The 57,671-nt window shown below is 72.1% G+C and carries 36 protein-coding genes and 1 pseudogene (2 of these 37 cut by a window edge); 20 read left to right on the forward strand and 17 right to left on the reverse strand.

Annotation, left to right across the window (positions count from 1 at the left end; translation table 11 throughout):
- The 3 genes from ABZ855_RS19995 to ABZ855_RS20005 all read right to left on the reverse strand — a co-directional run.
- Positions 1–4,392: the 5' portion of a beta-ketoacyl synthase N-terminal-like domain-containing protein gene (locus tag ABZ855_RS19995; RefSeq protein ID WP_360808529.1), read on the reverse strand. Its footprint begins 1,302 nt before the window's first position; only the first 4,392 of its 5,694 coding nucleotides appear in the window; it begins with the start codon at positions 4,390–4,392; its stop codon lies off the left edge, out of view.
- A gap of 5 nt (positions 4,393–4,397) precedes the next feature.
- Positions 4,398–12,128: an SDR family NAD(P)-dependent oxidoreductase gene (locus ABZ855_RS20000; RefSeq protein WP_360808531.1), complete on the reverse strand. Its 7,731-nt coding sequence runs from the start codon at positions 12,126–12,128 to the stop codon at positions 4,398–4,400.
- Between the two features lie 530 nt (positions 12,129–12,658).
- Positions 12,659–14,152: an MFS transporter gene (locus ABZ855_RS20005; RefSeq protein WP_360808533.1), complete on the reverse strand. Its 1,494-nt coding sequence runs from the start codon at positions 14,150–14,152 to the stop codon at positions 12,659–12,661.
- A gap of 153 nt (positions 14,153–14,305) precedes the next feature.
- On the opposite strand from ABZ855_RS20005, the pseudogene ABZ855_RS20010 reads away from it, so the two are divergent.
- A pseudogene (locus tag ABZ855_RS20010) lies at positions 14,306–14,758 on the forward strand (MarR family transcriptional regulator); the annotation flags it as partial.
- Positions 14,759–14,919: 161 nt separating this feature from the next.
- Positions 14,920–16,221 (forward strand): beta-ketoacyl-[acyl-carrier-protein] synthase family protein, encoded by a 1,302-nt coding sequence (locus tag ABZ855_RS20015; protein WP_360808535.1) that lies wholly within the window; start codon positions 14,920–14,922, stop codon positions 16,219–16,221.
- A gap of 30 nt (positions 16,222–16,251) precedes the next feature.
- On the opposite strand, the gene ABZ855_RS20020 is transcribed toward ABZ855_RS20015, so the two are convergent.
- Positions 16,252–17,385: a Ku protein gene (locus ABZ855_RS20020; protein ID WP_360808537.1), complete on the reverse strand. Its 1,134-nt coding sequence runs from the start codon at positions 17,383–17,385 to the stop codon at positions 16,252–16,254.
- Positions 17,386–17,441: 56 nt separating this feature from the next.
- Here ABZ855_RS20020 and ligD point away from each other — a divergent pair, with 56 nt between their 5' ends.
- Together ligD and ABZ855_RS20030 are read left to right on the forward strand one after the other, a co-directional pair.
- The gene (ligD, locus tag ABZ855_RS20025) at positions 17,442–18,311 is read left to right on the forward strand and encodes a non-homologous end-joining DNA ligase (protein WP_360808539.1); all 870 of its coding nucleotides are present in this window, start codon (positions 17,442–17,444) and stop codon (positions 18,309–18,311) included.
- 48 nt (positions 18,312–18,359) lie between these two features.
- Complete coding sequence (locus tag ABZ855_RS20030; RefSeq protein WP_360808541.1) at positions 18,360–19,076, forward strand: hypothetical protein; 717 nt, start codon at positions 18,360–18,362, stop codon at positions 19,074–19,076.
- Between the two features lie 70 nt (positions 19,077–19,146).
- On the opposite strand, the gene ABZ855_RS20035 is transcribed toward ABZ855_RS20030, so the two are convergent.
- Entirely contained in the window at positions 19,147–19,950 is an 804-nt protein-coding gene (locus tag ABZ855_RS20035; protein ID WP_360808543.1) for a nuclease-related domain-containing protein, read from the reverse strand.
- 125 nt (positions 19,951–20,075) lie between these two features.
- Here ABZ855_RS20035 and ABZ855_RS20040 point away from each other — a divergent pair, with 125 nt between their 5' ends.
- From ABZ855_RS20040 to ABZ855_RS20065, 6 genes are all read left to right on the forward strand, one after another.
- Positions 20,076–20,582 carry a dual specificity protein phosphatase family protein gene (locus ABZ855_RS20040; protein ID WP_360808545.1) on the forward strand — a complete coding sequence of 169 codons (507 nt, stop codon included), beginning with the start codon at positions 20,076–20,078 and terminating at the stop codon, positions 20,580–20,582.
- Between the two features lie 128 nt (positions 20,583–20,710).
- Positions 20,711–21,469, forward strand: coding sequence for a hypothetical protein (locus ABZ855_RS20045; RefSeq protein ID WP_360808547.1), 759 nt, complete (start codon positions 20,711–20,713; stop codon positions 21,467–21,469).
- Entirely contained in the window at positions 21,466–22,770 is a 1,305-nt protein-coding gene (locus ABZ855_RS20050) for a HAMP domain-containing sensor histidine kinase (protein ID WP_360808549.1), read from the forward strand. Before ABZ855_RS20045 ends, ABZ855_RS20050 begins: the two co-directional genes overlap by 4 nt.
- 66 nt (positions 22,771–22,836) lie before the next feature.
- Complete coding sequence (locus ABZ855_RS20055; protein ID WP_360808551.1) at positions 22,837–23,388, forward strand: SH3 domain-containing protein; 552 nt, start codon at positions 22,837–22,839, stop codon at positions 23,386–23,388.
- Positions 23,389–23,429: 41 nt separating this feature from the next.
- Positions 23,430–24,848 (forward strand): FtsW/RodA/SpoVE family cell cycle protein, encoded by a 1,419-nt coding sequence (locus tag ABZ855_RS20060; RefSeq protein ID WP_360808553.1) that lies wholly within the window; start codon positions 23,430–23,432, stop codon positions 24,846–24,848.
- A 62-nt stretch (positions 24,849–24,910) separates the two neighbouring features.
- A complete protein-coding gene (locus ABZ855_RS20065; RefSeq protein ID WP_360808555.1) occupies positions 24,911–26,377 on the forward strand; it encodes a penicillin-binding protein 2 in 1,467 nt (488 codons plus the stop codon).
- Here ABZ855_RS20065 and ABZ855_RS20070 read toward each other — a convergent pair.
- Positions 26,358–27,311 (reverse strand): hypothetical protein, encoded by a 954-nt coding sequence (locus ABZ855_RS20070; protein ID WP_360808557.1) that lies wholly within the window; start codon positions 27,309–27,311, stop codon positions 26,358–26,360. The two genes, ABZ855_RS20065 and ABZ855_RS20070, sit on opposite strands and share 20 nt — an antisense overlap.
- 73 nt (positions 27,312–27,384) lie before the next feature.
- On the opposite strand from ABZ855_RS20070, the gene ABZ855_RS20075 reads away from it, so the two are divergent.
- From ABZ855_RS20075 to ABZ855_RS20090, 4 genes are all read left to right on the forward strand, one after another.
- Entirely contained in the window at positions 27,385–28,314 is a 930-nt protein-coding gene (locus tag ABZ855_RS20075) for a diiron oxygenase (protein WP_360808559.1), read from the forward strand.
- Positions 28,315–28,504: 190 nt separating this feature from the next.
- The gene (locus ABZ855_RS20080; RefSeq protein ID WP_360808561.1) at positions 28,505–29,170 is read left to right on the forward strand and encodes a TetR/AcrR family transcriptional regulator; all 666 of its coding nucleotides are present in this window, start codon (positions 28,505–28,507) and stop codon (positions 29,168–29,170) included.
- Positions 29,171–29,174: 4 nt separating this feature from the next.
- Positions 29,175–29,495 carry a hypothetical protein gene (locus ABZ855_RS20085; RefSeq protein WP_360808563.1) on the forward strand — a complete coding sequence of 107 codons (321 nt, stop codon included), beginning with the start codon at positions 29,175–29,177 and terminating at the stop codon, positions 29,493–29,495.
- Between the two features lie 103 nt (positions 29,496–29,598).
- On the forward strand, positions 29,599–30,855 hold the full coding sequence (locus ABZ855_RS20090; protein ID WP_360808565.1) for an NlpC/P60 family protein: 1,257 nt from the start codon (positions 29,599–29,601) through the stop codon (positions 30,853–30,855).
- Here ABZ855_RS20090 and ABZ855_RS20095 read toward each other — a convergent pair.
- The 5 genes from ABZ855_RS20095 to ABZ855_RS20115 are packed head-to-tail and all read right to left on the reverse strand — an operon-like array spanning position 30,828 to position 36,630.
- The gene (locus tag ABZ855_RS20095; protein ID WP_360808567.1) at positions 30,828–32,081 is read right to left on the reverse strand and encodes a styrene monooxygenase/indole monooxygenase family protein; all 1,254 of its coding nucleotides are present in this window, start codon (positions 32,079–32,081) and stop codon (positions 30,828–30,830) included. The genes ABZ855_RS20090 and ABZ855_RS20095 overlap by 28 nt on opposite strands.
- Positions 32,082–32,128: 47 nt before the next feature.
- Positions 32,129–32,794: an ATP/GTP-binding protein gene (locus ABZ855_RS20100; protein WP_360808569.1), complete on the reverse strand. Its 666-nt coding sequence runs from the start codon at positions 32,792–32,794 to the stop codon at positions 32,129–32,131.
- Entirely contained in the window at positions 32,775–33,182 is a 408-nt protein-coding gene (locus ABZ855_RS20105; protein WP_319210937.1) for a DUF742 domain-containing protein, read from the reverse strand. Before ABZ855_RS20105 ends, ABZ855_RS20100 begins: the two co-directional genes overlap by 20 nt.
- Positions 33,179–33,733: a roadblock/LC7 domain-containing protein gene (locus ABZ855_RS20110; RefSeq protein WP_319210935.1), complete on the reverse strand. Its 555-nt coding sequence runs from the start codon at positions 33,731–33,733 to the stop codon at positions 33,179–33,181. Before ABZ855_RS20110 ends, ABZ855_RS20105 begins: the two co-directional genes overlap by 4 nt.
- Entirely contained in the window at positions 33,730–36,630 is a 2,901-nt protein-coding gene (locus ABZ855_RS20115) for a sensor histidine kinase (protein ID WP_360808572.1), read from the reverse strand. Before ABZ855_RS20115 ends, ABZ855_RS20110 begins: the two co-directional genes overlap by 4 nt.
- 452 nt (positions 36,631–37,082) lie before the next feature.
- Here ABZ855_RS20115 and ABZ855_RS20120 point away from each other — a divergent pair, with 452 nt between their 5' ends.
- Entirely contained in the window at positions 37,083–37,874 is a 792-nt protein-coding gene (locus ABZ855_RS20120) for a hypothetical protein (protein WP_360808574.1), read from the forward strand.
- A gap of 925 nt (positions 37,875–38,799) precedes the next feature.
- Here ABZ855_RS20120 and ABZ855_RS20125 read toward each other — a convergent pair.
- Entirely contained in the window at positions 38,800–39,303 is a 504-nt protein-coding gene (locus ABZ855_RS20125; RefSeq protein ID WP_360808576.1) for a MarR family transcriptional regulator, read from the reverse strand.
- A 204-nt stretch (positions 39,304–39,507) separates the two neighbouring features.
- Positions 39,508–41,922, reverse strand: coding sequence for an endopeptidase La (gene lon, locus ABZ855_RS20130; protein ID WP_360808578.1), 2,415 nt, complete (start codon positions 41,920–41,922; stop codon positions 39,508–39,510).
- Positions 41,923–42,099: 177 nt separating this feature from the next.
- Here lon and ABZ855_RS20135 point away from each other — a divergent pair, with 177 nt between their 5' ends.
- The gene (locus ABZ855_RS20135) at positions 42,100–42,744 is read left to right on the forward strand and encodes a GNAT family N-acetyltransferase (protein ID WP_360808580.1); all 645 of its coding nucleotides are present in this window, start codon (positions 42,100–42,102) and stop codon (positions 42,742–42,744) included.
- 287 nt (positions 42,745–43,031) lie between these two features.
- Here ABZ855_RS20135 and ABZ855_RS20140 read toward each other — a convergent pair whose 3' ends face one another.
- A complete protein-coding gene (locus ABZ855_RS20140) occupies positions 43,032–43,856 on the reverse strand; it encodes a rhomboid-like protein (protein ID WP_360808582.1) in 825 nt (274 codons plus the stop codon).
- Positions 43,857–44,024: 168 nt separating this feature from the next.
- On the opposite strand from ABZ855_RS20140, the gene ABZ855_RS20145 reads away from it, so the two are divergent.
- From ABZ855_RS20145 to ABZ855_RS20160, 4 genes are all read left to right on the forward strand, one after another.
- Positions 44,025–44,732 (forward strand): spermidine synthase, encoded by a 708-nt coding sequence (locus ABZ855_RS20145; protein ID WP_360808584.1) that lies wholly within the window; start codon positions 44,025–44,027, stop codon positions 44,730–44,732.
- Positions 44,733–44,876: 144 nt separating this feature from the next.
- A complete protein-coding gene (locus ABZ855_RS20150) occupies positions 44,877–45,614 on the forward strand; it encodes a response regulator transcription factor (RefSeq protein WP_055528598.1) in 738 nt (245 codons plus the stop codon).
- Positions 45,611–46,723 carry a HAMP domain-containing sensor histidine kinase gene (locus ABZ855_RS20155; RefSeq protein ID WP_360808586.1) on the forward strand — a complete coding sequence of 371 codons (1,113 nt, stop codon included), beginning with the start codon at positions 45,611–45,613 and terminating at the stop codon, positions 46,721–46,723. Before ABZ855_RS20150 ends, ABZ855_RS20155 begins: the two co-directional genes overlap by 4 nt.
- A gap of 315 nt (positions 46,724–47,038) precedes the next feature.
- Complete coding sequence (locus ABZ855_RS20160) at positions 47,039–50,845, forward strand: multifunctional oxoglutarate decarboxylase/oxoglutarate dehydrogenase thiamine pyrophosphate-binding subunit/dihydrolipoyllysine-residue succinyltransferase subunit (protein ID WP_360808588.1); 3,807 nt, start codon at positions 47,039–47,041, stop codon at positions 50,843–50,845.
- Between the two features lie 61 nt (positions 50,846–50,906).
- Here ABZ855_RS20160 and ABZ855_RS20165 read toward each other — a convergent pair whose 3' ends face one another.
- The 3 genes in view from ABZ855_RS20165 to ABZ855_RS20175 are tightly spaced (each overlapping or abutting the next) and all read right to left on the reverse strand, a layout consistent with a single transcriptional unit that may run on beyond the window.
- Positions 50,907–55,127, reverse strand: coding sequence for an SAV_2336 N-terminal domain-related protein (locus ABZ855_RS20165; protein WP_360808590.1), 4,221 nt, complete (start codon positions 55,125–55,127; stop codon positions 50,907–50,909).
- Positions 55,127–56,206: an AAA family ATPase gene (locus ABZ855_RS20170; RefSeq protein ID WP_360808592.1), complete on the reverse strand. Its 1,080-nt coding sequence runs from the start codon at positions 56,204–56,206 to the stop codon at positions 55,127–55,129. Before ABZ855_RS20170 ends, ABZ855_RS20165 begins: the two co-directional genes overlap by 1 nt.
- Positions 56,203–57,671, reverse strand: the 3' portion of a protein-coding gene (locus ABZ855_RS20175) for a trypsin-like peptidase domain-containing protein (protein ID WP_360808594.1). The gene runs 538 nt beyond the window's last position; 1,469 of the gene's 2,007 nt are visible here — the last part of the coding sequence; the start codon falls outside the window, past its right edge; the stop codon is at positions 56,203–56,205. The genes ABZ855_RS20170 and ABZ855_RS20175 overlap by 4 nt, the downstream gene beginning before the upstream one ends.

Raw genomic sequence — 57,671 nt, forward strand, 5'->3', positions numbered from 1 at the left:
GGCACGGGCCCGGGGGCCGAAGGAGACGGCACGGTGGGTGGGGGCGCCGGGGACGGGGGTGACTGTGACGTCCACATCGAGGGGCGGGGTGGCGGTGAGCCACTGCTCGAAGCGGGCGTTGTGGATGGCGAGGGTGACGGGTGTTGGGTGGGGGTGAGGGGGGTTGGGGTGGCTGGGGGTGGGGTTGGGGTCGCGGGGGTGGCCGGGTGCTGGGGCCGGGCCGGGGTGGAGGCGGTCGCCGGGGGCGGGAGTGGGGCTGGGTCGGAGGCGCGGGTCGGGGGCAGCGCTGGGGCTGAGGGCAGGCTGGGACGCTGCCTGCTCGGCCGCTTCCAGCATGTGCTGCACGATCGTTGTCGCCGGGACGACCGGCCACCGGTCGGAGACGTCCGGCCAGCCTGGACGCTGCGGGAAGAAGCAGTGGTCGAGGAGGTACGGCATGGTGTCCGGGGATACGTGGACCGTGGTGCGCCAGGGGGGTGGGGCGGCGGCCTGGGTTGTGGCGGGCGGGGCGGCCGGGCCGGTGCGTCTTGCGGGGGCGCCCGGATCCTGTGCGTCGGCGCCTGCGTAGGCCCCGGCGGAACCCGGCCGGCGGCGACCCGCGCCGATCACTTCGGCTGCGGTGTCCGCCGTCTCCCGCAGCAGGGCACCCAGTTCGGCGGCGACGGGGAAACGGGCGGCCAGTAGGTCCAGTGAAGAGGTCGGCTCTGTGGTGCCGGAGTCCTCCATGACACCCAACACCCCTGGTGCACGCCGCCGTTGGACGGTGCCGGACGACGGAACGGTGCCCGGCGGCAGCGCGGCGACAACCTGCGGTGAGGTGGCCGCACGCCCGGCGAGGCGCCGCTCCGGACTCAGCTCCGCGCGCAGTCGGGTGAGCGTCTGTTCGTCGAGGGATACTAGAGCGCCGCCCAGGTCGAGACGGACCGGCGGCAGGCCGGACGGCCGACCCCTCCGCACGGGGGCCGTCGCACGGCCCGGTTCCGTGGAGCGGTCGGAGGGACCGGCGGCGCGGGAACCGGCGAGGTGGGGTGCTGAGTCGTCGTCGGCGGGGGGACCGGCGGCGCGGAGACCAGAAGCCCTGGGCGCGGAGCCAACGGCGCCCCGAGAACCGGCGTCGTGCGACTCCGAATCCCCGACGCCATCGGAACCGGCGGCCCCGGGAGCGGAAGCACCGCCGGTAAGGGGGCCGGAGTCCCGGGACGCGGAGCCGACGGCGCCATGGGGACCGCCGAGGGGGGAGCCCGGGGGCCGGGACTCGGAGTCGTCGGCGGCATGAGCACCAGGGGCGCAGAGAGCAGCCGCCTCGGAAGCGGCAACGCCCGCGGTAAGGGGACCGGCGGCCCGGGACGCGGAAACACCAGCGCCAGCGGAACCAGCGACGCGGAGATCAGCGGCCCCGGAAGCCGCAGCACCTGCGGTAAGGGCACCGGCGGCCCGGGACGCGGAAACACCAGCGCCAGCGGAACCAGCGACGCGGAGATCAGCGGCCCCGGAAGCCGCAGCACCTGCGGTAAGAGCACCGGCGGCCCGGGACGCGGAAGCACCGGCGTCACGGGGACCAGCGGCGCAGAGAGCAGCGGCCCCGGAAGCCGCAGCACCTGCGGTAAGGGCACCGGCGGCCCGGGATGTGGGGATGCCTGAGGTGGCGCGATGGGTGGCCTTGCTGGCTGTCGGCGACGGCAGTGCCGGCGCCGTCTCTCTTCCCGTTGTCCACAACGCCGTTGCCACGCGGCGGAGTTGGGACAGACCATCCCGGTGCGGGGAGTTCGCCGCGACGACCAGGTGGTCCCGGCCCGACAGCGTGTCGTCGATGAGGGAGCCCAGTTGGCCGGTGCCGGCCTGGATGAAGGTGCGGTGGCCCGCCGCGTACATCGCCTCGACCAGTTGCCGGAACCGCACCGGCTCCAGCAGATGCCGTACGAACAGCTCACGCACCTCCGGCTCGCCCGCCGGGAAGGGCGCCGCCGTGGTCCCCGACCAGACCGGAACCGTCGGCGGCCGGAGCCGGAAACGGCGCGCGGCCTGCTCGATCGGCGCCAGGTAGGGCGCCAGCATCGGGGTGTGGAAGCCGGACTGGAAGGGCAGCACCTGGCTGAGCACACCCCGGGCACGGAACGCCCGGACGAACCCCTCGACCGCCGCGGCCGGGCCGCACACCATCGACTGGCCCGGCGAGTTGTCGTGCGAGAGCACGATGCCCGCGTCCGCCCAGCCCTCCTCGGCCAGCGTCGCCACGACCCGTTCGGCGGGTGCGCCGAGCGCCCCGAACGCCAGCCCCGGCACGGTCACCGTGTCGGGGTCGAACGTGGCCATGAAGGCGCCGACCTCGTCCTGGTCGTACAGCCCGGCGGCCGTCATCGCCGTCCATTCGCCGACGCTGTGTCCGGCGACCGCGTCCGGGACGACGCCCATGCGGCGCAGCGCCCGGTCGAGGAGCAACCCGACCCCGACGACCCCGAACCCGTGCCGGCCCACGTCCCCGACCTCGGCCCGTTCACCGGCCGGGAGCACGTCGTCCAGACCGAAGTGGGCGGCGATGTCGTCGACACGGGGTTCGAAGTCGCCTTCGAGGCCGGGGAAGACGAAGGCCAGCCCGCCCAACTCACCTGCCGCATCCGCCCGTAGCGGCTCCGGGCGGAACCAGACGTCGCTACGGCCGTGCCACGCCCGCCCCTTGGTGACCGCCCGGCGCGCCAGGGTGAGCCGCTTCGCGGTCGGGTCGACGATGCCGAGCCGGGTACGCCCGGCCTGCGGATGCGTACGGGTCGCGTCGAGACCGGCGGCGAGTACGGCCGTGTCGTCGGCGTCGAGGAGGGCGGCGAGGCTCTCGGGGGTGTCGGCGGCGAGCAGCAGGACGCGCTCCGGTTCGACGACGCTGACGACGGGTGCTGGAAAAGACCTCGCGGAGGCCGGCCTCGTTGGACGCGCTCCCGGCGCCTCCTCCAGCACCACATGCGCGTTGATCCCGCCGAACCCGAACGCGTTGACCGCCGCCCGCCGTACGGGCTGCCCGTCCGTCGTCTCCCAGGGCACCGCCCGGTCCAGCGGGCGGAACCGCGTGGCCGCGAGGGCCGGGTGCGGGTCCTCGCAGTGGAGGGTGGGCAGCAGCATGCCGTGATGGACGGCGAGGGCGGCCTTGACCAGGCCCGCGACCCCGGCGGCGGGCATGGTGTGCCCGATCATCGACTTCACGGAGCCGATCACCGCCGGACCGGCGCCCCCCGCCTCGTCGCTCTCCCTGGGCCCGAACACCTCGGTCAGCGTGGCCAGTTCGGCGGCGTCACCGGCGGGGGTCGCCGTGCCGTGGGCCTCGAGGAGGCCGACCGAGCCTGGCTGGGTGGGGTCGAGTCCGGCGGCCCGCCAGGCCTGGCGTACGGCGTGGGTCTGGCCGCCGGGGTCGGGGCTGACGAGTCCGGCGACGCGGCCGTCACTGGCCACACCGGTGCCCCGGATGACGGCGTAGATCCTGTCGCCGTCGCGCTCGGCGTCCGCGAGGCGCTTGAGGACGACCACGCCGGTGCCCTCACCGATCAGGACACCGTCGGCGTCCCGGTGGAAGGGCCGGATGCGCTGGCTGGGCGAGAGGGCGCGCAGCTGCGAGAAGACGCTCCACAGGGTGATGTCGTGGCAGTGATGGACTCCCCCGGCGAGCATCAAGTCGCAGCGCCCGGACGCCAGTTCGTTCACCGCCTGGTCCACGGCCACCAGCGAGGAGGCACAGGCGGCGTCCACGGTGTACGCCGGTCCGCGCAAGTCGAGGCGGTTGGCGACCCTGGACGCGGCCAGGTTGGGGACGAGTCCAATCGCCGACTCGGGGCTGTCGGGACCGAGCCGCTCGGTGAACGCCGTACGGACCCGGTCGAGTTGGCCGGAATCCAGGTCCGGCAGCAACTCCCCCAGTGTCCGGACGAGTTGACCGGCGGTACGGACCCGCTGGTCGAGCCGGACGAGTCCGGGGGTGAGGTAGCCGCCCCGGCCGAGGACGACGCCGATGCGGTGCCGGTCGGGGAGGCGGTCGTCGCCGCCCGCGTCGGCGACGGCGGCGGCTGCCACGTTGAGGGCGATGAGCTGGTCGGGTTCGGTGCCGGACACGGAGTTCGGCATGATCCCGAACCGGGTCACCTCGACCTCCGCCAGCCCGTCCACGAACCCTCCGCGCCGGCAGTACACCTGGTCGGCGACGGCACGCTCACCGGCGGAGTCCGGCCGGTAGTAGGCGTCCGCGTCCCAACGCCCGTCCGGTACCTCGGTGATGGCGTCCGTGCCGGCGAGCAGGTTCCGCCAGTAGGCGTCGAGGTCGGCGGCGCCGGGCATCAGCACCGACATGCCGACGATGGCCACCGGCAGGGCTGTTGGCCGACGATCTGCTTGATGGTCCGTCATGTCTGTCATGTCCGTCACCAGCCCGACGACGTGTAGACGACGGCGCCCGCCGACTCCTCGCCCCAGGCCAGTTCCCGGAGCAGCGCGGCCGTGCCCTCCTCGGGGTCGATGAGCCTGATCCCGCGCCGGGCGTACTCGCGCCCGAGTTCGGGGGTCACCATGCCGGTGTGGCCGCCGGTCGGCGCCCACGGTCCCCAGTGCACGGTCAGGGCCCGCTGTCCCGTCCGGGCCGCCCAGGCGGCGCCGAGGCTTTGGAGGGCGTCGTTGGCGGCGGCGTAGTCGACCTGGCCCCGGTTGCCGAGCACGGCCGAGATGCTGCCGAACAGGACGGCGAAAGCAGGGCTGTTGGGGAGCTGCTCCAACGCCGCGAGCAGTGTTTCGGCGCCGGTGGTCTTCGTCCCGTACACACGCTGGAACGACTCGGTGGTCTTCTCGGCGATGAGCCGGTCCTCGATCACCCCGGCCGCGTAGACGACCCCGTCGAGGCGGCCGTGTTCGGCGTGGATCTCCTTCACGGCCTGGAGGGCCGCGTCCTGCTCCCTGAAGTCGACGGAGTGGTAGCGGGCCGGGCTGCCGAGGGCCGTGAGTTCCTCGAGGGTGGCTGTGATCTCCCGCTGGGCGAGGAGGAGTTCGGCCTCGCGGCTTATCGCGGCGGGGGTGAGTCCGCCCCGGGCGGCGAGGGCCGCGCGGAGTTCGGTCCGGGTGTGGGCGGACGCCGTGTCCGGGGCCTCCGGTCCGTCGGGTGCGGGTGTCCGGCCGAGCAGTTCGATCCGGCAACGGGAGGCGGACGCCAGTGCCGCGGCGAACTTCGCGGTGATGCCTCGCGCCCCGCCGACGAGCAGCACCACACTGTCCCGGTCCAGCCCGAGGGCGGCGGCCTCCGCGGCACCGTCCCCGGCGGGTCCGGCACCGGTGGTACCGAGGGCGCCCAGCGGAGTCTCGACCAGCTCAAGTCCGTGACGTCCGGCGGGCGTTCGCAGGACCACCGGGGTGCGGTCGGAGGCGAGCAGCTCGCCGAGCAGCGCGTCGGCGACAGCAGCGGCACCCGTCTCGGAGGAACCCGCCTCGGAGGCGGCGAGGTCGATGATCCGCGCGTCCGTCTCCGGGTACTCCCGGACGACGGTCCGGAAGAGCCCGTGCAGGCCCGCCGATCTCAACTCGGCGCCGTCCGGGCCGCCTTCCGTGACCGCGCGTACCGCGAACAGCCATCGCGGGCCGAGTCCGAGGGCAGCCTTGAGGACGGGGAACGCGTCGGGCAGCACCGGCGGCCGGGACACGGCCAGCGGATCGAGATACAGCACCCCGTCGATCGGCCCCTCCGCCCCGGTAAGCAGCTGCTCGGGCCCGAATACCACCGCGTCGGCGCCATGCCCGGCGAGCCTCGCCACGACCTCGCGGGCCACCTCACCGGCGTCGTCGTCGCCGAGGAGCGCGAACCGCTTGCCGGCCAGGACGGCGGCGGGGTCGCCGGTCGCGTTCTGGTCCTGTTGCTCCAGCAGGACGGGCCGCGACTGGAAGCGCTTCGGTGCCTCGCCGGTGACTTCCGACGGCACGTCGGCAGCGTCCGGCCGTAGGGGCCGCGGTGGGGTCGTCGGCTGTTGATCGGTTCCGGTCGGCCCGGCAAGCCGCGCCGCGAGCCACGCCGTCACCGAGGCCGCCGTACGGGCCTTGGCCAGATCCTCCAGCTCAGCGTCATCGAGGACAGTGGCGTCGCCGCCGACCCCGACCCCGAACCGCTGCGCCAACTCACCGGCGATTTCCACCCGCTTGATCGAGTCGATACTGAGATCCGCTTCCAGATCAAGATCCGGCTCGATCATGTCCACGGGGTATCCGGTCCGCTCACCGATGATCTCCAGCACCACCGCCAGGACATCCGCCTCCGTGAGCCCCACGGCAGCCGGGGCGGGAGCCGTTTCAGGCGCAGCCGCAGGCACGGCCGTCGCCAACCGCGCCGCGAGCCATGCCGTCACCGAGGCGGCAGTACGCGCCCTGGCCAGCTCCTCCAACTCGGCATCGTCGAGGACGGTGAGGTCACCACCACCCCCGACACCGAGCCGCTGCGCCAACTCGCCAGCGATCTCAGCCCGCTTGATCGAGTCGACACTCAGATCCGCTTCCAGATCAAGATCCGGCTCGATCATGTCGACCGGATAACCGGTCCGCTCACTGATGATCTCCAGCACCACTCCCAACACATCCGCCTCCGAGAACCCCACGGCAGCCGGGGCGGGGGCGGGGACAGGCTCGGCCTGCTGAACCTGAGGGTGCGGCTGCGCGACCCCCAGGGGCTCCCCCGTCGCCGCCGGTCCGGGTATCCACTGCCCCGGCGTCGCGCCGAAGTACGTGAGGAGTACGTCCCGTTGGGCGGCGACCATCTCGCGGCTGGTGCGCAGGAACTCGGAGATCAGCGCGTCCCTGCCGTCCGTGCCCGGGGTGGCGTCCTGGTGATTCGCGGTCACTGGCGTCGTCTCCGCTACGCGTCGGGCCGGTGCCAGGGCACCGGGGAGGAGGTCGCCGGCGGCGGTGCGGACCAGGTGGCCGTCGACCGTCCAGCCGGGGCGCTTGGGTGCCTTGGTGCGGGTCGCGTCGACGGCGTCCCGCCCGTGGAAGAGCCATCCGGTGCGCACCGGCAGCCCCGCGACGGCCAGTTGGGCGAGTGCGTCCAGCCAGCCGCGCAGTCCACTGTCGGGCCGCGGTTCGCAGGCGACCGTGCGGTGCGGGCGGTCGCCGAGGATCTGGCCGACCAGCCGGGTCAGTACGGACCCGGGGCCTGCCTCGACGAAGATCCGGGCGCCCGCCTCGTACATGGCCTCGATCTGGGCGACGAAGCCGACGGGGGCGCCGATCTGGGCGGCGAGTTCGGCGCGCACCGCATCCGCGTCGACGGCGTACGGGGCTGCCGTACGGTTCGACCAGACCGCGAACTCGGGTGCGTGCACGGGATGTTGGGCCAGGGACTCCGCGAACCGTTCACCCGCCCCGGCGACAAGCGGGCTGTGGAAGGCGCAGGCGACGGGGATGCGCTTCGCGCCCAGCCCGGCCGCGCGCAGCAGCCGTACGGCCTCGTCGACCGCCTCTGTCGGTCCCGAAATCACCGTCTGTGTGGGCGAGTTGTGGTTGGCGACGACTACCGAGGCGGGCGCGCCTGCTGTGCGCAGGGCCGCCGTGACGTCCTCGGCGCCCGCCGACACCGCCGCCATGGTGCCCGGGTCGTCGCCGCCCGCGTCACCGGCGGCCGAGAGGATCGCGGTCGCGCGCTGTGCGCTCAGCGCGATGAGGGTCTCCGGGTCGAGGGCGCCGGCCGCGCTGAGGGCGACGAGTTCGCCGTAGCTGTGCCCGACGGCCATGTCCGGGCGTACGCCGGCCGTGGTGAGCAGGGCGTGTGCGGCGAGCCCGGCGATGCCCAGGGCGGGCTGGGCGACCCGGGTGTCGGTGAGGGCGGTGTGTTGGCGGTCGCGGGTGGCGTTGTCGAAGGGGGTGGGCGGGTAGAGGACGTCGGCGTGGTCGCGGCCGAGCTCCAGGTAGTACTGGAGTTCGGGGAACGCGACGAACACATCGGCGAGCATCCCGGTCCGCTGACTGCCCTGCCCGGGGAAGAGGAAGGCGACCTGGCCCGACAGCTCCTGTCCGGGCTCACGCCCGGGCTCTTGGTGGCGCTGCCCCTGCTGGTTCCACTGGCTCTGCGGGCTCTGCTGACCCTGCGGGCTCTGGGGGTTCGGCTGGTCCTGCTGGCCCTGCTGGCCCTGCGGGCTCTGCGGGTTCGGCTGGTCCTGCTGGCCCTGCGGGCTCTGCTGACCCTGCGGGCTCTGTGGGCTTTGCGGGTTCGGCTGGTCCTGCTGACCCTGCGGGCTCTGCTGACCCTGCTGACCCTGCGGGCTCTGCGGGCTCTGCGGGTTCGGCTGACCCTGCGGGCTCTGCTGACCCTGCGGGCTCTGCGGGCTCTGCTGACCCTGCGGGCTCTGCGGGCTCGGCTGGCCCTGCCGGCCCTGCCGGCCCTGCTGCCCCTGCCGCCCCTGCTGCCCCTGTGCGAGATGGACCCCCGCGCGCGGATCGTGCTCCCCCGCCAGCGCGCGTCGCAGCTGCCCTACGAGCCCCGCCGGGTCCGTCGCCACGACCGCGACCTGCACGGGCTCGTGCCGGGCGTCGGAGCGGCGCGAGGCGGCGAGCGCCAGATCGCGCAGCCTCCAGGACGACTCCTCGTCCTGCGCCGCCTTCAGCACGTCCTCGATGGCCCGCCGCGCCCCCGCCGGATCGGCGGCCCGGAAGGTGAACAGCTCGGCGGGCCAGGTGTCGAGCGTGTGCGCGGGCGCGGCGGAGTCGGCATAGGCACCCAGCACCACATGGAAGTTGGTCCCGCCGAAGCCGAACGCGCTGACGCCCGCGACGCGTTCGTGCGCAGGTGTCGCCCAGGGCCGCGCCTGCCCGTGGAACACGAACGGGCTACTGCCCTCCTCCCAGGCGGAGTTGGGCTCGCTGACGTGCAGGGTGGGCGGCTTGACCCCGGTGTGCAGGGCCAGCACGGTCTTGATGAGCCCGGCAAGGCCGGCGGCGCACTTGGTGTGCCCGATCTGCGACTTGACCGAACCGAGTGCGACCGCACCCGGTTTGGCCCCGGCCCCGCTGAACACCTCGCTCAGGATGGTCAGTTCGGTGCGGTCGCCGACCACGGTTCCCGTGCCGTGCGCCTCGACCAGCCCGACCTCGGCGGGTGACACCCCGGCGTTGCGGTACGCCCGCCGCAGCGCCGTCCGTTGCCCCTCCGGCCGGGGAGCCGTCAGCCCGAGCGAGCGTCCGTCGCTGGAACTGCCGACGCCCTTGATGACACCGTAGATCCGGTCGCCGTCGCGCTCGGCGTCCGCCAGCCGCTTCAGGACGACGCACGCGACCCCCTCCCCCAGCGCGATCCCGTCGGCCGAGCTGTCGAAGGCGCGGGAGCGCCCGGTCGGGGACAGGGCGTGCACGGAGGAGAAGAGGACGTAGTCGTTGATGCCGTTGTGCAGATCGGCGCCGCCGCACAGCACGACGTCGCTGGTCCCGCCCACCAGTTCCTTGCAGGCCACGTCGACGGCGGCCAGGGACGAGGCGCACGCGGCGTCGACGGTGTAGTTGGCGCCGCCGAGGTCGAGCCGGTTGGCGATCCGGCCGGAGATGACGTTGGAGAGCATCCCGGGGAAGGAGTCCTCGGTCAGCCTGGGCAGCTGGTCCGCGAGCCCGTCGGGCACCTTGCCGTAGTAGGAGGGCAGTACGGCTCTGAGCGTGCCCGCGTTGGACAGATCGCTGCCCGCCTCCGCGCCGAAGACGACCGAGGTGCGCGAGCGGTCGAACTCCCGCCCCCGGTCCCCGTATCCGGCGTGCGCCAGGGCTCGCCGGGCGGCTTCGAGGGCCAGCAGCTGGACGGGCTCGATGCTGCCGAGCGAGGTGGGCGGAATGCCGTACGACAGCGGGTCGAAGGGGATGCGGGGCAGGAAGCCGCCCCACTTGGACGGCGTGACGCCACCGTCCCCGTCCGCCTCCGAGTAGTGCACGGCGGGGTCCCAGCGGTCGGCCGGTACCTCCCCCACCGCGTCGTGACCGCCGACGACGTTCGCCCAGAAGGAGGCGAGGTCGGGGGCGTCCGGGAACATGCAGGCCATGCCCACGACGGCGACATCGAGGGGCGCGGGCGCCGGGGCCTCCTCGGGCGGCAGCACACCGAGCTGCTCCCGCAGCCGTTCCGCCCGCCCGGTGAGGAAGTCGGCGGCGCCGTCGGCGACGGAGTGGTGCAGGGCGTCGATGGTCGTGGTCGCCGAGCGCAGTACAGCCACTTCCCCGGCCATGAACATGCCCTCGGCGAGCTGCCGTTGCTCGTCCACGGCCGTCAACTCGCCCTGGGAGTCCCGCTCGATGCCCTTGCTGGCGATCCGCAGCCGCCCGATGTTGAGCCGCTCCAGCTCCTCCCAGATCCGCCGCTCGGGCACCCCGCCCGCCCTCAACTCCGCCTCGAACGCACGGTAGTTGTCGCTGAACGGGCTGGGTACGCACCGGGTGGCATGACCGGGTGCCGTCTCCAGCAGCGCGGTGCTGGTCGCGTCGACGACCTGGCGCTGGAAGAGCGGCTGGACCGCCCCGCAGGCCACGGCCTCCTCGGTGAACAGATAGGCGGTGCCCATCAGCACCCCGACGGACCCACCGCGCGCGATCAGCGGAGCGGCGAGGGCGGCGACCATCGCGGCCGACCGCTCGTCATGGACCCCGCCCGCGAAGAACACCTCGATCCGCTCGGCTTCACTGTCCGGGGCTCCAGCTCCGGCCAAGTAGTCGTCAATGACGGCGAGTTGGGCCTCCCAGAGGGGAAAGCTGCCGCGCGGTCCGACATGCCCGCCGCACTCGGACCCCTCGAACACGAACCGGCGGGACCCGGCCTCCAGGAACTGCCTCAGCAGACCCGGCGACGGCACGTGCAGGAAGGTGCTGATTCCGGCCCGCTCCAGCGCCTCGGCCTGGGCGGGCCTGCCGCCCGCGATGACGGCGTGCGTGGGCCGCAGCTCCCGTACGGCTTCGAGCTGGGCGTTGCGCAGTTCCTCGGGCGCGAACCCGAGGACGCCGACACCCCAGGGCCGGTCGTCCCCGACGGCTTCCCGGGTCTCGGCCAGCATGGTCCGGGTCTGCTCGCCGGTGGCGAGGGCCAGCGCGACGAACGGCAGCGCGCCGCTCCCGGCGACGGCCGCCGCGAACCGTGCCTGGTCGCTGACGCGGGTCATCGGGCCCTGCGCGACGGGGAGTTGGGTGCCGAGGGCCCGGCTCATCGGGGAGCCGGCGCGCAACGCACGTACGGTCCCGTCACCCCGTACGACATCCCGTACGACATCCCGTACCGCGTCGGTGAGGGCGTGGACCGTGCGGGCGGTGTCGCCCCAGCGGTCGGCGAAGCGGGCGGCGAGGAAGCCGTCCTGGCCGACCGGGAGGAGCTGGGTGCGCGGGTCCTGGGCGCCGAGCAGCGCCGCGACCGCCGCCGGATCCCCGGCCGGGAGGGGCGGGGCGTCGGGGCCACGCCGGTGCAGTACGCGGTGGCCGGCCACGACGACGGTCTCCGAGCCGTCCATCGAGCGCAGCGCGGCAGCGGTCGCCTCCGGCAGCGACGACTCGGCGAGCAGGGCGAGTTGGCTGTCGAGGACGACGCCCGCGGCTCCCCCGGCGACAGCGGCGGCGGCCGTACGGGGGCCGATGCCGCCACGGGCCCAGACGGGCAGTTCGATGCCGGGGTCGGCGAGGAGCCGTTGCAGCAGGACGAAGGTGCTGAGCTCGCCGATCCGGCCTCCGCCGTCACTGCCCCGGGCGATCAGCCCGTGCGCACCGGCGCGGACTGCGGCGAGGGCCTCCGCCAGGTCGGTGACCTCGACGAGGACGCGGTGGCGGGCGGCGAGGTCGGGGACCGACCAGAGGGTGTCGGGGGCACTGGGGGCGTCGGCGGCCAGGATCAGCGTGTCCGGGCCGTCGTCGCCGGCCAGGTCAGCGGGGGTGAGTCGGCAGCGAGGGTCGATTCGTACGCCGTAGCGGAAGCCGGGGGTGGTGGCGGAGGCGGGAGCGCGGGCGGCGAGGCGGCGCATCCTCGCCAGGGCGTCTCTCGCTCTGCGGTCACCGAGGCCCAGGTCGAGTACTCCCAGGGCGCCCGCCCGGCTTACGGCGGTGGCGAGCCGGGCGTCGGGCTCACAAAAAGGGGTGACTCCGATGATCATGTCTACGGCGCGCACGGCAGACGTCATGATTCTCCGAAATATTCGGTGAAACTGCACGGTGGGGGTTTTGTGTGGCGCGGAAGCACTTCACCTCAGGGGGAAACCACCGGGAAGCTAGCGCCGACATTACTCGCGAGTCAACATGGCGTGGAACATTCCGTAAGCGGCCGATTCCATTCGGCCAGCACCGACCAGCCACCCAATTCGCGAAAAACCGTCCAATTCCATTCAGTCGCGACGTCACCGCAGCCCCCGGCGACCGCCTCCGGGCGTCAGGGAGTTGCCGGATACCGGGTTGAATTCACTTCCGCCTCACGCCTCGGAAACACCGTCGGCGGACGAAGTAAACCTTGTAAATTCCTCATGTCGACGCCCCGGCGGCCGAATCGGGCCATGCGTGGGACGCCCTTCGGCACGGCCAAAGGCGCCCGATGGGCGAGACTGACAGACCCCCTACTTTCACGCGCCCTTCCGCGACAGGACAAGAGGCAGGACACAACAGAACGAGCCGACCTCCCCGGCGGAAACCCGGGGAGGTCGGCTCGTCGCGAAGACGGTCAGGCCTTCACCTCGGACACGTCGGGGGCGTCCCCCGAGGCGACCTCCGCCTCCACGGCCGACGCGGCCCCCGCCGGGCGCACCGGAATGAGGAAGGCGACCACCGCCGCGGCGAGACCGACACCGCAGCCGATCATCATGGCGGACCGGAATCCGGCCTCGGAGGGCAGCGCGAAGCCGCCGAAGTCGGTGGTCATCTGGGCCAGGACGACGCCGATGACGGCGGCCGAGACCGAGCTGCCGATCGAACGCATCAGGGTGTTGAAGCTGTTGGCGGAGGCGGTCTCGGACTGCGGAACCGCGCCCATGATCAGCGCGGGCATGGCGCCGTAGGCGAAGCCGACACCCGTGTTGCAGACGATGGTCACCGCGAGCAGGCCCCAGGTGGAGCCGGAGCCGACGAGCGGCAGGGAGATGCCGTACCCGACGGCGATGACCAGGCTGCCGACGGAGAGCGTGATCCTGGGGCCGGACTTGGCGGAGAGCATCGCGCCGAGCGGCGACATGACCATCATCATCAGGCCGGCCGGAGCCATCCACAGCCCCATGGCGAGCATGGACTCGCCGAGCCCGTAACCGGTCTCCTTGGGCAGCTGCATCAGCTGGGGGATGACCAGGGACTGCGCGTACATCGCGAACCCGACGAGGATCGAGGCCGCGTTGGTCATCAGCACCTGGGGACGGGCGGTCACCCGCAGGTCGACCAGCGGCTCGGCGCTGCGCAGCTCCCACCGGCCCCAGGCCAGCAGCACGACCACGGCGACGGCGAACAGCCCGAGGGTGGTACCGCTGCCCCAGCCCCAGTCGGCACCCTTCGACACGGCGAGCAGGAGGCAGATCAGCGCGGTGCCGAGTCCGATCGCGCCGAGCAGGTCGAAGCGCCCGGCGGCGGTGTTCTCACGCCCGGCGGGCACGAAGAGGGAGATCAGCGCGGCGACGGCGAGGGACAGCGCGGCCACGACCCAGAACAGCACCCGCCAGCTGGCGTTCTCGGCGATCGCCGCGGAGAACGGCAGCCCGAGGGCGCCGCCGACCCCCATGGACGCACTCATGATCGCGATCGACGAACCCAGCTTCTCCGCCGGTACGACGTCCCGCAGCAGGCTGATGCCCAGGGGTACGACGCCCATGCCCATGCCCTGGAGTCCGCGCCCGGCGATCATCGGGAGCACGGAGGAGGAGAGCGCGCAGACGACCGAGCCCAGGATGAGCGGCACGAGCGAGGCGAGCAGCATGCGCTTCTTGCCGTACATGTCGCCGAGCCGGCCGGCGACCGGGGTCACGACCGCCGCGGCCAGCAGGGTGGCGGTGACCACCCAGGAGGCGTTCGAGGCGGAGGTGTCGAGGATGCTCGGCAGCTCCCCGATCAGCGGGACCACGAGGGTCTGCGTGATCGCGGCCACGATGCCGGCGAAGGCGAGGATGCCGACGACCCTGCTGGAGCCGGGGCCTGAGCCTGAGCCGGGGCCGGAGTCGGGCTTGGAACTGTCCACTGGGTTGCTCCCTCGGAGGATGAAGACGACGCGATGTGCACGATACACAAGAAGTGCATCATGCACATCCCCACGGAAAGCATTAACTTGGCAGGGGGCCCGCCGAGGGGAGGCCCTTCAGGAGCCGGAGGAAGCAGCTGCATGGACGAGCCCATGGACAAACCCGTTGATCGGATCGAGTTCGAGATGATGCTCCTCGGGCGGTACATGCACCTGCTCTCACCCACCTCGCGGGGCATGGTGGGACGGCTCGACCGCAGCGCGTACATCGTCCTCAGCCGCATCGAGGCGGAAGGGCCGATGTCCATCGGCCAGCTCAGCGCCGCGTTCGGCCTGGACGTGTCCACGCTCAACCGGCAGACCGCCGCGATGGTCCGCGCGGGGATCGTCGAACGCATCCCCGACCCCGAGGGGGGCATAGCGCGCAAGTTCGCGATGACGGAGGAGGGCCGGCGCCGGCTGGCAGCCGACCGCGCGGAGAACCGGGTGGGCCTGGGCAAGATCATGACCGAGTGGACGGCCGAGGAGGTCGCCGACTTCGCCGCCCATCTGAGCCGGCTCAACCGTGACGTGGAGCGACTGGACGGACGGCCGTGGCCGCGCGACCGATCGACGACGCCGACGCCGACGCCGACGACGCCGCCGACAAGCGGTGAACGCTCGCGCACACTTGAAGCGTGAACCAACTCGGCATGAATTGCCCCTGGCATGGGCAGAGTTGAGGTGCGCCGACCGTCCCGCGCCGCATCCCGGGAGGCAGCCCAGTCATGCACCCCGAGCCGGACAGCCGCACCCGCCGCCCTTCCGGGCACCCGATTCCCCGCCGGGTCGTCGTCACCGGCCTGGGAGCGGTCACCCCGCTCGGCATCGGGGTCCCCGACCTCTGGCGGGGCCTCCTCGAAGGCCGGTGCGGAATAAGGGAGTTGACCGGCGAGGAGTTCACCGGCCTGCCGGTCCGCTCGGCGGGCACGGTCCCCGTGGATCCGGCCGCTCTGCTCCCCCGCCCCCAGGCCCGCCGAATGAACCGGGCCGCGCAGTTCGGCGTACTGGCGGCGCGGGAGGCCTGGCGGGACGCGGGCTTCGACGGCTCGGGCACGGAGGCCAGCGGTCTGTCCCCCGACCGCGTGGGGGTCTCGGTCGGCGCGATCCTGGGTGACGCGTCGGTGCTGGTCGGCGGCGACCGCCGACTGCGCGAGAAGGGGCCCCGGGCGGTCTCGCCGCTCACCACACCCATGACAGTGCCGTCGCAGGCGGCGTCCCAGATCTCGCTGGACCTGCGCATCACCGGCGAGGCCCGCACGGTGACCAGCGCCTGCGCGTCGGGCACGGAGGCGATCGGCCAGGCGATCGACCGCATACGGTACGGCCATGTCGACGTCGCCCTCGCGGGTGGCGCCGAAGCTGTCGTCACCCCGGCGATCATGGCGTCGTTCGCCGCGATGCGCGCCCTGTCGACGCGCCCCGCCGGGGAGCTGCCGTCCCGCCCCTTCGCCCGGGACCGGGACGGTTTCGTCAACGGCGAGGGGGCCGGTTTCCTGCTCCTGGAGTCGGAGGAGCACGCCTGGGCGAGGGGCGCCAGCGTCTACTGCGAGGCGGCCGGCTGGGGCCTGTCGGCCGACGCCCACCACATGGCGGCCCCGGACCCCTCGGGCACCGGCGTGGCCCTCGCCCTCCGCCGCGCCCTGCGGGACGCCGGGAGCCGCCCCGCCGACGTGATCCACGTCAACGCGCACGCCACGGCCACACCGGACGGCGACCTGGCGGAGGCGAACGCGCTACGGACCGTACTGGGCGCGACCCCGGTCCCCGTCACGGCCCTCAAAGGCCACCTCGGCCACCTCCAGGGCGCGGCGGGCGGGGTGGAGGCGGTGGCCACGGCCCTGACCCTGCATCACGGCACGATTCCGCCGACGATCGGGTGCGGGGAGGGGGAGCAGGACGAGGGGATCGATCTGGACGTGGTGCGGGGTCGGCCGCGTGTGCTGCCCAGGTACGGGGATCTGGCGCTCAGTAACTCGTTCGGGTTCGGGGGGCACAATGCGGTGCTGGCGCTGCGGCGGGTGGGGTAGGGGGCGGCGGAATAGGGGGAAAGCGGGGGATCACGCCGAACGCTTACGGGCGGCGGCGGTCTTCTTGGCAGCGGTCTTCTTGGCCGTACTGGCGGTTTTGGCGGTACTGGCCTTGCTGGTACCGCTCGCCCTGCTGGTGCTGCTCGCCGTCTTCTTGGCGGTGCCGGTCGACTTCTTGGCGTCGGCGGCCTTCTTCGTTGTGGCTTTCTTCGCTGTGGCCTTCTTCGCGGTGGAGGTCGACTTCTTCCCCGGTTCGGCCTTGGGTGTGGCTCGGGAACTCGTCCGGGGCGCCGCCCTGGAAGCCGTACGCCGCTCACGCAGCGACTTGACCTCTCCCTCCCCCTTCTCTCCCGCGCCCTCCTCGCTCTCGGCTTCCGCAACCGTCTCGCCCCGCGATTCCTTGGCCTCCCGCACGCTCTTCTCCAGCGCGGCCATCAGATCCAGCACCTTGCCGCCACCGCTCGGAGCCGGGGCGTGCGGTGCCTCCTCGCCGGAGGCCTTCGCGGCGATGAGTTCCTCGACGGCCTCGCGGTAGTCGTCGTGGAGGTCGGCGAGATCGACCTCGCCGAGGGTGGCCATGAGGGCGTCGGCGAGATCGAGTTCCTGGTCCCGTACGGTGACGCCCGCGTCCGGCGCGACACCCTCCGTGCCCCGGATCTCGTCGGGCCACAGCAGCCCGTGCATGGCGATGACGTCGTCGACGACCCGCAGCATGCCGAGCCGCTCCCGCCCCCGCAGGGCGAACTTGGCGATGGCGACCTTCTGGCTGCGCTTGAGCGCCTCACGCAGCAGCGTGTAGGGCTTGGCGGCCGGAACGCCGTTCGCGGAGAGGTAGTAGGCGGTGTCCATCTGCAGCGGATCAATACGGTCGCTGGGCACGAAGGCGACGATCTCGATGGTCTTGGCGGTGGGCAGCGGCAGTGACGCCAGATCGTCGTCGGTGATCGGGATCATCGCGCCGTCGGCACCCTCGTACGCCTTGCCGATCTCGTCCCCCCGGACCTCGCGGTCCTCCATCTCGCACACCTTGCGATAGCGGATGCGGCCGCCGTCCTCGACGTGGATCTGCCGGAAGGAGATCGAGTGGCTCTCGGTGGCGTTCACGAGCTTGATCGGGATGCTGACCAGCCCGAAGGAGATGGCGCCGTTCCATATGGATCGCACGAGGTGAACCTTCCTCCGGAGGTTGCTTTGCCCCGCTTTCGTGGGATTCTCATCGTATGACGCCGATCACGGAGGTGGAGGGGCGAAGGGTGGCCCTCTCGAACCTGGAGAAGGTGATCCACCCGGCGACAGGCTTCACCAAGGGCGAGCTGCTCCACTACTACGCCACCACCGCGGACGCCCTCCTCCCCCATCTGCGTGACCGCCCGGTCTCCTTCCTGCGCTATCCGGACGGCCCCGACGGCCAGGTCTTCTTCGCCAAGAACGTGCCGCCGGGTACGCCCGACTGGGTCACGACGGCACATGTTCCGCGCTCGGAGGGCCCGGCGCGCATGGTCCTGATCCAGGACCTGCCCTCCCTGATGTGGGCGGCGAACCTGGTCACGGAGTTCCACACCCCCCAGTGGCTGATCGACGCCCCCGGCGAGGCGGACCGCCTGGTCATGGACCTGGACCCCGGCCATCCGGCGACGATCGTGGAGTGCTGCGAGGTGGCGCTCTGGCTACGGCGGCGGCTGGCGGCGGACGGGATCGAGGCGTACGCGAAGACGTCCGGCTCGAAGGGCCTGCACCTCCTGGCCCTGCCGGCGGCCAGAACCCCGTCCGGCGAGATCACGGCGTACGCGAAGGAACTGGCGGTCGAGGCGGAACGCGCCCTCCCCGACCTGGTGGTCCACCGCATGACCCGCAGCCTGCGCCCGGGCAAGGTCTTCGTCGACTACAGCCAGAACGCGGCCCGAAAGACAACGGCGACGCCATACACGCTCCGAGCGCGCAGAGAGCCGACGGTCTCGACACCGGTGACGTGGGAGGAGGTGACGGGATGCACGGATCCGGCCCAACTCGCTTTCGGGGCGGGGGACATCGGGGGGCGGCTGGGGTCGTACGGAGATCTGCTGGCACCGCTTCTGCGGAACCGCGACTGACCGCCGCTCGGCCCGGACAACCGGGGGGTGTGTGATGGAGTGGGCGCCATGACCGACAACGAGACGATCACGGTGCCCCGCCATCTGCGGGGATATCCCGGGGTGGCGTTCGGCGGATACGTAGCGGGGGTGCTCGCCGGGCGGGCGGCGGCCAAGACCGTACGGGTGGACTTCCGACGGCCGACCCCGGTGGAGGTACCGGTGAGGCTCACGGAGACCGCCGACGGTGGGGCCGTGCTGACTGGTGCGGAGGGGGTGCTCGCGGTGGCCACGCCCGACGAACTGGACCTCGAAGTCCCAAAACCGCCTTCCTGGGACGAGGCGTCGGCGGCGTCCGAGGCGTACCGCGCGGCTCCGCCGGAGGGGACTACGGACTGCTTCGGGTGCGGACTTGACCGCACGCCCGACAACGGGTTGCGCCAGCACTGCGGAGGAGTGCCGGGACGGGATCTGGTGGCCGCGGCCTGGACGGCCGGGCCCGCACTCGCCGACGCGGAGGGGAAGCTGCGGGCGGAGCTGGTGTGGGGGGCACTCGACTGCCCCGGGAACGCGGCGGGTCGGCTGCGGGGGACGTTGCGAGAGGGGGCCGTGACTGCCTCGCTCACGGCACGACTGTTCCGACCGGTGCCGGTTTCCACCCGGCTCGTGTCTTATGCGTGGGTCCTCTCGGAGGAAGGGCGGAAGCACCGGGTGGCTGTTGCCCTGGCCACGGCGGGGGGCGACCTCTGCGCGGTCTCCTCGGCGCTGTGGGTGGACCTTCGATAACCCGCCGGCGTTGGCTGGGGCCCGCGCAACGGGCGGCTCGGCCGACCCGAGGTCCGGCACAGGACATCGCCTAAACCCGCCCCCAGGTCCCCCGATCCCGAGCCACCGCATGCAGCGCCTCCACGTCCGCCGGTTTCAGTACGCCCCCCAATCGCGCCAGTCCCGGCAGTTCCGTGTCCTGGAGGACCCTGACCTCTCTCAGGGGGACCGTGAATCTCAGGTCGGCCGGGCCGGCCAGGGCCAGGACCGGGTGGACCTCTGCCGTCAGGGCGTGCGAGGCGCGGTCGGCGGTGGCGCGGACTCTGCGGAGCAGGGGGTGGGGGTCGCGGCGGCCCAGGGTCACCATCGGGTCGGCGATCAGGACACGCTGCTTGCGGGCGTACAGGGTGGTCACCGCGAACAGTCCGCCCGGGCCGATCACCAGGTGGTGGATGCGGTCGCCGCCGGGTAACGGGAGCGAGTGCAGGGTGTGCCAGCCCGCGCCCTCCAAAGCCTCCAGGGCCTCGCCCACCGCCTGTTCCGCCGTCAGGGCGCGTCGCCTGGGGTCCGGGCGGAGGCGGTGGGGCGGGGCCGGGTCGCGGTCCAGGGCGATCTGGAGGGCCTCGCCCGGACGGTTCGGGGCCAGGTCGTCGTCGGGGTGGAGGGACAGCCGGGCCAGTTCCGCCGGGGTCGGGACCGGGGGCGGGCCCACCGTCACCGGGCCGGTCAGAAACGGGCCCAGGGCCTCCAGTACGTCCCCTCTGAGGTCCTCGCTCAGCAGGTTGACCCGGGACGACTCACGGTCGTACCAGGCGATGCTGCGCCCGTCCGTCATGCACACGTACAGCCGCTCATGGCCTTGGCGCCAGGCCGGTACGACGCGCAGTCCGCTCATCCACCATCACCCCAATCCCCGCACGCCCATGGGAACAGGCGGGGTGCTGCGACGGCAAGAAGCCGGTTACCTTTGGAGACAGTTGGGGGCGGAGTCGGTTGCCCCGAGTGGGGGAGGCGGCGTAGTTGCGGACCCGCAGGAACCAGCCCGACGTACCGGCTCCGGGCGAGCCGTGGAGCGAGATCGTGCCAGGCTTGTGGATGGGCGGACACGAGTTCGCCAGGCGGCCCGGAGAGCTCGAACTCGCCGTCGTGCACGATGAGTTCGACCTGGTCATCACCCTGTTGCGGATGCCGGGGCACGGGCCCGATCCCGGTGTCGAGCACCATGTGTGGGCCATTCCGGACGGGCCGCTCGACGGGACCCAGCTCGCCGGTGTGATCCGGCTCGCCGAGGCCGCGTGCGTCGCGCAGGAGGACGGGCGCACGGTGCTCGTCCGTTGCTACAGCGGCTACAACCGGTCGGGGCTCGTCGTCGCGCACGCCCTGATCCGGGACGGGCACACCGTCGACGAGGCGATCCGTCTCATCAGGTCCCGCCGCTCGCCCTGGGCCCTGCACAACGACCTGTTCGTGGACTATCTGCGGACGGGCCTGCCCACCGCCCGACTGCTGGAGGAACTGGCCGAATAGGCGGAGCGGGCAAAGTGGGCGGAGCAACCCACCCGGCGGCCATGTCCGCCGTGCGAATAAAGTGTCGGGTACGGGGCGACCGACCGGTTGTCGCCCGCACATCCTCCCCGGCCCGGAGCAGGAGCGCATTGACTCCCAGCCGCATCTCCCGCGCCGCCCTCGCCTGCCTGGCCACCCTGGCCCTCGCCGCCCTCACCTCCGCCTGCGGCGACGCCGGCGGGCTGCGCGGCGCCGGGCCGACCGCGACCGCCGTCAGCCCCGCCCGGCTGTGGCCCCAGCTGCCCGCCGCGTCCAGCCCCGCCTGGGACTACGGCGAGGCCGAGACCGAGACCGTACGGGGCGTCACCGCCCCCGGCGACGACATCCACAAGGTCGACCCGGTGGCCGTCGTACGGGCGGAGATCGCCGCGCACCCCGACCTGTACACCGCCGACAGTCCCCCGTACGCCGGAACGACCGCCGGGATGGCGGCCTGTGGCCCCAAGAGCAGCGGCGCCGGTTCCGGTGCGGGCGCCTGTCCCGTCCTCAAGGCCTACTACCGCGACCTCACCGGGGACGGCCGCGACGACATGGCCCTCGGTTTCCGGCTGCTGCCGGGCAACGGGACCGCCGTACGCGTGTACACCTTCCAGCGGCACAAGCTGGTGCAGATCATGGCGAACGACGACGCCGTGACCGCCGTGCAGCTGGCCGGCCGGGCCGTGATCATCCGGTCGCCCTCGCAGATCCCCGGGTACGAGTACCGCACCCAGTGGACCTGGGACGCCGACCAGAAGGCGATGCTGCTCACGAGGGACGAGTTCCTCCGTACCGGCAAACCCAAGCACGCCCCCTCCTCGTTGGGCTCTTCCTCCCCCGCCGCGTCCTCGTCCGCGAGCCCCCGGTGAGGGCCGTGCTGCCCGGTTGGGCGGGCACTCTCGCCGCCAAGGCCGCGCTGTTCATCACCGGGATGTGCTGCGCCCTCGCCGCCCTGCTCGGCGTCCTTGTGCACGTCTCCGTGACCCACCAGACCGTCGACCAGGCCCGCGACCGCGCCCTGTCCCGGCTCGTGGAGGCCACGTCGGCCTACGAGGCCGGGGACGCGCTCCGGCCGCGCGCCGGGATCGATCCCGAGGGGCTGCCGAAGCCGCTGCGGGCGCTCGCGGCGGCCGGGGAGCGCGGCACGATGGTCACCGACCACGACGGCGTGCCGACGATGTGGGCGGCCGGCCCGGCGGAAGGCGGGCACGCGCTCGCCGTGGCCCTCGACTACTCCCAGAGCGCCCGGACGATCGAGGGCCTCGACCGGGCCATCCTGTGGTCGTCGGGTCTCGCCATCGGCGCGACGCTGCTGGTCGGCGCGTTCGCGGTGACCCGGGTCAGCCGCCGTCTGCACGCGACCGCGCAGGTGGCCCGCCGGATCAGCGCCGGTGACCTGGACGCCCGCGTCGGCGACCCCCGTACGAAGGACCCGAGCCGTTCGCCGGACGAGGTCGCCGCCGTCGCCGCCGCCCTCGACACGATGGCGGCCTCGCTGCAACGCAAACTGCTCAGCGAGCAGCGCTTCACCGCCGACGTGGCCCATGAGCTGCGCACCCCGCTCACCGGGCTGCACGCGGCGGCCGAACTGCTGCCGCCCGGCCGCCCGACCGAGCTGGTCCGGGACCGGGTCGCCGCGCTGCGGACCCTCACCGAGGACCTGCTGGAGATCTCCCGGCTGGACACGGGCAAGGAGCGGCTGGAGGTCGACACCGAGGCGCTGGGCGCCCTCGCCGAACGGGTCGTACGGTCCGTACGGGGTGCGCGGGACCCGGGGGCCGCCGGGGCCGACACCGAGATCGTCGTCGTCCGTGACGCCCTGGTGGACACCGACCGGCGTCGGCTCGAGCGGGTGCTCGGGAACCTGGTCGCCAACGCCCACCGGCACGGCCGTACGCCGGTGACGCTGACCGTCGACGGGCCGGTGGTGAGCGTGCGGGACCACGGTGACGGCTATCCGGAGTACCTGGTGGAGCACGGGCCGCAGCGGTTCCGTACGGAGGGCGGGGCGACCGGACACGGGCTCGGGCTGACGATCGCGTTGGGCCAGGCGGAGGTACTGGGCGCCCGGCTGGTCTTCGCCAACGTGCCGGAGAGCGAGGGCGGCGGCGCCCTGGCGACACTCACGCTGGCCGAATCACGGGGGCTCGCCACCAACGGCCCAGCGTGACGGGCGCCTTACACGACCCGCTCCTAGCGTGGCGGTTAGTCAGCTCGTCCGGACAAAGGAGCCCACATGTCATCGCGGACCACCCTGACCCGCCTCGGTATAGCCGTCGCCACCACCGCGCTCTCCGCCGCCGCCATCGGCCCGGCACTCGCGAGTCCCGCCGACAACGACTGGGGCCAGCAGAACAACGGCAACAGTTGGAACCAGCAGCAACAGAACAACAACCAGAACAACCAGAACAACCAGAACAACCAGAGCAGTCAGAACAATCAGAGCAACCCGAACGGCAACAGCTGGAACCAGCAGAACAACGGCCAGCAGCAGCAGAGCAACAACGGCGACTGGGGCCAGCACAACAACAGCGGCACCAGCAGCGCCGTCGGTCCCTACCGGGGTGTCGTCACCGCCGTCGGCGGACTGCGGCTGCGCAGCGCGCCGAACCGGGGCAGCGCCATCATCCGAGTCGTCCCGCAGGGCGCGATCGTCAACATCTTCTGCAAGGTCGGCGGCGAGAACGTCGACGGCAACTCGCTCTGGTACCTCCTCACGGACGGCACCTGGGCCTGGGGCGCGGCCCGCTACATCAACAACATCGGCGCGGCACCGCGCTTCTGCTGACCTGCGCACCATTTGTCATCCGTTTTGGGTAGATTCCGGACATGACGAAGCCCGGAACCACCGTGGCGGCGGAGTACGAGGAATCCCCGAAGCCCTGGCTCTCGGAGCCCGCCGATCCCTCCGCTCCCGCTCCGCGCGTCCCCCGGCGCCGTGGCATCGAGCTGGCCCTCATCGTCGTCGCCGTCCTCCTCTGTGTGTACGGCTACTGCGCGGTCGGCCTCGCGAGGAACGGCACCGTCCCACCCGGCGCCGCCGGTCACGGCGCCGGGCTCGGCGTTCTCGCGCTCCTCGCCCATCTCGCGGTGCGCCGCCGCGCCCCCTGCGCCGATCCGCTGCTGCTGCCGATCGGCGTACTGCTCAACGGCCTCGGCCTGGTCCTCATCCACCGGCTCGACCTGGAGACACCCGGGCACCGGGCCGCCCCGGCCCAACTCGTCTGGTCCACGGTCGGAGTCGCGCTGTTCATCGTGGTCGTCGTCTCACTGCGCGACCACCGTGTCCTCCAGCGGTACGCGTACGTCTGTGTGACCGCCGCCCTCGTACTGCTGGCCCTGCCGATCTTCTTCCCGTCGGTGAACGGGGCCCGCATCTGGATCCGGATCGCCGGATTCTCCATCCAGCCCGGCGAGTTCGCGAAGGTGCTGCTCGCGGTGTTCTTCGCCGCGTACCTCGCCGCCAACCGGGGCGCGCTCGCGTACACCGGCCGCCGGATCTGGGGCCTGCGGCGTCTTCAGCTCCCCACCGGGCGGGTGCTCGGCCCGATCGTCGCGATCTGGCTGCTCAGCGTCGGTGTGCTCGTCCTGGAGCGCGACCTCGGCACCTCACTCCTCTTCTTCGGCCTCTTCGTGGTCCTCCTGTACGTCGCCACGGGCCGCACCGGCTGGATCGCGGTCGGGCTGCTGCTGGCCGCGCTGGGCGCGTTCGCCGTCGGCACCCTCGAACCGCACGTCCACAGCCGCGTCGAGGACTGGCTGCACCCGTTCGCGACGATCGACGCGGGCCAGGGCCCCAACCAGCTCTCCCAGTCGCTGTTCGCGTTCGCGGCGGGCGGGGTCCTCGGCACCGGCCTCGGTCTCGGCCACTCGATCCTGATCGGCTTCGCGGCCAAGTCCGACTTCATCCTGGCGACGGCGGGCGAGGAACTCGGGCTCGCCGGTCTCTCCGCGATCGTCATCCTGTACGCCCTTCTGGTGGAGCGCGGCTACCGGGCCGGCCTCTCCCTCCGTGACCCCTTCGGGCGGCTGCTCGCCATCGGCCTCGCCTCGATCGTGGCCCTGCAGGTGTTCGTCATCGCGGGCGGGGTGTCGGGCCTCATCCCGCTCACCGGCATGGCGATGCCCTTCCTGGCGCAGGGGGGCTCGTCCGTCGTCACCAACTGGATCATCGTGGCACTGCTGATCCGGATCAGCGACTCGGCCCGCCGCCGGCACCAGGACGACGACGGGCAGCCCACGCGATGACAAGACAACCCGAAGCCCGGACCAGGTCACAACAGCCCGAACGGGCAAGAAAACCACGGCAGATGAGCCGCTGCATCAAGCACGCCGCCGTCTTCTGCGCCCTGCTTCTCCTGGCTCTCCTCGTCAACGTCACCCGCGTCCAGGTCGTCCAGGCCGAGCGCTACGACGACAACCCGGCCAACCGCCGCCAGGTGATCGCCCGTTACGGCCAGCCGCGCGGCGCCATCCTGGTCGGCGGCCGGCCGGTCACCGGGTCCACCGACACCGGGGAGCAGCTTCGCTACGAACGGACGTACAAGAACGGCCCGTTGTACGCCCCGGTCACCGGTTTCTCCTCCCAGGTGTACGGCACGACGTTCCTGGAGCACGCGGAGGACGCCATCCTGTCGGGCACCGATCCGCTGCTGGCGCCGTTCCCCCTGTGGAACGACGTGACGCGTGCCCGGAACCCGGGCGGCAAGGTGGTGACCACCATCGACCCGGCCGCCCAACAGGCCGCCTACGAGGGCCTCGCCGGGCGCAAGGGCGCGGTGGCGGCGGTGGAGCCGTCGACCGGACGCATCCTGGCCCTGGTCTCCTCGCCCTCGTACGACCCGGCGGCGCTGTCCGGCAACAGGGTCTCGGTGAAACAGAGTTGGCGGCGGCTGAACGGTGATCCGGACAAGCCGATGCTGAACAGGGCGGTGCGGCAGACCTATCCGCCGGGTTCGACGTTCAAGGTGGTCACGGCGGCGGCGGCCCTGGACGCGGGGGTGGTCACCGATCTGGACGAGCCGACCCGCTCCCCCGACCCGTACCGCCTCCCCGGTACCTCCACGGTGCTGACGAACGAGGGTGACGGGTGTGCGGACGTCTCGCTGCGGGAGGCGTTCGCCTGGTCGTGCAACACGGTCTTCGCCAAGCTGGGCGTGGACGTGGGCGTGACCGACCTGGCGGCCACCGCGGCCGGCTTCGGGTTCAACGACCCGGGGCTGCGCATCCCCTTCTCGGTCGCGCGCAGCACCTTCGACCGGCACGTCGACAGGGCGCAGTTGGCCTTGTCCGCGATCGGCCAGTACAACACGCGGGCCACTCCGCTCCAGATGGCGATGGTCTCGGCGGCGGTCGCCAACGGCGGTCAGGTGCCGTCCCCTTATCTGGTGGAGCGGACAACCGACGTCAACGGCACGACAGTTGCCACGCCGGGGGTGCGGAGCCGGTTCCGGGCGATGCAGCCGTCGACCGCCGTACGGATGCGCGAGCTGATGCGGGACGTCGTGGAGCGGGGCACCGGCACCAACGCGGCGATCCCCGGCGCGACGGTCGGCGGCAAGACGGGCACCGCCCAGCACGGCGTCGGCAACTCCGGTACCCCGTACGCCTGGTTCGTCTCCTGGGCGCAGGGCGAACGGGAGGTCGAGCCGACGGTGGCCGTCGCGGTGGTGGTCGAGGACGCGTCCGCCGACCGTACGGGCATCAGCGGGGGCGGGGTGGCGGCGCCGATCGCGCGGGCGGTGATGGAGTCGGTGCTCAGCCGATCGGCTTCCTGATCTCGCCGCGGATCTTGGCGGCGGTCTCGGCGGCCGCCGCCAGGTCCACCTGGTCGGGCTTCCTCGTGACCGATTCTGCGGTGATCTCGGCGATGGAGGCGCCGGTGTTGCCGTCCACCCAGCCGCAGACGGGCATGGTGATGTCCGTACCTAGCTCCGTCTGGATGAGTACCTCGCAGGTGACGGTGACGTCGGAGCCCGCCGGCTTGAAGTCCTGGGGTTCGACGGCGAGCTTGGCGCCCTCGCCGCCGGCCGCGCCCTTCATCATGTTGTCGCGGGCGAGGGCGGTGTTCTTGAACCGTCCGTACATGCCGGAGATCACCAGCGTGCCCTTCGCCTGGTCGCCGCCGAGGCTGTACTGGCCGACCACGGCCTTGGTGTCCCGGGCGTCCCAGGCGCCGTCGGCCTCGTTCTCGATGGCCTGGCCCTGGGAGCGGGAGAGGTCGCCGGCGAGTTCGTACTTCTCGTCGAGCACCTTCTGCGGGAGCGTCAGCTTGTACTCGGCCTCGGGGAAGCCGGTGTCGGACTTCACGCTGAACCAGTACAGGCCGGCCACGGCCGCCACGGTCAGTACGACGGCACCGCCGACGATGCCGAGGATCAGCCCGACCTTGCTCTTCTTGGCCGGCGGGGGCGGGGCACCCCAGGGCGCGGGGGCGGGGGCGCCGTAGGGCTGCTGCCCGTAGGGGGACGCGGGCGGCGGCTGCTGGCCGTACGGCCCCGGCTGCTGACCGTACGGACCAGGCTGCTGCTGACCGTAGGGCCCCGGCTGCTGTTGGCCGCCGTAGGGACCCGGCTGCTGTTGACCATAGGGGCCCGGCTGCTGCGGGGCCTGATACGGCGGCGGGGGCGGCTGCTGGCCGTACGGTCCCGAAGTCGGAGGCGGGCCATAGGGGTTGCGGTCGGGCGGCTGGGGCGGCGGAGTCGTGGACACGCCAGCACGCTACTGCACCTGGGTTACACCCAGGGGATTGACCGACTTGCTGACAAGCGGTCTCATAAGAACTGTGACGACAGTGACGGAAGCCGAGATACTCCGCGACGCGCTCGGCGTGCTCAAGGACCGGGAACAGGTGGCCGAGCGGCTGCTCGACGCCTCCGCCAAACACTCCTTCGACCCGGACAGGGAACTCGACTGGGACGCCCCCTTCGAGGACGGCAAGTGGTTCTGGCCGCCCGAACTGGTCTCCCTGTACGGCACCCCGATGTGGAAGCGGATGAGCGAGGAGCAGCGCCTCCTGCTCTCCCGGCACGAGTTGGCGGCGCTCGCCTCGCTCGGCATCTGGTTCGAGATCATCCTGATGCAGCTCCTCGTACGGCACATCTACGACAAGGCGGCGACGAGCGCGCACGTCCGCTACGCCCTGACGGAGATCGAGGACGAGTGCCGTCACTCGAAGATGTTCGCCCGGCTGATCAGCCGTGGCGGGACGCCGTACTACCCGGTGAGCCGCGCGCACCACAACCTGGGCCGTTTCTTCAAGACGGTGTCCACCACACCCGGTTCCTTCACGGCGACCCTGCTGGGCGAGGAGGTCCTCGACTGGATGCAGCGGCTGACGTTCCCGGACGAGCGGGTGCAGCCGTTGGTCAGGGGCGTGACGAGGATCCATGTGGTGGAGGAGTCCCGCCATGTCCGCTACGCCCGCGAGGAGCTGCGCCGCCAGATGATGACGGCTCCCAGGTGGTCCCAGGAGTACACCCGGGTCACCTCCGGCGAGTTCGCCCGCGTCTTCTCGGTCGCCTTCGTCAATCCGGAGGTCTACGCGAACGTGGGGCTGGACAGGGCGGAGGCGGTCGCCCAGGTCCGCGCGAGCGGGCATCGACGGGAGGTCATGCAGACCGGCGCCCAGAAACTGACGGACTTCCTGGACGACATCGGGGTCCTACGGGGTGTCGGACGACGCCTGTGGAAGGCATCGGGGCTGCTCGCTTGAGTTGAGAGTGCCGGCCCGGTGGGGGCTGGTCGCGCAGTTCCCCGCGCCCCTGAAAAGCAGGGGCTGCGCCCCCTGCTTTTTCAGGCCGCAGGCCCATGTCGTTGTCTTTTAGGGGCGCGGGGAACTGCGCGACCAGCCACAACGCACCCGCACCCGAAACGCAACCGCCCCCGCCGACTACCCTGCACACATGCCCGCCGCCCCCGCCTACCGCCGTCTGAACGTCGAGGAGCGGCGCAGCCAGCTCCTCGAAGCCGCCCTCTCCCTCTTCGCGCACCGCCCCCCGGAGGACGTCTCCCTCGACGACGTCGCGGAGGCAGCCGGCGTCTCCCGCCCCCTCGTGTACCGCTACTTCCCCGGCGGCAAGCAGCAGCTGTACGAAGCCGCGCTGCGCTCCGCCGCCGAGGAACTGGAGCTCTGCTTCGACGAACCCCCCGAGGGCCCGCTCCCCGACCGCCTCTCCCGCGCCCTGAACCGCTACCTCGCCTTCGTCGACGAGCACGACGCCGGCTTCAGCGCCCTCCTCCAGGGCGGCAGCGTCGTCGAGACGTCCCGGACGACGGCCATAGTGGACCGGGTCCGCCGTACCGCCGCCGAGCACATCCTCAGCCATCTCGGGGTCGAGAAACCGGGCCCCCGGCTGCGGATGACCGTACGGATGTGGATCACCGCGGTCGAGGCGGCCTCGCTGATCTGGCTGGACGAGGAGAAGGATCCGCCGGTCGACGAGTTGCGGGACTGGCTGGTGGAGCAGTTCATGGCGGTCCTCATGGTGACGGCCGGCCGCGACCCGCAGACCGCGGCGGTCGTACGCGACGCGCTGGGCACGGACACCGGCACGGATACCGGACACTGATCCCGTGAAGAGCCAAGACACCGCTTTCGAGGGCGGCCCCCTGGACGGCCGTGTGCTGCCCATCCTGCTCGGGCCGACCGGGCACCCCCCGAAGACGTACCGGGTTCCCGTGCCGGACTCGGCCGGCGGACCGCCGACCGTGCTGGTCTACCGGCGCGTGCCGAGGGATCAACCGGGAAAGCTGGGCCTCCACCCGGGCTGGAAGTACGCGTACGACCCCGAGGGCGACAGGGGCGGCGAAGGCACCGTGCGCTGGCCGTGGTCGAAACCGGCCACACGACCAGGCGCCACGCCGCAGGGCAAGCCGGACGACACCGACGGGTGACGGGGTTGGGCCGAACCGCGCACGCTCGCCGCGCGGACCTCGCGCCCGCGTCACAAGCTCGCGGTGCGGAGCGGAAGGGCCGCCTCGCACCGGAGGTGATGACGTGTCAGGAAGGCTTCTGCGTCTGGTGTGTACGGCGGCGATGACGGCCGGCACGCTCCTCGCCCCGATCCCCGCGATGGCCGCACCGGACCCGACTCCCGGCGCCGCCCCCACCCCATCGACGACCGGATCTCCGCGCGAGCCCCTTACCAGCTCAGCTGCAGAACCGTCCGTGGCCGCCCTCCTGACGGATCTTCAGCGTCTGTACCGCGAGGCCGAGCGGGCCACCCGTACCTACACCGCCACCGCCGAGCGGCTGAAGCGGCAGCGCGCCGAGGTCCGGCGGCTGGACAGCAGGCTCGTACGCGCCCGGCTCTCCCTGCGCGAGCGGCGCGGCGCCCTCGGCCGGCTCGCCCGGCAGCAGTACCAGAACAGCACCGACATCTCCCCGTACGTGCGGCTGCTGCTGGCCCGCGACCCGCAGCACGCCCTCGAACAGGGCCATGTGATCCGGCAGTTGGCGCTGGAGCGGGTCGAGACGGTGGGCCGGCTGGTCGGCGGCGAACGGCACACCGACGGCCTGGCGCGCGCGGCCCGAGCCGCCCTGGACGAGCAGCTCACCCTCGCGGAGAAGCAGAAGAAGGACCGCGACACCGTACGGCGACGGCTGCGGGAGGTGGAGGAACTGCTCGCCTCGCTGAGCCCCGAACAGCTCGCAGAACTTGCCGAGTTGGAGCGCACCGAAGTGACCAATGGACAGCGGGAATTCATCACCTCCGGTGCCCTCAGTGCCGACCGGAAGCCCTCCGCGGAAGGTGAGCGGGCGGTTCGGCAGGCGGTGGCGCAGCTCGGGAAGCCGTACGAGTGGGGTGCCGAGGGACCGGCGACGTACGACTGCTCGGGCCTGACCTCACAGGCCTGGGAGTCGGCGGGGCGGCCCATCCCCCGGACCAGCCAGGAACAGTGGGCGCGACTCCCGCACATCCCGCTGGCCGAACTGCGCCCCGGCGACCTGGTGGTCTACTTCCCCGAGGCGACGCATGTGGCGCTGTACCTCGGGGACGGGATGGTCGTACAGGCGCCGCGGCCGGACGCAAAGGTGAAGGTGTCGCCGCTCGCGGCCAACCCGGTGCTGGGCGCCGTACGGCCGGACCCGGACGGGGAGCCCCTGCGGCGGTACACCCCGCCGACGCTCCCCGCCGACGCCACGGCGGGCCCGGACGAGGGTTACTCCCTCGCGACCGCGCCCACGGGAGCTGCCGACACCGCCGGCCCCAGTGGCCCCGCCGGCTACGCGCCCGCGACCGACCCCAGGTAGGCGGCCGTCCGCTCCGGTTCGTAGAAGAAGTTCTCGAAGTCGGAGGGGTCGTCGAAGGCGTTGGCGAAACGATTGGCCACGGGCGGCAGCTGGCCGGCCGCGCCCAGCAGGTTGACGATGTGCTCCGGCGGCGGGGCGAGCATCGCGTTGGTCCACTTGGTGACGTGCTTGGCGGTGTCCCAGTAGCGGTCGAACGTGTCCCGCATCCAGGCCTCGTCGAACTCCTTCTCGCCGTGCTCGAGGATCGAGGCGAGGTACGAAGCCGCGCATTTCGAGGCCGAGTTGGAACCCTGGCCGGTGATCGGGTCGTTCGCCACGACCACGTCGGCAACGCCCAGGACCAGACCGCCGCCGGGCAGCCGGCCGACCGGGTTGCGGACGGTGGGCGCGTAGCGGCCGGCCAACGTGCCGCCCGCGTCGGTGAGTTCGGCCTTGGTGGCCCGCGCGTACTCCCACGGCGTGAACCGCTCCATGAGTTCCAGGGTCAGGGAGAGGTGTTCGGCCGGGTCGCGCACGCCGTTGAAGACATCGAGCGGGCCGCCGGGTATGCCCTCCCAGAACAGGATGTCGGCACGGCCCGACGTGGTGAACGTCGGCATGACGAACAGCTCGCCGACACCCGGGACCAGGTTGCAGCGGACCGCCTCCGTGTCGGGGTGCTCGGGGCGCGGGCCCAGGCCGTGGACGTAGGAGACGGCGAGTGCGCGCTGGGGCTCGCTGTAGGGGGAGCGCTCGGGGTCGCGGGCGAACATCGACACCAGCTCGCCCTTGCCCGCCGCTATGAGGACCAGGTCGTACGTGCGGGAGAAGTAGTCGAGGTCGCCGACCGCCGCACCATGGATGACCAGTTGGCCGCCGCGCTGGGCGAACGTCTCCATCCAGCCGGCCATCTTCACCCGCTGGTCGACCGACTGCGCGTGGCCGTCGAGCCTGCCCAGCCAGTCGATCGCACGCTGCGTCGGGCCCGGGTCGTGCGAGCCGGGGGCCGCGACCGAGACGCCGAGTCCTTCGATCTTCGGGGCCTGGGACTCCCAGAAGTTCAGCTGGAGATCGCGCTCGTGCTGGAGGGCGGTGTGGAACATGCACTGCGTGGACATCACCCGGCCGGACCGGATCTCGTCCGGGGTCCGGTTGGACATCAGGGTGACCTCGTACCCGTGCGACTGGAGTCCGAGGGCTGTCTGGAGTCCGGCCTGACCGGCTCCGACGACGAGTATCTTCCGCATACGGTCTGGTCTCTCCCCTTGTCACCGGCTTTCGCCGGCTGCCGTTGTTACTCGGGACTGACGTCCAGCGCGTGCCCCACCAGGGCGAGCAGGGTCTCGATCACCGGGAGACGGCGCCGCGCATCCATGATCATGACAGGTATGTGCGCGGGCACCGTGAGCGCCTCCCGCACGTCCTCGGCGTCGAACTCGGCGCTGCCGTCGAAGTGGTTGACGGCCACGACGTACGGCAGCCCGCAGCTCTCGAAGTAGTCGAGCGCGGGGAAGCAGTCCTTGAGCCTGCGGGTGTCGGCCAGCACGACGGCGCCGATCGCGCCGCGCACCAGGTCGTCCCACATGAACCAGAACCGCTGCTGGCCCGGCGTACCGAAGAGGTAGAGGACCAGGTCGTCGTCGAGCGTGACACGGCCGTAGTCCATGGCCACGGTCGTGGTCCGCTTGTCCGGGGTCGCGGTGAGGTCGTCGGTGTCCTCGCTCGCCTCGGTCATCAGCGCCTCCGTCTGGAGGGGCTCGATCTCCGAGATGGTGCCGACCATCGTGGTCTTGCCGACGCCGAACCCGCCCGCGATCACGATCTTGGTGGCGATCGGCGCCCGGGTCCGGTCCTCCTGCCAGGGCCGCAACTCCTCTTCCCGCGCGGAGGGTTGGCCTTCCGGCGGGAGTTGGAGCAGCGGGGAGACACCACGGGCGACGTCAGAGACGACGGAGTCCACTCAGTACCCTTTCCAGCAGCGCGCGGTCCGGCTGCCCCGGCCCGTGGCCGGTTCCGTACACACGGATCTTTCCCTGGTCCGCGAGATCGCTGAGGAGCACGCGGACCACACCCAGCGGCATTCTCAGCAGCGCGGAGATCTCGGCCACCGTACGCATCCGGCGGCACAGTTCGACGATGGCCCGCAGCTCCGGCATGACCCGAGTGCTGAGGGAACCATTCTCCAACTCCCTCCGCTCCTCCGGCGCTTCGATCGCGGCGACGAACGTCTCGACGAGGAGGACATGGCCGAAGCGGGTCCGGCCGCCGGTCAGCGAGTACGGGCGTACCCGTGCCGGTTTGCGGTCGCCGCCCCGGACGGGAAGCCTGGGCGTGCCCGGCGTACTCACTTGGCACCCTCCGCGAAACGACCGCGCCCGGCCCTGACGGCCATCGGACCGACCCCGGCGGGCTCGTCGACCACCGAGCGGCGTTCGATCGACTCCCTGAGTTCACTGCGGAGTTCGGGGGTCAGGACGTGTCCGGCGCGGCCCACGAAGAGCGCCATGTGGTACGCCACCACGCTCATGTCGCAGTCCGGGGAGCCGTGCACTCCGAGCAGCGAGCCGTCGCTGATCGACATCACGAAGAGGGTGCCGTCCTCCATCGCGACCATGGTCTGCTTGACGCCCCCGTAGTCCATCAGCTTCGCGGCGCCGATGGTGAGGCTGCCGATGCCGGAGACGATCGTGGCGAGGTCCGCGGCGGAGCCCTTGGGGCCGGTCGGCTGGTCGGGCCGACGTTCCGCGTTCCGGTCTGGGTCTGACGAGAGCAAAAGCAGCCCGTCGGAGGAGACGACCGCGACCGACGTCAGTCCCGGCACCTCCTCGACCAGGTTGGTCAGCAGCCAGTGCAGGTTGCGGGCTTCACTACTCAGGCCGAAGGTACTGGGCGCGGTCAACTGCTTGCCTCCTCGACTGTTCCCCCCGTGGTTTCTTCGGCCCGCGCGGGCTGTGCCGTACGAGCCGGTTGTTCCGTCTGTTCCGTCTGCTCCGCGAGTTCCGCCTCCACGTCACGGCGTCCGTCGCGGGCGCCCTTCTGGAAGCCGCCGAGTCTGCGGCGCAGGGCCTCCGCGTCGACGGATCCGACGCGCGCTCTCGGCGGCGCGGCGGGCGCGGTGATCTTCGGGGTCCGCTTGGGCAGCCCCTTGTCGGTGACCGGCTCCTCGTCGGCACGCTCGTGCGCGTCGGGGCCGATGGCGTAGGGGTCAGCGGTGGTGTCGGCGGCCGGCTGGGGGGTGTCCTCGGCCGGGGGGACCGGCAGGAGGAGTTCCATGGTGATCTCGGACGCGGGGAGGGGCTCGGGGGCGGGAAGGGGCTCAGGGGCGGGTTCCGGGGCCGGTGCGTCCGTGTGCCGGCCCGCTGCCGTGGCCGTCTCCGCCTCGGCGTCCGCCTGGGCCTCGGCGTCTGCCGCTGCCCCTGCCCCTACCCCTGCCTCTGCCTCTGCCTCCGCCTCGGCGTTCCGTACGGCCCGTTCCGCCAGGGCGATCATCGGGTCCGGGGCGTCGGCCACGGCCGGGTCGTCGAGCGGCGACACGGCAGGCACCGCGTCCACCTCCCCCTCGCCGGGTTCCTCGGCCTCCGAACGCCCCTGCAGGACATTGGAGTTGACCTCCGCGTCGGCCCCCGGGAAGGAGAGCGTCGCGCCGCCGGACGTCGACTTGACCGACGGCGGTACGGCGGCCGGGTCCGGGGCGATCAGCGTCTTCGGCAGGATGACGACCGCCGCGACACCGCCGTCCTTCTGCTCCCGCAACTGCACCCGCACGCCGTGCCGATGTGCGAGCCGCGCGACGACGTACAGCCCGAGCCCGATCCCCTCGCCGCCGTCCTCCTCGGCGTCCCCCGTCGTGTCGTGCGGGGCGTCCGGATCGAAGTCGGCGAGGCGGGAGTTGAGCCGGACCAGGCGCTCGGCGGTCATACCGATGCCCTCGTCCTGGACGGAGAGCATGATCTCGCCGCTCTCCAGAAGCCACCCGGAGATCTCCACCGGAAGCTCCGGCGGGGTGAACGAGGTGGCGTTCTCCAGGAGTTCGGCCAGCAGATGACTGACGTCGTCGGCGGCGAACCCGGCGAGATGCGCGTGCGGCGGCAGCGCGGCGATGCGTACCCGCTCGTACCGCTCGATCTCGCTGACGGCGGCGCGGACCACGTCGACGAGCGGGACGGGGTTGGCGTGCTGCTGGCCGTGTTCGGCGCCGGCGAGGACGAGGAGGTTCTCGTTGTGCCGGCGCATGACGGTGGCGAAGTGGTCGAGCTTGAAGAGGGTGGCGAGCCGGTCCGGGTCCTGCTCGCGCTCCTCCAGGCCCTCGATGACGGCGAGTTGGCGCTCGACGAGGCCAAGGGTGCGCAGCGCGAGGTTCACGAAGGTGCCGTGGATGCTGTCCCGGGTACGGGTCAACTGCACGGCGGCGGCGTCGAGTTCGGCGCGCAGCTCCTCGCGGGCGTCGGCCATCTTCTGGCGCTGGCCGACCAGGTGCTTGCGGTCGGACTCCAGGGTGGCGATGCGCTCGTGGACGGCGCGGGCACGCGCGTGCAGGGCGTTGACGGACCGGACGACCTGGGCGAACTCGTCGTTGCGGCCGGTGAACTTGACGGGTTCCTCGGCGAGCGGGTCGGCGGCCTCGGCGAGCCTGGCGGTGCCCCGGCGCAGCACGGAGAGCGGGCGGGTGAGGGTGCGGGCCATGGCGGTGGCGATACCCACGGCGACCAGGAGGAGGGCGCCGAGGGCGGCGATCCGGATCTCCAGGTCGGTGACGTCGTCGTCGCGGAGCTTGATGAGAGCCTTGGCGCGGCGGTCGTAGAGGGAGGACTCGACGCCGCGCATCAGGTCGACGCGGGCGGAGAGAGCCGCGTCGACGGCGCTGAGGCTGGTGGCCAGCTCGCGGGTGGAGAGCGTGGGCTGGTCGGTGAGCGAGGCGAGGTACTTGTCGGCGGTGTCGGCCTCGGGTCCGGTGACCGTGGAGTCGTAGCTGCCGACCGAGGACTCGGGGGCGCTCTCGCGGAAGTCGGCGAGCGCCGCGTCCGAGCGCACCCGGGCCAGCTGGGCGGCGGTGCTGAGCGCGGTGCGCTGCCTGGTGTTGGCCGGGGAGGTGACGGTCTGCTCGGAGGACAGTCCGGTGATCGGGTCGTACACGCTCTCGGTGGACGTCGGCACGCTGAGCGCGGCCAGCAGGAGGCCCCGGGCCGCGGCGGCCTGCTGAACGGCGGAGTCGAGCTCGGCAAGGGCGTACGCGCCGGCGCCCGCGCGGGGCGGCTGCTGCTCGGCGAACCGGTCGGCGAGGCGGTGCAGTCCGGCGATGGCAGCGGAGTACGTCTCGTGCGCCTGGAGAGCGGTGCTCTTCCCGGCGAGCGCCGACTTGCGCAGCGACGCGATGTCGTCCAGGTCGGCGCGCAGGGCGGCCGGGATGTCGGGGTTCGCGCGCAGGTCGCCGACCTGGCGGTCGACTCGGGCGGTGCGCTGCGCGGAGGGCGCCTTCACCTTGGCGCGGCCGGCGGCGAGGTAGACGGTGACCTCGTCGCGTTCGTCGGCGAGCGAGTGGGCGAGGGTCAGGGCGTCCTGGGTCTGCGCGGCGAGGGTCACCAGGTCCTGGGAGTCGTGGAGCTGGGCGGAGGCGGCGATGAGGGTCGGGGCACCTGCCCCGGCGATCGCGGCGGCCACGACGGCGACGGCCACGATGAGCCGGTTGCGGACGTGTGCGGGGCGTCCCCGGCCCGCGGGATCGGTCGGGGCGCCGCCGGCAGTGCTCCCCGCGGGAGCTGTCTGCCTGCCTGTGCGCCGAGGCCGCGTCTTCTGCACCGGTGCTCGCATTCCTGACTCGTGTGCCCATGGGCCCGGGTGACGATGCGTCCGGACCGGGATGACGATCCGTCAACTGCATGGCCGCCCGGATGGTTCTGGCCTGCCGCTCACCCGGTTACGGTTCCGGTTCTCCGGCACGGTCCGGCTTCCGACCCTCCCATGCCTGTGGGCGGGGAGCGCGCGTCACCTGACCCGCCACTCAAAGGAGTGAACATCAAGGAGTCAACATGGGCGCGGAGTTGGCGGCAAGTTCCTCTGGCCTGTGCTGCCCCTGTGCCCGGCGGGCCGGTTGGACGTGGGCGGCGGGCTTTGACATTATCCGCCGCGACGTCTTCACGGAGTGTCTCATTCCGTCCCAAAACCGGCGGCTGACCAGCGACTACGCGCTGTTTCGGCAACTGTTGCCAGCCTTTTGGGAAGCTTGTGGAGGGCTCGTGCAGACTGGCCGGATGCGCACTGAACTCGTCACGGAGCCCGGCGATCCGGCCCGCCCCAATGAGGACTTCGCGGCAATCGGGCTCCCCGCCTCCGGACAGGGCGGTTCACTCGTCCTCCTGGACGGGGTCACCCCTCCCAGGACCGGCACGGGCTGTCTGCATTCCGTCCCCTGGTACACGGCCCGGCTCGGCGGCGCGCTGACCGAACTGTCGGTTTCAAGACGGGATATGACCCTCACCGAGGTCCTGGCGGCGGCCATCTCTCGTACCGCCGAGGCCCACGCACAAACCTGTGACCTTTCTCACCCGCGCACACCCCAGGCAACCGTGGTTCTCGCCCGCTGGTCGGAGGCCGTCGTGGAGCACCTGGTGCTGTCCGACTCGGCCCTGCTGACCGCGTCCCCGGACGGCACGGTCACCGCGCACCTGGACGACCGGCTGTCCCGGGTCCCCCGCGCATCCCTGGCCACGGACGCGATCGCCGACGCGACGGTACGGAACAAGGAGGGCGGCTTCTTCACGGCGGCGGCCGACCCGTCGGTGGCGTCCCGCGCGGTGACGGGCTCACTGCCACGCACCGAGGTACACGCCCTGGCCGCCCTGACGGACGGCGCGACCCGCTGGGTGGAGAAGTTCGCCGAGGGCGACTGGACGGCATGCTTCACCGCGGTACGCAAGGAGGGCGCGGGCGCACTGGTGCAGCGCGTACGGGAGCTGGAGCGAGCGGACGCAGACGCGGGCCGCCCACGCCTGGGCCACAGCAAGACGCATGACGACGCGACGGTGGTGTACGTCGAACTGTGACGCCGGGTCGCCGGGTCGCCGGGTCGACGGACCGCCTGGACGCCGGGGCGCCCGGGTCGGCATGACGCCCGGGAACGCCGGGGCACCCGGGTCGGCGGGACGCCCGAGAACGCCGGGGCACCCGGGTCGGCGGGACGCCCGGGAACGCCAGGGCGGCGGGCGGGGGGCGCCCAGGGCGCCGGGCGGCGGGTCGGCGGGTCGGCGGGTCGGCGGGTCGGCGGGTCGGCGGGTCGGCGGGTCGGCGGGTCGGCGGAACGCTGGGTCGGCGGAACGCTGGTGTCTGCGGGTCGGCGGGTCGGCGGGTCGGCGGAACGCTGGGTCGGCGGAACGCTGGTGTCTGCGGGTCGGCGGGTCGGCGGAACGCCCGGGGTCGGCGGAACGCCCGGGGTCGGCGGAACAGCGGAACGCCCGGGGCGGCGGGTCCGCGGGGCCGCGGAACGCCTGGGACGCCGGGTCTGCGGGTCGGCAGGATGCCTGGATGCCGGGTCGCCCGGGCCGGCGGGACGCCCGGGTCGGTGGAACAGCCGGAGTCGGCGGAACAGCCGGGGTCGGTGGAACGGCCGGGGCGGCGGGTCCGCAGGTCCGCGGAACGCCTGGGACGCCGGGTCTGCGGGTCGGCAGGATGCCTGGATGCCGGGTCGCCCGGGCCGGCGGGACGCCCGGGTCGGCGGAACAGCCGGAGTCGGCGGAACGACGGAACGCCCGGGGCGCCGGAACGCCCGGGGCGCCCGGGTCGACGGAACGGCGGGACGCCGAGGCGCCCGGGTCGCCCGGGCTACGGGACCCCCGGGTCGCCGGGACGCCGGGGACGCCGGGACCCTGGGGGCGCCCGGGTCGCCGGGGCGGCGGGAACGCTGGAACGCCGGGGCACCCGGGGCACCCGGCGCACCCGGCGCACCCGGCGCACCCGGCGCGCCCGGGGTGGCTACTTCTCCATGCCCGTGTTCAGTTGATGCAGCAGGCGGGCGAGTTCGGCCACCTCCACGCGGTCCCAGGCGATCAGCTCGCGCATGTACCGCTCCCGTCTCGCCTCTCGGACCGCGCGGAAACGGACGCGGCCCTCGTCCGTGAGGTGGACCAGCCAGGCGCGGCCGTCGGCCGGGTCCGGCTCGCGGGCGATGAGGCCCAGCTGCTCGAGGGCGCGCAGCTGCCGGGACATGGTGGCCTTGCCGACGCCGATGTAGGCCGCGAGCTCGGTGGCCCGCTGGCGCCCGCACTCCTCGAGCCGCACCAGCAGCCCGTACGCCGAGGACTCCAGGTCGGGATGGACCGCGCGGGCCATCTCCCCGGAGTTGGCCCGGGCGCGCCGCAGGAACACGGTCAACTCGCGCTCCAGGGCGAGGAATTCCCGCTCGACCGCGCGCCCTGGCGTCGCGGCCTCGGCAGGCAGCTCGCCGAGGCTCCCCTCGCCGTTCCCGTCCTCGTGCACGTCAGCACCCCTGATCCGGTTTTCGCCGCTCGGAAAGACTCCGTCGAACACGGCCGTTGCCGCAGCTCGGGGCAGTATTTCGCAGGCGCGGGGCGACGTCGTCACCCAGGTCCCTGACCAAGGCCCTTCGGCCCCGGATCGGCGTACGGGAAGACCCGGACCCCCTGTGTGGGGACCCGGGCCCTCGCCGACCGGCAGCGTCCGTCACGCCGCTGCCGGAACCTTCACCTCCGCCGGGTTCTCCGCCGGGGTGAGCGCCAGTTCCAGGACCTGGCGGACGTCCGTGACGGCGTGCACGTCGAGCTTCTCCAGGACCTCGGCCGGGACGTCGTCCAGGTCGGCCTCGTTGCGCTTCGGGATGATCACGGTGGTGACCCCGGACCGGTGCGCGGCGAGCAGCTTCTGCTTCACCCCGCCGATGGGCAGCACCCGCCCGGTCAGCGAGACCTCGCCGGTCATGGCGACGTCCGTCCGGACGAGCCGTCCGCTGAGCAGCGAGGCGAGAGCGGTCGTCATGGTGACGCCCGCACTCGGACCGTCCTTGGGCACCGCACCCGCCGGGAAGTGGATGTGCACGCCCCGGTCCTTCAGGTCGCCCACGGGCAGTTCCAGTTCGGCCCCGTGCGAGCGCAGGAAGGAGAGCGCGATCTGCGCGGACTCCTTCATGACGTCACCGAGCTGCCCGGTGAGGGTCAGTCCGGCCGCGCCGGTCTCCGGGTCGGCGAGCGACGCCTCGACGTAGAGGACGTCACCGCCGGCCCCGGTGACCGCGAGCCCGGTCGCCACACCGGGTACGGCCGTACGCCGCTCGGCGGGGTCCGTGGCGGACTCGGGCACGTGGTGGGGACGTCCGATGAGGGCGCGCAGATCAGCGTCGGTGACGGTGAACGGCAGCTTCCGCTCCCCGAGTTCGTGCTGTGCGGTGACCTTGCGCAGCAGCCGCGCGATGGACCGCTCCAGGTTGCGGACGCCGGCCTCCCGCGTGTACTCGCCGGCGAGCTTGCGCAGCGCGCTCTCGTCGAGGGTGACCTCGGCCTCTTCCAGACCGGCCCGCTCCAGCTGCCGGGGCAGCAGGTGGTCCCGGGCGATGACGACCTTCTCGTCCTCCGTGTACCCGTCCAGCCGGACGAGCTCCATACGGTCGAGGAGAGCCTCGGGGATGGACTCGAGCACGTTGGCGGTGGCGAGGAACACCACGTCGCTGAGGTCGAGTTCGACCTCGAGGTAGTGGTCGCGGAAGGTGTGGTTCTGCGCCGGGTCGAGGACCTCGAGCAGCGCTGCGGCCGGGTCGCCCCGGAAGTCGGAGCCGACCTTGTCGATCTCGTCGAGGAGGACAACGGGGTTCATGGACCCGGCCTCCTTGATGGCCCGCACAATGCGCCCGGGCAGCGCACCGACATACGTACGCCGGTGCCCGCGGATCTCAGCCTCGTCCCTGACCCCGCCGAGCGCGACCCGGACGAACTTACGGCCCATGGCGTGCGCGACGGACTCACCGAGACTGGTCTTGCCGACGCCGGGCGGCCCGACGAGGGCGAGCACGGCGCCACCGCGGCGCCCGCCGACGACCCCGAGCCCGCGCTCGGCGCGCCGCTTGCGCACGGCGAGGTACTCGGTGATGCGCTCCTTCACGTCCTGCAGCCCCGCGTGCTCGGCGTCGAGCACGGCCTGGGCGCCCTGGATGTCGTACTCGTCCTCGGTCCGCTCGTTCCACGGCAGTTCGAGGACGGTGTCGAGCCAGGTCCGGATCCAGCCGCCCTCGGGCGACTGGTCGGAGGACCGCTCCAGCTTGTCGACCTCCTTGAGGGCGGCCTCGCGCACCTTCTCCGGCAGGTCGGCGGCCTCGACGCGGGCCCGGTAGTCGTCGGACTCCTCGCCGTCCTTCTCACCGTTGAGGTCGCGCAGTTCCTTGCGGACGGCCTCCAGCTGCTTGCGCAGCAGGAACTCACGCTGCTGCTTGTCGACGCCCTCCTGGACGTCCTTCGCGATGGTCTCGGCGACGTCCTGCTCGGCGAGGTGGTCGCGCAGCTGCTGGGTGGCGAGCTTCAGCCGGGCCACCGGGTCGGTGGTCTCCAGGAGCTCGATCTTCTGGTCGGTGCTGAGGAAGGGCGAGTAACCGGAGTTGTCGGCAAGGGTGGAGACGTCGTCGATGGCCTGTACGCGGTCGACAACCTGCCAGGCGCCGCGCTTGCGCAGCCAGGCGATGGCAAGTGCCTTGTATTCCTTGGCCAGTTCGGTGACCTGACCGGGCACGGGGTCCGGGACGGTCTCGTCGATCCGCGTCCCCTCCACCCACAGCGCGGCGCCTGGTCCGGTGGTCCCGGCTCCGATGCGCACCCGCCCCCGGGCACGGATGAGGGCGCCCGGATCCCCGTCGGCCAGCCGGCCGACCTGCTCCACGGTGCCGAGGACACCGGTGCTCGTGTATGTCCCGTCGATGCGCGGCACCAGCAGAACCCTGGGCTTGCCGGGCTCGGTGCGCGCGGCGGCCTGGGCGGCCTCCACCGCGGCACGCACATCGGCGTCGTTCAGGTCCAGCGGAACCACCATGCCGGGCAGCACGACCTCGTCGTCGAGCGGCAGCACGGGCAGTGTGAGCGGTGTGGACGTCGAAGCCATGATCTCCCCTTCGGCACTCAAGTTGAGTTATGCCGACTCAATGCTTGGGCGGGGTCGATTGTTCCCAGAGGCGTGTTCGCCGTGAGCGATCATCTCTGCCGCGGCGGCCGAGTGAGCCCGTACAGTCACTTACGTAACACTCATTACTACACATCAACCATTACAAATGGAGTTCGGGTGGACGGAACCGTGCGGGCCTGGGTCGACGGCTGGGTCGTCTCGCGCGGGGCGTCGCCGCCCCTGGTCGAACCCTGGGGATACACGATCGACGTGGGCATGGCCGAGCACGTCACCCGGCACGTCCTCGACGCGGTGAACGAGGGCGTCGAGGAACGGACCGTGCGGAAGGTGGCCGACGCGGTGACCGGGCCCGGCGTGTGGCTCAAGGTGTTCGACGACCCGGCGACGGTGGGCGGCTGGCTCGGCCCGGGCTGGTGGATCGATCCCGAGCCGGGCTGTCTGATGTCGGTCCCGCTGACGGCCGTGGAGGCGCCGCCCGTCCCGGACGGTTACCGGGTGCGGATGTGGACGCGCGGCGGGGTGACCCGCGCCATGCTGGCGGCACCCGACGGTTCCTGGGCGGCGCGCGGCCAGCTGGCCCCGACGGGCGTAACGGCGGTGTTCGACCAGATTGCGACCTCCCCCGCACACCGCCGCCGAGGCCTCGGCTCGTTCGTGATGCGCACACTCACCCGGGAAGCCGTAGCGCAGGGCGCGGAGAGAGGAGTACTGGCGGGGACACCGGACGGCCGAGCGCTGTACGAGGCGCTGGGCTGGCGGGTGGAGGCCCAACTGACGAGCGCGAAGTTCACGGGGCCGTAGCCGTATTCAGCCGACGCCGACGCACTCAAGACCCCACCGGGCCCACTCACCCTCACGCCGACCACTCCCCCACGCGCCAGCGGCGCCCGACTCCGCCCGGCGGTGCCGGGACGCCTACTGCACCGCCGGGCACAGCGGGCCTCGCGCCGACCGCTCCCCCCGCTCCGGCCGCGCGACGGCCGCGCGAGCGGCCGACTCCGCACGACGGTGCCGGCGCGCTCACGGCACCGCCGGGCACAGCCGGCCGGCGGCTCCCGCAGAAGAGACGGCCAACGGCTCCGGGCCGGCTATCCCGGCCGCCGCTGTGCTCGTACAGCGGCTTTCCGGGATGCGCGCGAGCGGGCCGCTCGCCGTACCCACGGCCACAGGGCGATCCCGATGGCCAGTGCCATCACATGCCCCCAGTTGGTCATCGGGTCGGTGTACGCGACCAGGTCCTGGATCAGCGTCCCGCCGAACAGGACCAGCAGCGGCCACCCCAGCCAGGGCCGCAGCAGCCCGGCCAGTGCCCCCACGCTCGCCGCGACCCCGAAGCTGATCCCGTAGTCGAGCCGGTGCGCCGAGCTCACCGGCAGCCACCCCAACAGCACCCCGAGCCCCACGGGCACCTCGGTCGCGAGGGTGGCCAGCACATGCCCGAGCGCGAACACCCCGGCGGTCCGCGCGCCGCCGATCCGCCGCTCCAGCGCGGTCAGGACGAGGAGCAGGACGACGGCGTACGGCGAGGTCACGCCGCCCGCGATCCACAGGGCGCTGGCGACCAGCACGAACACGGGCGTCCGTACGAGATGGACCACGTCCGTGCTGGAGCCCTGGTAGAGGGCGTGCAGAAGGGCGGGGGCAGCGTGTTCGGCGACGGAGGCGGTGACCAGGAGGAGGGCCGCGAAGGTGAAGGTGAACGGGGTTCCGGTGGGCGTTGGGAGTAGGCGCCAGGGGTGCGGGAGCCGCCGCCTCGCGGGGGCGGCGGCCACCTCGGCCACCGGCCGCGCGCGGCACCCGGTTTCCGCCGGACCCCGCTGCCTCGGCACCCCGTCCAGCAGCCGCACGCCCTCCACGCCCGCGGGCGTCGGCGCACCCGGGGTCACGTCAGGCACCGCGTCGGCCCGTTCCAAGGTGAGGCGCTCCTTCCGTTTCGCCCCAGCCTTCGCCCTCACCCCTGCCGCTGTCTGTGACCCGCGCCACGCCCCGCCCGATTCACAGGCAGATTCAGAAGATTCACAGGAAGCCGATAAGTCATCAAAGCCCGCGCCCCGGCCCCGCCGCACTGCCAAAATGCCGGTATGACCCGCACGACCGACCCCCACGAAACCCCCGAAGTCCTGGACCGCCGCGAGGGCCCGTACGGCGAGGTCGTGCTGCGCCGGCACGGGGAGTTGCTCCAGATCATCGCCAACGGGTGCTTCCTGATGGACACTTCGGACGGCCGGTCTGAGCGTCTGCTCATCGACGCCGCCCGCGACGCCCTCGGCGACGGCGGCGGCGGCGACCGCGCCACCTCAAACCCGCACGTCCTCATCGGCGGCCTCGGCGTCGGCTTCTCACTCGCGCACGCCGCCGCCGACCCCTACTGGGGACGCATCACCGTCGTCGAGCGCGAACCCGCGATCATCGGATGGCATCGGAACGGCCCGCTCGCCCCGCTCTCCCGCGACGCCCTCGCCGACCCCCGTACCGAGGTCGTCGCAGCCGACCTGGTGAGGTACGTCAATGAGACCTCCGACACATTTGACGCACTGTGTCTCGACATCGACAACGGGCCCGGCTGGACCGTCACGGAGGGCAACGAAAGCCTGTATTCGCAGGCCGGACTGGCAAGCTGCGCAAGGGTGTTGAGGCCGGACGGGGTGCTCGCGGTGTGGTCCGCGCAACCCTCTCTGGAATTTGAGCAAACTCTACGGAATGCCGGGTTCCGGGCAGTACGCACCGAAGAGATCCCGGTTGCCCGGGGCGTCCCGGACGTCGTCCACCTCGCCGTCGGGCCTGGATAGCCCGAATGCGGCGACTGCCCGTACTCTGCTTCCCGACGCCGATCACTCATCCGATCAGTCGTGCGTCAATCGCAGTCATGCGCGGACAAGCGCAGCCAAGGAATCACCCCACTGGTTCCGGAAAGCACACTTCAGGGGCGGGCGATGGAGCAGACACACACCTCCCAGAACAGCGCGACGGCGACTCCGGGCGCCCAGCGCCGGGTCCTCGTGGTCGAGGACGACCCGACGATCGTCGACGCCATCGCGGCCCGTCTGCGCGCCGAGGGATTCCTCGTGCAGACCGCGGGCGACGGGCCGGCCGCCGTCGACACCGCCGAGGCCTGGCAGCCCGATCTGCTGATCCTCGACATCATGCTGCCCGGCTTCGACGGGCTGGAAGTATGCAGGCGCGTACAGGCCCAGCGGGCCGTGCCGGTCCTGATGCTCACCGCGCGCGACGACGAGACCGACATGCTGGTCGGGCTCGGGGTCGGCGCCGACGACTACATGACGAAACCCTTCTCCATGCGTGAGCTGGCCGCGCGGGTGCACGTACTGCTGCGCCGCGTCGAGCGGGCCGCCATCGCCGCGTCGACGCCGCGCTCCGGCATCCTGCGGCTGGGCGAGCTGGAGATCGACCACGCGCAGCGGCGGGTGCGGGTGCGCTCCGAGGACGTACACCTCACGCCCACCGAGTTCGACCTGCTCGTCTGTCTCGCCAACACGCCCCGCGCGGTCCTCTCCCGTGAGCAGCTGCTCGCCGAGGTGTGGGACTGGGCGGACGCCTCGGGCACCCGGACCGTCGACAGCCACATCAAGGCGCTGCGCCGGAAGATCGGCGCCGAGCGGATCCGTACGGTGCACGGGGTCGGCTACGCACTGGAGACACCGACGCCATGAGCCGAGGGCGGCCGGCCGCACGGAGAAGCCCCGGGGAAGAGCCCTGGGGCGGCGTACGTCCGTTCTCGATCAAGACCAAGCTGGGTGCTCTGGTCGTCGTCTCGGTACTGATCACCACCGGTCTGTCCATGATCGCGGTGCACACCAAGACGGAGCTCCGCTTCATCACGGTCTTCTCGATGATCGCCACACTGTTGATAACGCAGTTCGTGGCCCATTCACTCACCGCGCCGCTGGACGACATGAACGCGGTGGCCCGCTCCATCTCGCACGGCGACTACACACGCCGGGTGCGCGAGAACCGCTGGGACGAACTGGGCGACCTGGCCCAGACGATCAACGTCATGGCGGACGAGCTGGAGGCCCAGGACCGTCAGCGCAAGGAGCTGGTGGCGAACGTCTCGCACGAGCTGCGCACCCCGATCGCGGGTCTGCGCGCCGTACTGGAGAACGTCGTGGACGGGGTCTCGGCCGCCGACCCGGAGACCATGCGTACGGCGCTCAAGCAGACCGAGCGGCTCGGGCGGCTGGTGGAGACCCTGCTCGACCTCTCCCGGCTGGACAACGGGGTCGTACCGCTGCGAAAGCGCCGGTTCGAGGTCTGGCCGTACCTCTCGGGCGTCCTCAAGGAGGCCAACATGCTCGCCGCCACGCGCGCGGGCATCGCCTCGGGCTCCGGCGGCCGTACCCGTAACGACGTCCATCTGCACCTGGACGTCAATCCGCCCGAGCTGATCGCGCACGCCGACCCGGAGCGCCTGCACCAGGTCGTCGCCAACCTGATCGACAACGCGGTCAAGCACAGCCCCGCGCACGGCCGGGTCACCGTCAAGGCGCGGCGCGGGACGCCCCCCGAGTCGCTGGAGCTGGAGATCCTGGACGAGGGTCCGGGCATTCCGCGCTCGGAGTGGCACCGCGTCTTCGAGCGGTTCAACCGCGGCGGCGTCAGCTCGCCGCACGGGCCGGGCAGCGACGGCGGTACGGGGCTTGGTCTGGCGATCGCCCGCTGGGCGGTCGATCTGCACGGCGGCCGGATCGGTGTGGCCGAATCCGAGCGAGGTTGCCGGATTTTGGTCACCCTTCCGGGAGAGTCATCCGTCCCAAGTTGACGTAAAGTTCGAAGCGGAGCCACAAGATCCATCTACGTCCGCGCTGGCGGACGCGCGTGGACACGTGTGATTGATCACAGGCCCGCGCATTTCGTGCGCCCGGGCGACAATCAGGGCTTCCCTCAGGTGTCCCTTTCGGACCGGAACCCCGCTTGTTTCCCGCCATTTCATCCCCCGAAACACGATTGTTGATGTGACTTACGCGACGATGAACGGACCCGGACTGACCTTTCGGCCACGGGGGCGTAGCCTTGATTCCCGCTGTCCATCACCTTGTGAAGCCACCTTGTGAAGCGGAAGAGGGCGGTTGCCGCCGTGTCGCCACAGTCCCCCAGTAACTCATCGAGCATCTCGACCGACGAGTCCGCAGGTAACCCTGCGGCAGCGTTCGGACCCAACGAGTGGCTCGTCGACGAGATCTATCAGCAGTACCTCCAGGACCCGAACTCCGTAGACCGTGCCTGGTGGGACTTCTTCGCCGACTACAAGCCCGGAGCGGCCGCCGCTCCCACGGCTACGGCGGGTACTGCGGCCGCGGGGGCCGCAGAGACCACCTCGACCCCGGCCGCAGCGGCCCCGGTCGCCCCCGCGGCTCCCGTGACCCCGACCGTGCCCGCGCCGGCCCCCGCGGTGGCTCCCAAGCCCGCCGCCGCAGCTCCGGCGCCCGCGCCGGCCGCGAAGCCCGCCGCCGCGACGCCCGCACCGGCCGCCGCCAAGCCCAAGGCCGCCCCCGCGGCCGAGGCGCAGGCCGTGGACGGTCCGGAGTTCGTGACGCTGCGCGGCCCGTCCGCGGCCGTGGCGAAGAACATGAACGCCTCGATCGAGGTGCCCACGGCCACGTCCGTGCGCGCGGTCCCGGTGAAGCTGCTCTTCGACAACCGCATCGTCATCAACAACCATCTGAAGCGCGCCCGGGGCGGGAAGATCTCCTTCACCCACCTCATCGGCTACGCGATGGTGCAGGCCATCAAGGCCATGCCGTCGATGAACTACTCCTTCCAGGAGAAGGACGGCAAGCCGACCCTCGTCAAGCCGGCGCACGTCAACTTCGGCCTCGCCATCGACCTGGTGAAGCCCAACGGCGACCGCCAGCTCGTCGTGGCCGGCATCAAGAAGGCCGAGACGCTGAACTTCTTCGAGTTCTGGCAGGCCTACGAGGACATCGTCCGCCGCGCCCGCGACGGCAAGCTGACGATGGACGACTTCACCGGCGTCACGGTCTCCCTGACCAACCCCGGCGGCCTCGGCACCGTCCACTCGGTCCCGCGTCTGATGCCCGGTCAGTCGGTCATCATGGGCGTCGGATCCATGGACTACCCGGCGGAGTTCCAGGGCACGTCGCAGGACACCCTGAACAAGCTCGGTATCTCCAAGGTCATGACGCTCACGTCGACCTACGACCACCGGGTCATCCAGGGCGCCGCCTCCGGCGAGTTCCTGCGGATCGTCGCCAACTTCCTCCTCGGCGAGGGCGGTTTCTACGACGACATCTTCGAGGCGCTGCGCATCCCCTACGAGCCGGTCCGCTGGCTCAAGGACATCGACGCCTCGCACGACGACGACGTCACGAAGGCCGCCCGCGTCTTCGAGCTGATCCACTCCTACCGGGTCCGCGGCCATGTCATGGCCGACACCGACCCGCTGGAGTACCGCCAGCGCAAGCACCCCGACCTGGACATCACCGAGCACGGGCTCACCCTCTGGGACCTGGAGCGCGAGTTCGCGGTCGGCGGCTTCTCCGGCAAGTCCCTGATGAAGCTGCGCGACATCCTCGGCGTGCTGCGCGACTCGTACTGCCGCACCACCGGCGTCGAGTTCATGCACATCCAGGACCCGAAGCAGCGCAAGTGGATCCAGGACCGCATCGAGCGCCCGCACTCCAAGCCGGAGCGCGAGGAGCAGCTGCGCATCCTGCGCCGGCTGAACGCGGCGGAGGCCTTCGAGACCTTCCTGCAGACGAAGTACGTCGGCCAGAAGCGCTTCTCCCTCGAGGGCGGCGAGTCGGTCATCCCGCTGCTCGACGCGGTCATCGACAGCGCGGCCGAGTCGCGCCTGGACGAGGTCGTCATCGGCATGGCCCACCGCGGCCGCCTCAACGTCCTCGCCAACATCGTCGGCAAGTCGTACGCCCAGATCTTCCGGGAGTTCGAGGGCAACCTCGACCCGAAGTCGATGCACGGCTCCGGCGACGTGAAGTACCACCTGGGCGCCCAGGGCGTGTTCACGGGCCTGGACGGCGAGCAGATCAACGTCTCGCTGGCCGCCAACCCGTCCCACCTGGAGACGGTCGACCCGGTCATCGAGGGCATCGCCCGCGCCAAGCAGGACATCATCAACAAGGGCGGCACGGACTTCACGGTCCTGCCGGTCGCCCTGCACGGTGACGCGGCCTTCGCGGGCCAGGGCGTGGTGGCCGAGACCCTCAACATGTCCCAGCTGCGCGGCTACCGCACCGGCGGCACGGTCCACATCGTCATCAACAACCAGGTCGGCTTCACCGCCGCCCCGGAGTCGTCGCGCTCGTCGATGTACGCGACGGACGTGGCGAGGATGATCGAGGCTCCGATCTTCCATGTGAACGGTGACGACCCCGAGGCCGTCGTCCGCGTCGCGCGTCTGGCCTTCGAGTTCCGTCAGGCGTTCAACAAGGACGTCGTGATCGACCTCATCTGCTACCGCCGTCGCGGCCACAACGAGTCCGACAACCCGGCGTTCACGCAGCCCCTGATGTACGACCTGATCGACAAGAAGCGCTCGGTGCGCAAGCTCTACACCGAGTCCCTCATCGGTCGCGGCGACATCACCCTGGAAGAGGCCGAGCAGGCGCTCCAGGACTTCCAGGGCCAGCTGGAGAAGGTCTTCACGGAGGTCCGCGAGGCCGTCTCCGCCCCGGCGGAGGCCCTGAGCGGCGACCCCAGGGCCGAGTTCCCGGTGCCCGTGCAGACCGCGGTTTCCCAGGAGGTCGTCAAGCGCATCGCCGAGTCCCAGGTCAACATCCCCGACCACGTCACCGTCCACCCGCGTCTGCTCCCGCAGCTGCAGCGCCGGGCGACGATGATCGAGGACGACACGATCGACTGGGGCATGGGCGAGACGCTCGCGATCGGCTCCCTGCTCCTGGAGGGCACCCCGGTGCGCCTCTCGGGCCAGGACTCCCGGCGCGGCACCTTCGGCCAGCGGCACGCGGTCCTCATCGACCGGGTCACCGGCGAGGACTTCACCCCGCTGCAGTACCTGTCGGACGAGCAGGCCCGCCTCAACGTCTACGACTCGCTGCTCTCCGAGTACGCCGTCATGGGCTTCGAGTACGGCTACTCGCTGGCCCGCCCCGACGCGCTCGTCATGTGGGAGGCGCAGTTCGGTGACTTCGTCAACGGCGCGCAGACGGTCGTCGACGAGTACATCTCGGCGGCGGAGCAGAAGTGGGGCCAGACGTCCGGCGTCACGCTCCTACTCCCCCACGGCTACGAGGGCCAGGGCCCGGACCACTCGTCCGCGCGCATCGAGCGGTTCCTCCAGCTGTGCGCCCAGAACAACATGACGGTCGCTCAGCCGACGCTCCCGTCGAACTACTTCCACCTCCTGCGGTGGCAGGTGCACAACCCGCACCACAAGCCGCTGGTGGTCTTCACCCCGAAGTCGATGCTGCGCCTCAAGGCCGCCGCGTCGAAGACGGAGGAGTTCACCACGGGCGCCTTCCGCCCGGTCATCGGCGACGAGTCCGCCGCCCCGGCCGACGTCCGCAAGGTCGTCTTCTGCGCCGGCAAGCTGTACTACGACCTCGAGGCCGAGCGGACGAAGCGCGGTATCACGGACACGGCGATCATCCGTATCGAGCGCCTGTACCCGCTCCCGGGTGCGGAACTCCAGGCGGAGATCGCCAAGTACCCGAACGCGGAGAAGTACCTGTGGGCGCAGGAGGAGCCGGCGAACCAGGGCGCGTGGCCCTTCATCGCCCTCAACCTGATCGACCACCTGGACCTGGCGGTCGGCGCGGACATCCCGCACGGCGAGCGGCTGCGGCGCATCTCGCGCCCGGCGGGCTCGTCCCCGGCGGTGGGTTCGGCCAAGCGCCACCAGGCGGAGCAGGAGCAGCTGGTGCGTGAGGTGTTCGAGGCGTAGCCCCTCGGACGGTAGGACATGAAGGGCCCGGCCCCGGAGCGATCCGGGGCCGGGCCCTTCGTCATGCGCCGCCGGGTGGGTCGTAGTAGACGCCGAGATGTCTGATCCAGTCGGTGTTCTTCTCCCGCATGCCGTTGCGGATCCACAACCCCCGCACCCGGGCGAGGAGTTCGCGTACGCTCCCCGACCCGCGCAGCAACTCCCGCTCCACCCAGTTGCAGAAGGCGGCGCAGTCACGGTGATCGGCCTGGCGGCCCCAGAGGATCAGCGGGTAGCCGAGGGCGCGGGCCTCTTCGAGCGGTGCGTCGTCGTCGGAACCATGACGGCACCACAGGGGTACGGAGTTCAGCGGGGCGTCGTGGAGAGGGGCCGGGAGCCGGAGGCCGGCCATGGGGCCGCTCTGTACGGCGTTCCAGCGCTCCACCCGCGCCTGCTCCGGCGCGCCAGGGCCCGGGCTCCGGCCGCTGACGAACACATTGGCCTCGGTACGGAGCAGCTCGCCGGGCGCCCAGTGCATCACGTCGAGCCGCCAGAGCAGCTCGTCCGGCAGCTCGTACTCCACCGTCGCCCGGTGTCTGCCGGTGTCGGCCCATGCCAGCGCGCCCTTCAGCTGGTCGCGCAGTTGGGTCACCGGCCCGTCCGGGACGAAGGGTGTCTTGGGCGGCGCGGCCTGCCGCGAGCGGTCCGCCTGCGTCGCCCGCAGACTCCAGGTGTACTGGTCGTTCCCGTCGGTGCCGGTGGGCCAGATCTTGACGGTGATTCGGCAGCCGTCGCCGTCTGCGGATCCTGGGCCCAGCTGTTGGAGTGCGTGGCGGACGGCCCGTGACTGTTCCTCGGTCAGCCCCTCCCCGGACTCCCTCTCGATCCAGGCGGGCAGGCCCGCCGGCCCCGATGCCCGGCGCCGGCCTTCCAGCAGGGCGAGGACCTGCGCCGCGTAGACGACGACCGATCCGGCGGCTCCTACCGCGTACAGGTGTCCCGCGCCGTCGCGCCAGCTCCGGGGGGCGTGGTCCGGCGCCGGCGCACCGGCCGACGCGACGAGGCTCAGGACGGTCTCCGGCCCGTCCGGCGGCTCCGACTCGGCGAGCAGACCGTAGAGTTCGGGCCGGCCGGAGGTGTGTTGCCCGGCGTGGTGGCGGTCGTGCGCGCGGACGATGCGATGCCACAGGTCGAAGCCCTTCCCCTGCTCCTGCTCGCACAGCTCCCGCAGCACCTCGATGCGTACGGCACGGCCGGAGCCGGTGTCCGGCGGCGAGGGAGCCAGGACCACGCCGACGACCGAGCCGTCCCGGCGGCTGCGGACGGGAGCGCCGGCGTTGCCCAGCGCGGCGGAGGGGGCGCCGAGCAGGGTCATCGTGCGATGCCCCGACTGCCCTTCGGCACGCGCGGGGAAGGAGGGGAGCACCGCGCCGCCCATCACCCGAGTGGGGCTCAGCAGCGTCACCCCGTCGGGCCGTACGTCCGGCGTGTCCGTGAGCCACAGGCAGCCGTAGCGGTCGGCGGCCTCGGGGACCTCCAGCAGGGCCAACTCCCCCACCGTGCGCAGCAACCAGGCACGGTGCCGGAATCCGTCCGTGGTGTGGACGGTGACCCGGTTGCGGTCACCCTTCGACACCCCGTCGACCACGCTCGCGCAGGTGACGAGGAGCCCCGGCGCGACGAAGAACCCGCTGCCGGCCCTCTCGCGTGCCACGTGTACGGCGGCCACGGCTCGGCCGGCGCCCTCGGGTTCCCGCAGCGGCCTCGGCTCCAGCGGAACCGTGTCCACCCCGCGCGGCCAGTCCACGTCCCGGGAGGTGATCAGCACATGACCGCCGACCGGGAAGTCCGGCGGGTCCTGCGAGCGCTCCCAGTCGTCGAGGACGATCAGCCAGTCGAGGGCGGTGCCCGCCAGCACCCGGTACAGCTCCCGAAGCCGCTGTTCGATGTCCCCGCCCGCCGGCAGTCCGAACTCGACGCCCAGCCGGGCCAGTCGCTCCCCGCGCTCCTCGGCGTTCTTGCCGCCGACCCACCAGACGATGTCGTACGTGAAGCCGTAGTGGTGCGCGAACTGGGCGGCGAGGTCGGTCTTGCCCGCCAGGCGCGGGCCCACGATCGCGCACCTCGCGGAGTGACGCCCCTGGGACAGGCTCCCCCGTACCCGCGCCAACGCCCCCGCCGGTGCCACGAACCCGGTGCTCGTGCGGGGTACCCCATCGCGAAGCCGCTGTGTAGGGCCCGGGAAACCTGGGCCCCGGCCGTCGTCGGAGGTACTCGCCGAGCCGAGGCCGAGTCGGATGAGCAGCCGCTCCGCCGCCGCTTCCTCGGTGGTGTCCCACACATCGGTGCAGGCCCCCATCTCCCGTGCCCAGGCGAGGCCTTCGCGGCGCGTCAGCGTGACGGCGTCGACCCGGACGTCGTGCGACCCGAGGACCTCTCGCAGCGGGTTGCCGGCGCGGAACGCCGAGTACCAGCCGCCGACGAGGAGGACGACGCGCCCGCCGCGCGGGCGATGGGCCGCCAGCCGTTCCCCCACCTGGTCCGGGACCTCCTGCGGGCTGTCGCGCATCGGCCGCTTCGTCACGAACTGGCCGCGCGATGTCAGCAGATGGGCCACCCACGTCGCCCAGGCCTCGTCCTCCGCGACGTACATGAGGTCGAAGACCTCCGCCCGTACGCGCGGTTGGCCCGGTACCCCGAACCGACCCGCCACCAGCGCCGAGACCTCGGCGAACGCCCCCGGCACGGCGTCCGTGTCGTCCCCGGTGGGTACGTCGACGGCGCCCCCGCTGAGCTTCGCCAGGGCCAGCGCCGGGAAGTTGCGGGCCCGGCGCCCGAAGTGCCGCTCGACGTACCCACCACAGTGCTTCAGGACGAGCATCGCGTCGCCGCGCGGCAGCAGCCGCAGCAGCGCCTCCCGCACCCCCGGCCGGAACTCGTACCACCCGGCCTCCGCACCCCGTTCCAGCAGCCCGCTGAGCAGCACCTCGGCCAGCACACTCGGCCCTGACCTGGGGTGCATCGCCCGCTGGACGAGCTGCATCACCGGCAGGGTCAGCGGCGCCGCCGAGACGGAGACCGCGAGAGCGACGGCCTGGGGGGACGCCGTACGCCGAAACGCCCGCACGATCGACTCGGGGTCCGCGGCCGGCCGTTCGGGCCGTGGCGGGGACGCCGGGTGGTCGGCGTGCACCCAGGCGGCCGGGGCGGACACCGCCAGCCCGGTGCTGCCGGCGAGCAGCCGCGCCCAGGTACCGAGCGCCGTGCGGGTCGGCGACAGTACCGGCACGGGAAGGGCCCCGGCCGGCCGTACGGCGCCGTCCGCCGGTCTGAACTCCAGGCGTGCGCCGAGCCCTTCGCGCCGTCGGAGCGTGCCGGGCAGCGCGGGCAGATGTGTGCGCTGCCACATGCGCTGGGGCAGTGGCTGCACGACGGCCACCGGTGCCGCCCGCCCCCAGCGGTGAAGGAGCCGCTGCATCGCACCCGACCGCCACAACGGGCCCGCGCAGTCGCTGAGTACGAGGGTCAGCTGTCGGCCGGTCGGATCGCGCAGTTGCTCCGCGGCGCGCACGGCTCGGTCGAAGTCCCGCCCGGGCGCGGCCTCCAGGCGTCCGTCCTCGCCCTCGCGGACGTAGTCGATCGCCACCTCGCGAAAGGCGCCGAGCCCGGCGCACAGCTGCCGCAGCTCATCAAGTGCCGTGTCCCAGACGCTGGTTGACGTCGAGACGTCCATGAGGAGGCGGAGCCGGGCCTCGCGGCGGGCGGTGGCGCGCAGGACGGGCAGCAGGAGACGGGTCTCCGCCGCCTGTTCCGCCGTGGCCTGTTCGTCGAGGTCGAGGGCGGGACTGCGGACAGGCGGGTGGTAGTGCTGGAGCGGACGCAGGGCGCGTTGAAGCGCGAGGGGGTGCGGCAGCGCGTTGGCGGCGGGCACCCGGACCCGTACGAAGTCACTGTCCGCGTCGCCGGGTTGGTCCCCCGGCGAGGCTTCCGCCGACGGCCGGTCGGCGTGCAGGCGGGTGCGGTCCTCGCCGGGCCCGTGGCCGTGGCCGGGCTCGGCGGGTCGCGGCCGGACGTCCGGCCGCGTGACCGTGCGACTGCCCGGGCGTCCGGGCGGGGCCGGCGTACGGCCGGGCGTTCCCGAATCCGCGTCGGGCTCGGGCACCCTCTCCGGCCGCCCCAGGAACGGCGCCAGCCACAGCGCCTCGGCGAGTTCGCGCGCGGACGGCTCGACTCCGAGGGCCCGGAGCCGTTCGGTGAGTTCGGCGAGCTGCCCGGCGGTGTCCGGTGCGTCCGGAAAGGTCATCAGCGCGGTCCGCCGCCCGGCCCGTGTTCGCCGTGGTCGAGGGGCCGCATCAGCAGTTCGGCGAGCCGTTTCCGGTCCGGCTCGCTGTCGCGCACGGCCTCCTGGGTGAGGTAGATGGCGTTGAGGAGCTGATCGGCGGCGCGCAGGGAACCGGGCGCGGAGTCGAGGAAGGTACGGATCAACTCGCCGTTGCGGCCCGCCACTTCGCCGCCCTCCTCGCCGAAGTGGGCGGTGACCATGGTGTCGAGCCGGGCCCTGCCCAGGACGTCGTTGTGCGGCGAGGGGACATCGAGGTGGAGGCAGCGGCGCAACAGCGGTGCGGGAAAGTCGCGTTCACCGTTGCTCGTCATCACCACGATCGGGAAGGCCTTGCAGCGGACGCGTCCGCCCTTCACCGCGGCCCGCTCGTCGTCGTCCGTGAGGACCTCGACGTCCGCCTGCCGTTTGGCGATGCGCTGGAGCTCGGCGATCCTGAACTCGCCTTCCTCCAGGGCGTTCAGCAGGTCGTTGGGGAGGTCGATGTCGCTCTTGTCCAGCTCGTCGACGAGCAGGACGCGCGGGCGTTCGTACGGCAGGAGCGCCGTTCCGAGCGGGCCGAGCCGCAGGTAGTCGCCGATGTCCTCGGTCTGCGTCTCGCCACGCGCGTGCGCCATCTGGGTGTCCTGGAGGCGGGCGATGGCGTCGTATCTGTAGAGGCCCTCACGCAGTGTCGTACGGCTCACGATGGGCCACTGGAGGACCCGGCCGAGGCCCAGTTCGTGCGCGATGGCGTGGGCGAGGGTGGACTTTCCGGAGCCGGGGTCGCCGGTCACGAGAAGCGGGCGGCGCAGATACAACGCCGCGTTGATCAGCTCCAGTTGCTCCTGCCGCCAGGCGATGCCCCGCCCGCCCCGGCTGCCGAGCCGCCGCGTCGACTCGGTGCCGAGCGGCGGTACGACGGTGTCGCCCGGTACGCCGTCGAAGTCGCGCCAGGGCGGCGGGGCGGGCAGCCTGCCGATGCCGTCGTGCGGCCTGCCCGCGCCCCGGTAGATGTACCAGTCGGGCTCGGGGGTGCCGATCGTGTCGGTCGCGGTCGTCAAGGGGACTCCAGCAGGTCGTCGCAGTGCGGGATCGGGCGCCCGGGGTCGTCGTAGAGGAGGGCCAGGTGTTCGACCCAGTCGGCGTCGGGGTCGGCGCGCCTGAACCCTTCGCGCAGGGCGCGCACGCGTTCCGGCAGGGCGGTGGCCCGGCCCGCCGAGCTGAGCAGTTCGGCCGTACGGTCGTGGAGTTCGCGGCAGCCGGTGCCGCAGCCGTGCGTGTGCTCGGCCTGGAGGTTCCAGAAGATCACGCCGTATCCGGCGGCCACCGCCTGCGCCAGCGGTCCGGTGCTCTCGGCCGGCGGCCGGCACAGCACGGGCACCGCGCCGGGCGGGGCCGCGTCGAGGGCCTGGCCCGCGTAGGCGTCGGAGATCACGGGCAGCGCCTTGGGCTCGCCCTCGGCGACCGCGCGCCAGCGCTCGCGCCACACGGCCGTGGGCTCGCCGCGCCGCTTCAGACACCGCACCACGACCTGCCGGTGCACTCCGAAGGGCCGCTCGGCGAGGTGCGCCCGGAGACTGGGGACGACCGGCCCCGGCAGCCAGAGATGGGCGTTGATCCCGAAGTGCTCGACGGGTACGGCGAGTTCGAGCCGGGCCCGGCGCCCGTTGTCGAGCCGGCCGAAGGTACGGGCCAGCGGCTCGTTCAGTACCGACGGCAGGTCGGCGAGCGAGTCGCCCTCGGGGTCGGAGCCCTCGTCGCCGGCCCGTACGGTCTCCGGGCCGCCCGTCCAGGTCCAGATCCGCCAGTGGAAGCGGTCGTGCGGCCGGAACAGATCGGGCTCCAGCTCGACGGCGACCACCGGCCCGTCCGAGTCGTCCGCACCGTGCGCGTAGTCCGCGTCGTCCCCGTCACTGTGCCTGAGATAACCGTCGATCCTCGGGTCGTCCCACAGGTCGCCACCCGCGCGGGCACCGGCGCTGCCCCAGGGTGCGGGCGCGCCGGCCACCACACCCATGAGCAGGGCCCGCAGATGGCCGGGCAGGGCCTCGGCACGCTGTTCGACCCACCGTTCGAGCTCGGCGGCCGCATCCGGTGCGCGCGGTCCGCACACCTGGGCGACGACGCGCAGATAGTGGAGTGCCACAAGGTCGGCGCCCTCCGGATGGTCGTACAACCAGCCGTGGCCGTCCCGCCAGTCGCGCGGGGCGGCCTCCTCCGTCCACAGGGGATCGTCGCCCACGACGTGTCCGATCAGTCCCTGCAACTCTGCCGAGGAGCGCGGCTCGGGCAGCCCGGCGAGCAGCGCGGAGGCCTTGGCACTGTCCCCCGGCCCCCAGCTCCGGTCGCCGTCGACGGCGACCCCGGTCTGCGCCTTCACCCAGGACACGGCTCCGGCGACCTTGCTGTGCCAGATGTCGTGGGCCCGGATGAGGGCCGCGTAGGGGTCGACCCCGAGGCCGTTCTCCTCCCCCACGGGCACCGCCCGCCGGAAGCCGCGCAGCGCGGTGACGGCGACGGCCAGCC

Source organism: Streptomyces sp. NPDC047042 (assembly GCF_040644035.1).
Taxonomy (GTDB): Bacteria; Actinomycetota; Actinomycetes; order Streptomycetales; family Streptomycetaceae; genus Streptomyces.

Coding starts and splice junctions, on each gene's coding strand:
- ABZ855_RS20000 (WP_360808531.1), bottom strand. CDS start 12,128: ATGACGTCTGCCGTGCGCGCCGTAGACATGATCATCGGAGTCACCCCT.
- ABZ855_RS20015 (WP_360808535.1), top strand. CDS start 14,920: ATGCACCCCGAGCCGGACAGCCGCACCCGCCGCCCTTCCGGGCACCCG.
- ligD (WP_360808539.1), top strand. CDS start 17,442: ATGACGCCGATCACGGAGGTGGAGGGGCGAAGGGTGGCCCTCTCGAAC.
- ABZ855_RS20030 (WP_360808541.1), top strand. CDS start 18,360: ATGACCGACAACGAGACGATCACGGTGCCCCGCCATCTGCGGGGATAT.
- ABZ855_RS20035 (WP_360808543.1), bottom strand. CDS start 19,950: ATGAGCGGACTGCGCGTCGTACCGGCCTGGCGCCAAGGCCATGAGCGG.
- ABZ855_RS20055 (WP_360808551.1), top strand. CDS start 22,837: ATGTCATCGCGGACCACCCTGACCCGCCTCGGTATAGCCGTCGCCACC.
- ABZ855_RS20060 (WP_360808553.1), top strand. CDS start 23,430: ATGACGAAGCCCGGAACCACCGTGGCGGCGGAGTACGAGGAATCCCCG.
- ABZ855_RS20065 (WP_360808555.1), top strand. CDS start 24,911: ATGAGCCGCTGCATCAAGCACGCCGCCGTCTTCTGCGCCCTGCTTCTC.
- ABZ855_RS20080 (WP_360808561.1), top strand. CDS start 28,505: ATGCCCGCCGCCCCCGCCTACCGCCGTCTGAACGTCGAGGAGCGGCGC.
- ABZ855_RS20095 (WP_360808567.1), bottom strand. CDS start 32,081: ATGCGGAAGATACTCGTCGTCGGAGCCGGTCAGGCCGGACTCCAGACA.
- ABZ855_RS20120 (WP_360808574.1), top strand. CDS start 37,083: ATGCGCACTGAACTCGTCACGGAGCCCGGCGATCCGGCCCGCCCCAAT.
- lon (WP_360808578.1), bottom strand. CDS start 41,922: ATGGCTTCGACGTCCACACCGCTCACACTGCCCGTGCTGCCGCTCGAC.
- ABZ855_RS20145 (WP_360808584.1), top strand. CDS start 44,025: ATGACCCGCACGACCGACCCCCACGAAACCCCCGAAGTCCTGGACCGC.
- ABZ855_RS20150 (WP_055528598.1), top strand. CDS start 44,877: ATGGAGCAGACACACACCTCCCAGAACAGCGCGACGGCGACTCCGGGC.
- ABZ855_RS20155 (WP_360808586.1), top strand. CDS start 45,611: ATGAGCCGAGGGCGGCCGGCCGCACGGAGAAGCCCCGGGGAAGAGCCC.
- ABZ855_RS20165 (WP_360808590.1), bottom strand. CDS start 55,127: ATGACCTTTCCGGACGCACCGGACACCGCCGGGCAGCTCGCCGAACTC.